This is a genomic window from Streptococcus sp. HMSC067H01 (assembly GCF_001814775.1).
GTDB lineage: Bacteria > Bacillota > Bacilli > Lactobacillales > Streptococcaceae > Streptococcus.
The window spans coordinates 217,676-266,568 of record NZ_KV817781.1 but is presented as its reverse complement, the minus strand read 5'-3'; the positions used below and the strand labels follow the sequence as shown (position 1 = coordinate 266,568).

General features: G+C 38.4%; 39 protein-coding genes and 1 tRNA gene. 27 read left to right on the top strand and 13 right to left on the bottom strand.

The features are described from left to right. Positions 1-417 precede the first annotated feature (417 nt). Positions 418-960, top strand: coding sequence for a GNAT family N-acetyltransferase (locus tag HMPREF2987_RS02615; protein ID WP_075229214.1), 543 nt, complete (start codon positions 418-420; stop codon positions 958-960). A 45-nt stretch (positions 961-1,005) separates the two neighbouring features. On the opposite strand, the gene HMPREF2987_RS02610 is transcribed toward HMPREF2987_RS02615, so the two are convergent. The 4 genes from HMPREF2987_RS02610 to HMPREF2987_RS02595 all read right to left on the bottom strand — a co-directional run bounded on the left by HMPREF2987_RS02610 (position 1,006) and on the right by HMPREF2987_RS02595 (position 5,730). After that, the gene (locus HMPREF2987_RS02610; RefSeq protein ID WP_075229213.1) at positions 1,006-2,088 is read right to left on the bottom strand and encodes a M24 family metallopeptidase; all 1,083 of its coding nucleotides are present in this window, start codon (positions 2,086-2,088) and stop codon (positions 1,006-1,008) included. A 114-nt stretch (positions 2,089-2,202) separates the two neighbouring features. Further along, positions 2,203-2,985 (bottom strand): lipid II isoglutaminyl synthase subunit GatD, encoded by a 783-nt coding sequence (gatD, locus tag HMPREF2987_RS02605; RefSeq protein ID WP_075229212.1) that lies wholly within the window; start codon positions 2,983-2,985, stop codon positions 2,203-2,205. Next, positions 2,985-4,328 (bottom strand): lipid II isoglutaminyl synthase subunit MurT, encoded by a 1,344-nt coding sequence (murT, locus tag HMPREF2987_RS02600; RefSeq protein ID WP_075229211.1) that lies wholly within the window; start codon positions 4,326-4,328, stop codon positions 2,985-2,987. The genes gatD and murT overlap by 1 nt, the downstream gene beginning before the upstream one ends. Before the next feature lie 85 nt (positions 4,329-4,413). Next, complete coding sequence (locus tag HMPREF2987_RS02595) at positions 4,414-5,730, bottom strand: FAD-containing oxidoreductase (protein ID WP_075229210.1); 1,317 nt, start codon at positions 5,728-5,730, stop codon at positions 4,414-4,416. Positions 5,731-6,071: 341 nt separating this feature from the next. Here HMPREF2987_RS02595 and HMPREF2987_RS02590 point away from each other — a divergent pair, with 341 nt between their 5' ends. From HMPREF2987_RS02590 to HMPREF2987_RS02505, 19 genes are all read left to right on the top strand, one after another. Next, complete coding sequence (locus HMPREF2987_RS02590) at positions 6,072-7,649, top strand: degradosome RNA helicase CshA (protein ID WP_075229209.1); 1,578 nt, start codon at positions 6,072-6,074, stop codon at positions 7,647-7,649. Between the two features lie 270 nt (positions 7,650-7,919). Continuing rightward, on the top strand, positions 7,920-8,708 hold the full coding sequence (gene codY, locus HMPREF2987_RS02585) for a GTP-sensing pleiotropic transcriptional regulator CodY (RefSeq protein WP_075229208.1): 789 nt from the start codon (positions 7,920-7,922) through the stop codon (positions 8,706-8,708). Continuing rightward, entirely contained in the window at positions 8,708-9,283 is a 576-nt protein-coding gene (locus HMPREF2987_RS02580; protein ID WP_070459159.1) for a cysteine hydrolase family protein, read from the top strand. The genes codY and HMPREF2987_RS02580 overlap by 1 nt, the downstream gene beginning before the upstream one ends. A gap of 81 nt (positions 9,284-9,364) precedes the next feature. Then, positions 9,365-9,450, top strand: a tRNA-Leu gene (locus HMPREF2987_RS02575). A 291-nt stretch (positions 9,451-9,741) separates the two neighbouring features. Next, positions 9,742-10,353, top strand: a complete 612-nt coding sequence (locus tag HMPREF2987_RS02570; RefSeq protein ID WP_075229207.1) for a CPBP family intramembrane glutamic endopeptidase — start codon at positions 9,742-9,744, stop codon at positions 10,351-10,353. 125 nt (positions 10,354-10,478) lie between these two features. Next, positions 10,479-11,756, top strand: a complete 1,278-nt coding sequence (locus tag HMPREF2987_RS02565) for an ABC transporter permease (RefSeq protein WP_075229206.1) — start codon at positions 10,479-10,481, stop codon at positions 11,754-11,756. 13 nt (positions 11,757-11,769) lie between these two features. Further along, positions 11,770-12,417: an ABC transporter ATP-binding subunit Vex2 gene (gene vex2, locus HMPREF2987_RS02560; RefSeq protein WP_075229205.1), complete on the top strand. Its 648-nt coding sequence runs from the start codon at positions 11,770-11,772 to the stop codon at positions 12,415-12,417. A gap of 47 nt (positions 12,418-12,464) precedes the next feature. Continuing rightward, entirely contained in the window at positions 12,465-13,844 is a 1,380-nt protein-coding gene (gene vex3 / locus HMPREF2987_RS02555) for an ABC transporter permease subunit Vex3 (protein ID WP_075229204.1), read from the top strand. Positions 13,845-13,914: 70 nt separating this feature from the next. Next, positions 13,915-14,571, top strand: coding sequence for a response regulator transcription factor VncR (vncR, locus tag HMPREF2987_RS02550; protein WP_075229203.1), 657 nt, complete (start codon positions 13,915-13,917; stop codon positions 14,569-14,571). After that, positions 14,568-15,878, top strand: coding sequence for a sensor histidine kinase VncS (vncS, locus tag HMPREF2987_RS02545; protein ID WP_075229202.1), 1,311 nt, complete (start codon positions 14,568-14,570; stop codon positions 15,876-15,878). Before vncR ends, vncS begins: the two co-directional genes overlap by 4 nt. Positions 15,879-16,034: 156 nt before the next feature. Continuing rightward, entirely contained in the window at positions 16,035-16,916 is an 882-nt protein-coding gene (locus HMPREF2987_RS02540) for a class II fructose-bisphosphate aldolase (protein ID WP_033688381.1), read from the top strand. 178 nt (positions 16,917-17,094) lie between these two features. Next, the gene (locus HMPREF2987_RS11205; protein ID WP_257375033.1) at positions 17,095-17,250 is read left to right on the top strand and encodes a hypothetical protein; all 156 of its coding nucleotides are present in this window, start codon (positions 17,095-17,097) and stop codon (positions 17,248-17,250) included. 464 nt (positions 17,251-17,714) lie between these two features. Then, complete coding sequence (locus HMPREF2987_RS02535) at positions 17,715-19,412, top strand: AAA family ATPase (protein ID WP_075229201.1); 1,698 nt, start codon at positions 17,715-17,717, stop codon at positions 19,410-19,412. Further along, a complete protein-coding gene (mcrC, locus tag HMPREF2987_RS02530; protein WP_075229200.1) occupies positions 19,409-20,467 on the top strand; it encodes a 5-methylcytosine-specific restriction endonuclease system specificity protein McrC in 1,059 nt (352 codons plus the stop codon). The genes HMPREF2987_RS02535 and mcrC overlap by 4 nt, the downstream gene beginning before the upstream one ends. Positions 20,468-20,854: 387 nt before the next feature. Then, the gene (locus tag HMPREF2987_RS02525; RefSeq protein WP_075229199.1) at positions 20,855-21,847 is read left to right on the top strand and encodes an ABC transporter ATP-binding protein; all 993 of its coding nucleotides are present in this window, start codon (positions 20,855-20,857) and stop codon (positions 21,845-21,847) included. Position 21,848: 1 nt separating this feature from the next. Then, positions 21,849-22,667, top strand: coding sequence for an ABC transporter permease (locus HMPREF2987_RS02520; protein WP_075229198.1), 819 nt, complete (start codon positions 21,849-21,851; stop codon positions 22,665-22,667). 1 nt (position 22,668) lies between these two features. After that, positions 22,669-23,454 (top strand): ABC transporter permease, encoded by a 786-nt coding sequence (locus HMPREF2987_RS02515; protein ID WP_075229197.1) that lies wholly within the window; start codon positions 22,669-22,671, stop codon positions 23,452-23,454. 429 nt (positions 23,455-23,883) lie between these two features. Further along, positions 23,884-30,303 (top strand): S8 family serine peptidase, encoded by a 6,420-nt coding sequence (locus HMPREF2987_RS02510; protein WP_075229196.1) that lies wholly within the window; start codon positions 23,884-23,886, stop codon positions 30,301-30,303. A 429-nt stretch (positions 30,304-30,732) separates the two neighbouring features. Beyond that, positions 30,733-31,047 carry a LiaF transmembrane domain-containing protein gene (locus HMPREF2987_RS02505; RefSeq protein WP_075229195.1) on the top strand — a complete coding sequence of 105 codons (315 nt, stop codon included), beginning with the start codon at positions 30,733-30,735 and terminating at the stop codon, positions 31,045-31,047. A gap of 188 nt (positions 31,048-31,235) precedes the next feature. On the opposite strand, the gene HMPREF2987_RS02500 is transcribed toward HMPREF2987_RS02505, so the two are convergent. From HMPREF2987_RS02500 to HMPREF2987_RS02470, 7 genes are all read right to left on the bottom strand, one after another. Next, positions 31,236-33,062: an N-acetylmuramoyl-L-alanine amidase gene (locus HMPREF2987_RS02500; RefSeq protein ID WP_075229194.1), complete on the bottom strand. Its 1,827-nt coding sequence runs from the start codon at positions 33,060-33,062 to the stop codon at positions 31,236-31,238. A gap of 128 nt (positions 33,063-33,190) precedes the next feature. Continuing rightward, positions 33,191-33,544, bottom strand: a complete 354-nt coding sequence (locus HMPREF2987_RS02495; protein WP_075229193.1) for a DUF3397 domain-containing protein — start codon at positions 33,542-33,544, stop codon at positions 33,191-33,193. 331 nt (positions 33,545-33,875) lie between these two features. Beyond that, on the bottom strand, positions 33,876-34,736 hold the full coding sequence (locus tag HMPREF2987_RS02490) for a YihY/virulence factor BrkB family protein (RefSeq protein ID WP_075229192.1): 861 nt from the start codon (positions 34,734-34,736) through the stop codon (positions 33,876-33,878). Positions 34,737-34,776: 40 nt separating this feature from the next. Continuing rightward, positions 34,777-36,831 (bottom strand): cation:proton antiporter, encoded by a 2,055-nt coding sequence (locus HMPREF2987_RS02485; protein WP_075229191.1) that lies wholly within the window; start codon positions 36,829-36,831, stop codon positions 34,777-34,779. Positions 36,832-36,842: 11 nt separating this feature from the next. Next, positions 36,843-37,097: a hypothetical protein gene (locus HMPREF2987_RS02480; protein ID WP_049548182.1), complete on the bottom strand. Its 255-nt coding sequence runs from the start codon at positions 37,095-37,097 to the stop codon at positions 36,843-36,845. Then, positions 37,090-37,647 (bottom strand): tRNA 5-(aminomethyl)-2-thiouridylate-methyltransferase MnmM, encoded by a 558-nt coding sequence (locus HMPREF2987_RS02475; RefSeq protein WP_075229190.1) that lies wholly within the window; start codon positions 37,645-37,647, stop codon positions 37,090-37,092. Before HMPREF2987_RS02475 ends, HMPREF2987_RS02480 begins: the two co-directional genes overlap by 8 nt. Then, on the bottom strand, positions 37,631-38,587 hold the full coding sequence (locus tag HMPREF2987_RS02470; RefSeq protein ID WP_142995345.1) for a tRNA modification radical SAM protein MnmL/YtqA: 957 nt from the start codon (positions 38,585-38,587) through the stop codon (positions 37,631-37,633). Before HMPREF2987_RS02470 ends, HMPREF2987_RS02475 begins: the two co-directional genes overlap by 17 nt. A 192-nt stretch (positions 38,588-38,779) precedes the next feature. Here HMPREF2987_RS02470 and HMPREF2987_RS02465 point away from each other — a divergent pair, with 192 nt between their 5' ends. From HMPREF2987_RS02465 to HMPREF2987_RS02445, 5 genes are all read left to right on the top strand, one after another. Next, positions 38,780-40,972 carry a PTS transporter subunit IIBC gene (locus tag HMPREF2987_RS02465; protein ID WP_142995337.1) on the top strand — a complete coding sequence of 731 codons (2,193 nt, stop codon included), beginning with the start codon at positions 38,780-38,782 and terminating at the stop codon, positions 40,970-40,972. A gap of 52 nt (positions 40,973-41,024) precedes the next feature. Continuing rightward, the gene (locus HMPREF2987_RS02460; RefSeq protein ID WP_075229188.1) at positions 41,025-41,843 is read left to right on the top strand and encodes an endonuclease/exonuclease/phosphatase family protein; all 819 of its coding nucleotides are present in this window, start codon (positions 41,025-41,027) and stop codon (positions 41,841-41,843) included. Between the two features lie 148 nt (positions 41,844-41,991). Further along, on the top strand, positions 41,992-42,717 hold the full coding sequence (locus HMPREF2987_RS02455) for a CppA N-terminal domain-containing protein (RefSeq protein WP_075229187.1): 726 nt from the start codon (positions 41,992-41,994) through the stop codon (positions 42,715-42,717). Continuing rightward, entirely contained in the window at positions 42,714-43,646 is a 933-nt protein-coding gene (locus HMPREF2987_RS02450; RefSeq protein WP_075229186.1) for a serine hydrolase domain-containing protein, read from the top strand. Before HMPREF2987_RS02455 ends, HMPREF2987_RS02450 begins: the two co-directional genes overlap by 4 nt. A gap of 9 nt (positions 43,647-43,655) precedes the next feature. Next, complete coding sequence (locus HMPREF2987_RS02445; RefSeq protein WP_075229185.1) at positions 43,656-44,567, top strand: DMT family transporter; 912 nt, start codon at positions 43,656-43,658, stop codon at positions 44,565-44,567. Between the two features lie 422 nt (positions 44,568-44,989). Here the strand turns inward: HMPREF2987_RS02445 and HMPREF2987_RS02440 are convergent, their stop codons facing one another. Next, on the bottom strand, positions 44,990-46,273 hold the full coding sequence (locus tag HMPREF2987_RS02440; protein WP_075229184.1) for a uracil-xanthine permease family protein: 1,284 nt from the start codon (positions 46,271-46,273) through the stop codon (positions 44,990-44,992). Positions 46,274-46,585: 312 nt separating this feature from the next. Next, complete coding sequence (gene rsmG, locus HMPREF2987_RS02435) at positions 46,586-47,299, bottom strand: 16S rRNA (guanine(527)-N(7))-methyltransferase RsmG (protein WP_075229183.1); 714 nt, start codon at positions 47,297-47,299, stop codon at positions 46,586-46,588. 94 nt (positions 47,300-47,393) lie between these two features. Between rsmG and HMPREF2987_RS02430 the strand changes: the two genes are divergently transcribed. After that, a complete protein-coding gene (locus tag HMPREF2987_RS02430) occupies positions 47,394-47,954 on the top strand; it encodes a LemA family protein (protein ID WP_075229182.1) in 561 nt (186 codons plus the stop codon). A gap of 1 nt (position 47,955) precedes the next feature. Then, complete coding sequence (htpX, locus tag HMPREF2987_RS02425; RefSeq protein WP_075229181.1) at positions 47,956-48,855, top strand: zinc metalloprotease HtpX; 900 nt, start codon at positions 47,956-47,958, stop codon at positions 48,853-48,855. The last annotated feature ends 38 nt before the right edge of the window (positions 48,856-48,893 follow it).

Below are 48,893 nucleotides of genomic sequence, written 5' to 3'. Positions count from 1 at the left end.
CCTTGAGCTTAGAAACGAGAAAGCGAGGCAGGTCTGTAACTTGAAGAGTTCGATTTCGTTGACTCACCCCCGCAAGGCTGACTAGGTTTGAAAAAGTTTGGGAAAACGTATTTCAAGCCAGACAGCTACTGCGTCATGAATTAGAGGGAACTGTTATTATCTCAATGTTTGTGAGTATAGTTTTTACCTTGAGCTTAGAAACGAGAAAGCGAGGCAGGTCGGTAACTCGAAGAGTTCGATTTCGTAGTCACACCCCCGCAAGCCAGACAGCTACTGCGTCATAAAATTAGAGGAAACTGTTGTTTTCTCAATGTTTATGAGTAAAGTGTTTTTACCCTGATCCTAGAAATAAGAAAACTAAGAAGGTCCAGTGGACCTTTTTAGCTTGAACATTCAAATAGAAAGCGAGTTACGATTATGAAAGCACTAGGTACACAAATTATAGAAACTGAACGATTGATTTTGAGGAGATTTGTGGAAGGTGATGCTCGAGCCATGTTTGATAATTGGGCTTCACGCTCAGAAAATCTAACTTATGTGACTTGGAATCCACACCTGAATGTCGAACAGACTCGAAATTCTATTGGCAATTGGGTAAAATCCTATGACAATCCAAATTACTACAAATGGGCCATTAGTCTCAAAGAAAATCCAGACTATGTCATTGGAGATATTAGTCTGGTCAGTGTGGATGAAGAAAACTCTAGCTGTGAGATCGGATATATCTTAGGAATGGACTACTGGGGACGAGGACGCATGACAGAAGCCTTGAAAGCAGTTTTATCATACTGTCTGGATGAGATTGAATTTAAAGAGGTTAATGCCTGCTATGCAAGTTTAAACCCAGCATCTGGTCGTGTGATGGAAAAGGCTGGTATGACTTTTTGGAAGACGATTCCAAATGCAGTTGAACGAAAAGGTTATATCGCTGATAAAATTTATTATCAAATCAAAAAATAAGATGGAAAGTTAAGCTTTTCCATCTTATTTTTTGTAATATACTTTTTAATCAAAATAAAGCAAATCTTTGCTGGTACTTGTAAAGAGGTCGAAGCCATCCTTCGTAACAACACCGCAGTCTTCGATACGGACACCGACTTTACTAGGAATATAGATACCAGGTTCAACAGAGAAGCACATGCCTTCTTCGATAACCATGTCGTTTCCTTCCATGATAGATGGGAATTCGTGGACATCCATACCGATGCCATGACCGAGACGGTGATTGAAGTACTCACCGTAGCCAGCTTTTTCGATCACTTCACGAGCCGCACGGTCAACCTCATGGGCAGTTACACCAGGTTTGATAAAGTCAAGGGCAGCTTGTTGAGCTTCTAGAGTCAAGTTGTAAATATCTTTCTTGAATTGGTCAGGTTTACCAACAGCGACTGTACGAGTCATATCTGATGCATAACCATTCACCATCACACCGAGGTCAAAGAGGAGAAGGGCATTGTTTTCAACCTTGTTAGCTCCAGGAATACCATGTGGATTCGCAGCATTATCACCAGTCAAGACCATGGTATCAAAGCTCATTTCATAGCCTTCACGTTTCATAGCGAAATCGATTTGCGCAATGATATCAGTTTCCGTATTATCAAGAGAGATATTGTCAAAACCAACTTTAACAGACTTGTCGGCGTAAACACCTGCAACCATCATCTTTTGCACTTCGTCTGCTGATTTGATCAAGCGCATGCGTTGGATCAATGGAGTCAAGTTCTCAAATTCAGCAGTTTCAAAGACAGTTTTCAAACCGTGATATTTAGTCAAGATGAGATTGTCAAACTCAACTGCTACACGTTTGAAATCAAGCTGTGGCAAGGCGTTTTGGATTTTCTTCCAAGGGTTTTCAGAGTCCACGTAGCCAACTACTGGGAAAGAGACAGTGCTAGTCGCACGTTCAACCTCAAGTGCTGGAACGAAGAGAAGCGGTTCCTGATCTGCAAGGACAAAGAGGAACATCTGGCGTTCGTGTGGATCACTGTAAAAGCCAGTGAGGTAATTAATTGTGACGGGGTCAGACACGACAGCGACGTCTAGCTTTTCTGATTCAAGATAAGTTAAGATTTGTTGTAATTTAGACATATGCTACCTTCTTTCTACCCCTCTATTTTTGCAAAAATTAGTAGAAAATGCAAGGGAGAAGGGGAAATGAAGGTAAAAAAATTCCAACAGCCGAAGCAAGTTGGAATCTAAATATTAGTTAAAATCTGCTTTGCTTTTAACATCGCCATATTCTTCAGCAATTTCTTGGCTGAGAATGTCTTCGTAAGCTGGAAGGACAAGATCCTGACCGTATTTCTTTTTGAGGGCAAGAGTTACTAGGCGATAAGCGAGATTGGCATTTCGGGAGAGGATAGGTCCGTGGAAGTAGGAACCAAAGACATTTTTATAGTGAACACCTTCACCGACCTTTTCTTCATTGTTTCCATTTCCGTAAACAACCTGACCGAGCGGTTTTTGGTCATCTGAGAGGAAGGTACGGCCTTGATGATTTTCAAAACCGTAGTAGGTTTCATCGAATTCTTCATTATGAATTTTAATGTCACCGATAAAGCGGTTGTTGGTTTGGTTAAGGGTGTAATGTCCCATGACACCTAGACCTTCGATGCGTCTTCCAGAAGCTTCAATATAGTATTGGCCTAATAGCTGGAAGCCACCACAGATAGCAAGAACAATCCCATCATTTTGGATAAAGTTGTCAATGCTCTCTTTTTTATCTGGCAAATCACCAGCAATGATGCTCTGTTCAAAGTCCTGGCCACCACCGAAAAAGGCGATGTCGTAGTGATTTTCATCGAAAACATCATGAAGTGAAACGATGTCAACTGTCACATGGGCCCCAAGCTTTTCAGCTACGTACTTGAGCATGAGGATATTCCCATTATCTCCGTAGGTGTTCATGAGGTTGCCGTAGAGGTGGGCGATATTTAGTTGATAAGGATAAATGCCGTCTTTTGAGGAAAGTGAAGTATAAACCATTAGTTCATCTCCTTTCTAACAAGCTGACGATTGGCCAGTAGTTCTCTGAATTCTAGCATAGCCGTATAAGTCGCAAGGATATAGGCATGCTTGCAGTCTTGAGCTTCGATCGTTTTAAGAACTTGTTCCAGGCTACTTGTTTCAGTGATCTTGTCAGCTGGATAGCCAGTAACACGTAGACGACGAGCAATTTCAGAATGACGAACTCCACCCGCATTGATTTCAGGAATGTCCATATCAGTAATTTGCTCAAAGTCAGCATCCCAAATCCAGCTGGTATCAATCCCGTCTGCATAGTTAGCATTGAGGAGAACAGATAGACTAAATGGGTAAGGAGCTAGTTTGATCATTTCGATGGCCTGGGTAGCACCAACAGGATTTTTAATAAGAACCAGTGTGCATTCCTTGTCACCAATCTGGAAGGTTTCTTGGCGTCCAAAAACTGCACGACTCTTGTCAAATCCTTGCTTGATTAGTTGTGGCTCAGCTCCGAGGAAGCGGGCAATAGCGACAGCAGCCAGAGCATTGTAGATGTTGTAGAGACCACCGATTTGAATACCGTATTCTTGGCCGTCGATAACAAAACGAGAGCGATTGTTGGTTAACTCAACAAATTCTGTCAGACGGTAATCCAAGTCAGGGCGTTTACATCCACAATTTTCACAGATATAGGCCCCCAAGTTGGCATAGGTATTAAGCTCATACTTAAGAATGCTATGACATTCAGGGCAGAGGATACCTTCGGTATTGTAGTGAGCCAGTTGTGCTGGTCCTTTTTCCAAATCAAAGCCAAAATACTGAACAGGATTTGGGAAAGAGCGCTTGTAGAAAAGTGGACTATCACCATTGAGTAGGACAGTAGCAGTTGGTACTTTCCGAATGGCATCCAAAATCATGTTATAGGTTGTATAAATTTCACCGAAACGATCCATCTGGTCGCGGAAGATATTGGTGATGACGAAGAGACTTGGCTGGATGTAGTCACAGATACGAGAGAGACTAGCTTCATCGATTTCAAGGACAGCTATGTTCTTGCCTGTTTTAGAGGATTTTGCTGTCAAGAAGGTGGTGGTAATCCCTGTAATCATGTTGGCACCACTTGGATTGGTCAAAACTTGGCCATAGACTTCGTTTAAAATACCGACAGTGAGGGCGGTTGTCAAGGTTTTTCCATTGGTACCAGTAACTACGACAATCTCGTAGTTCTTTGCTAAATGTTGTAAAATATCTTTATCAAATTGAAGGGCAAGTTTCCCAGGGAGCGTACTTCCACGTCCGAGACGACTCAAAATAAAGTGAGAAGAACGTCCAGCAAGGAGCCCAAAAGTAGTTTCTAGTTTCATGTTTCTATTATATCATAAAAGCTGAAAAAGACAGATTTGAGATTTTAGAAAAAGAAAAACAGCCCAAGGAGGGCTGCTTGATTAACTAAATCGCAAACAAGTCATTCAAATTCTCAGCCAAGGTTGGGTGAGTGAAGATTTGTTTTGTGAAGTAAGTGTATGGGATTTTGTTGTCCATAGCAACAGTAATAATGTTGATGATTTCTTGTGATCCTTCTGAAAAGATGCTTGCTCCGAGAATCTCTTTAGTTTCAGTGTTGACAACAGCTTTGAAGGCTCCACGAAGGTCACCATTTACATGACCACGAGGCATAGCAGCAACAGGGATTTCCTTAACAGCGTATGGAAGTTTCAAATCAGCTGCTTGGCTTTCAGTCAAACCAACTTGTGAAAGTGCTGGTGTGATAAACATGGTGTTTGGAACATTAAGACGGTCTTCAAGTGTGTAACTGCCATCACCAGCAAGGTAGCTGTAAACAACACGAAAGTCATCTAGTGAAATGTAGGTAAATTGAAGTCCACCGTTGACATCTCCGACTGCAAAGACACCAGGAACGTTTGTTTGACAATGTTTGTCCACCTTGATAGCACCACGTTCAGTTAGTTGGATATCTGTATTTTCAAGTTGAAGTGGTTCTACATTTGGTTTACGTCCAGTTGCGTAGAGAAGGGCGTCAAAACGGTAGGTTTCATTTTCAGTCACAACAAGAACTTGGTCACCATCGTTTTTGATTTCAGTAGTATGGATGTTTTGAAGCAGTTCAATGCCGTCTTCTTCCATGTATTGTTTAGCAAGAGCAGCAATAGAAGGTTCTGCGCGAGGCAAGAAAGTGTCCATTGCATCTAAGACTGTTACCTTGCTTCCGAGTTTGTTGTAAAGACCAGCAAACTCAAGACCAATGTTTCCACCACCAAGAATTCCGAGTTTTTCTGGTAATTGTTCCAAGTTTTGGATACCTGTTGAGTCAAAGACATTCTTGCTGGTCGCAAGACCTGGAATTGATAAAACGTTTGAAACAGCACCAGTGTTGATAACAATTGTTTCAGCTGTTAGTTCTTGTTTTTCGTCACCTGCTTGAATTTCGATGACCTTGTTTGAAACAAAGTGGGCTTCGGCATCAATGATATCAACTCCAGTACCAGCGATCGTAGCATAGTTTTTACCATTGAGACGACTGGTAATCGTATTTTTTGTTGCCATAACCTCGTCAAATGACAAGTCCTTTTCTGCAGCAACTAACAAGGTTTTAGTTGGAATACAACCAATGTTGATACAAGTTCCACCGTACATAGCCTTGTTGCGCTCGATAAGGGCAACTTTTTTACCAGCTGAAGCTAGTTTCCCAGCAAGAGTTTTACCTGCCTTACCAAATCCAATAACAATTAAATCGTATGTTAACATTTTTAAATCCTCCTGTTTGATTTCATTCTAGCACAAGAAAAAAATAATTTCACAAATCTGCTACGGAAAAAAATATTGGACTAAATTAGTCTTACGAAAGCTTTTGAGAATCAAGTTCAAAAAATAGAAAAATCGTTTACATGATTTAATCAGAGGGTCTGACTATCTTTTAACCATTTCTTGTGTTATACTAGATAAGTTGCAAAGAAAGCAGTACTTTTCTTTTGTGGAAAAGAAGCAACACGATCTTTCATAGAAGATATGAAAATACGTCATGAAAAGAAAAGTATAAACTAAGTGCTATAGGGTGGCTTCGCACCACCTTTAGAAAGAAGAAAAACGTGAAATTTAATGAATTTAACTTGTCTGCTGACCTTTTAGCAGAAGTTGATAAAGCAGGATTTGTGGAAGCAAGTCCTATCCAAGAGCAAACTATTCCTTTGGCTCTTGAGGGAAAAGATGTTATCGGTCAAGCACAGACTGGTACAGGGAAAACAGCGGCCTTTGGCTTGCCAACCCTTGAAAAAATTCGTACAGAAGAAGCAACTATCCAAGCCTTGGTCATTGCACCAACTCGTGAACTTGCAGTTCAAAGCCAAGAGGAGCTTTTCCGCTTTGGTCGAAGCAAGGGAGTCAAAGTTCGTTCAGTCTATGGTGGTTCAAGTATTGAAAAACAAATCAAGGCTCTTAAATCAGGGGCTCATATCGTAGTAGGAACGCCTGGTCGTCTCCTAGACTTGATTAAACGAAAGGCCTTGAAATTGCAGGACATTGAAACTCTCATCCTTGACGAAGCAGATGAGATGCTCAACATGGGATTCCTTGAAGACATCGAAGCAATCATCTCTCGTGTACCGGAAAATCGTCAAACCTTGCTCTTTTCAGCGACTATGCCAGATGCTATCAAACGTATTGGTGTTCAGTTCATGAATGAACCTGAGCATGTGAAGATTGCTGCTAAAGAATTAACAACAGAATTAGTAGACCAGTACTATATCCGTGTAAAAGAACAAGAAAAATTCGACACCATGACTCGTCTTATGGATGTTGATCAACCTGAGTTATCAATCGTTTTTGGTCGTACCAAACGTCGTGTAGACGAGCTAACTCGTGGGCTTAAAATCCGTGGTTTCCGTGCAGAAGGTATCCATGGAGATTTGGACCAAAACAAACGTCTTCGTGTCCTTCGTGATTTTAAAAATGGTAACCTTGATGTCTTAGTTGCAACAGACGTTGCAGCACGTGGATTGGATATCTCAGGTGTAACTCATGTTTACAACTACGATATCCCACAAGACCCTGAGAGTTATGTTCACCGTATTGGTCGTACAGGTCGTGCAGGTAAGTCAGGTCAATCTATTACCTTCGTTTCACCTAATGAAATGGGTTACCTCCAAATCATTGAGAACTTGACTAAGAAACGTATGAAAGGTCTCAAACCTGCAAGTGCAGAAGAAGCCTTTCAAGCTAAGAAGCAAGTAGCTCTTAAGAAAATTGAACGTGATTTTGCTGATGAAGCTATTCGTGGAAACTTCGAGAAATTTAGCAAAGATGCCCGTAAATTAGCAGCTGAATTCAGTCCTGAAGAATTGGCTATGTACATTCTTAGCTTAACAGTTCAGGATCCAGATAGTCTTCCAGAAGTTGAGATTGCACGTGAAAAACCACTGCCGTTTAAACCTTCAGGTAATGGATTCGGTGGGAAAGGTAAGGGAGGTCGTCGTGGAGATGACCGTCGCGATCGTGAACGCCGTCGTGACAATCGTCGTGGTGAACGTCGGGATGATTTCAAAAAAGGCAGTCGCAAAAACGACCGCTTTGATAAGGAAAAACGTTACCGTAAGGACAATAAAAAACCTCGCACAACATCTAGCGAAAAGAAAACAGGCTTCGTTATTCGTAACAAGGGCGATAAATAATAAAAAAAGCGGTTCACTGAGGTGGATCGCTTTTATATATAAGGAGACCGAGAGTTACGAAAAATCAATACTAGAAGTCATATCTATATATTTGTTATCTTGTAATATTATATTATCAAAAACCGAGAGACCTGTCAACAAGAAAATTGAAAAAAAATATAAAAAATTGCAAATGTAAGAGAATTGCAATGCAATAAGCAATTTTCAGATAATTATTGAAATAAAGACAGTTTTGTGATATAATGGAAGCGATTAAATACGAGGTGAAAAATGGCACATTTATTAGAAAAAACGAGAAAAATCACATCTATCTTAAAGCGTTCGGAGGAGCAACTACAGGATGAACTTCCCTATAATGCCATTACACGTCAATTAGCCGATATCATCGACTGCAATGCTTGTATCGTCAATAGCAAGGGGCGTTTGTTGGGCTACTTTATGCGCTATAAAACAAACACCGATCGTGTAGAGCAGTTCTTCCAAACAAAGATTTTCCCTGAGGACTATATCCAAGGGGCAAATATGATCTACGATACGGAGGCCAACCTCCCTGTGGAACATGATTTGACTATTTTCCCAACTGAAAGTCGTTCAGACTTCCCAGATGGTTTAACAACCATCGCTCCAATCCACGTTTCTGGGATTCGATTGGGTTCTTTGATTATTTGGCGAAATGACAAGAAATTCGAAGATGAGGATTTGATCCTTGTTGAGATTGCCAGCACGGTGGTTGGTATTCAGCTTTTGAACTTCCAACGTGAAGAAGATGAGAAAAATATCCGCCGTCGCACAGCAGTGACTATGGCGGTCAATACACTATCATATTCTGAATTGCGTGCAGTCTCTGCGATTTTAGCAGAACTAAATGGCAAAGAAGGACAATTGACAGCTTCAGTTATCGCAGATCGCATTGGTATTACTCGTTCAGTGATTGTCAATGCTCTTCGGAAGCTCGAATCAGCAGGGATTATTGAAAGTCGTTCATTAGGTATGAAGGGAACTTATCTAAAAGTTTTAATCCCAGATATTTTTGAAGAAGTGAAAAAGAGGGACTATTAATGGCTAAGGCTTTAATTTCGATTGACTATACAGAAGATTTTGTAGCGGATCATGGAAAATTGACAGCAGGAGCTCCTGCTCAAGCAATATCAGAAGCAATCAATCAGGTAACTAGATTAGCATTTGACCGTGGAGATTATATTTTCTTTACCATTGATGCTCATGAGGAAAATGATGTCTTTCATCCAGAAAGTAAACTATTTCCCCCTCATAATCTGATTGGGACTAGCGGGCGTAATCTATATGGTAAGTTAGCTGAATTTTATCAGGAACAGGCCCAGGATAGTCGTGTTTTCTGGATGGACAAACGTCACTATTCGGCTTTTTCTGGCACAGATTTGGATATCCGCCTGAGAGAGCGTCGCGTGGATACAGTCATCTTAACAGGTGTTCTTACAGATATTTGTGTCTTGCATACGGCTATCGATGCCTATAATCTTGGGTATCAGATAGAAGTTGTCAAACCAGCAGTCGCATCCATTTGGCCTGAAAACCACCAGTTTGCACTTGGACATTTTAAGAATACATTAGGAGCGAAACTCCTTGATGAAAACCTAGTTGAAATCAAAGAATAATGTATTCAAAAAAACTGAAAAAAATCTGAAAAAAGTGTTGACAAAGTTTGTGAAAGTTGATATACTAGTAAAGTAATCGACGCGGGGATGGCGGAATTGGCAGACGCGCAGGACTAAGGATCCTGTGACCGCTTTAGGTCGTGAGGGTTCAAGTCCCTCTCTCCGCATAGGATAAGAGCTGGCAATTGCTAGCTCTTTTTTTGTTGGAATGCATAGCAGTAAACCTACAGGAGAAGAATACCTTTTTCTTGTAGTTTTTTTCTTTCAATTCAAAAAGTGCTATAATAGAGATAGAAAAGATGGCAAAAGTTCAGTTTTGAAAAAATTAGAGAGGTAGTAGTGTAGAAAAGTTTAATCTATCCTAGTTTATAAGGGTTCTTATCGGAAAGCTTTCATAGTTAAAGACTTGTATTTCCTGATTTAAAATAAGTATTTCAAAAATGTAAAGGGGGATTACGATGGTTAATGAACTTCAACGAATAATGAGCGCCTTTATTCAAATTCTCTTTATTATTTTACTACCTTCTATCTGGTGGTTTCTGACTGTGAGGGTTCAAGTCCCATTTATGGAATGGATTGGTTTAAAATCTATTAAAAGGGATAAAGATTATTATCTAATTACATGGATAATTGGTGGTTTTCTCTTGTTTACCATTTTTTATATGCTTGTCTTTCCTCTAACACGTAGTATAGAAACGGCTACTTCGACTTTTTCTGGTATGGGCTATAAGGCTTTACCAAGTATTCTAATTTATAGTATTTTGCAAACATCTTTGCCAGAGGAACTGCTATTTAGAGGATTTCTACTGAAACGAATGGCAAATTACATGCCGTTTGTCTTTGCAAATACGATACAGGCTATCGCTTTTGCATTGCTTCATGGAGTATTATTTGCTTCAGTAGTAAGTTTAGAAGTCACTTTTTTCATTATATTTTTTACTGGAGCAATAGCAGCTTATCTTGGTTTTGTTAATGAAAAGAAAGCTGGAGGCTCCATTTTAACAAGTTGGATCATACATGCACTAGCTAACATCCTGTCTGGTTTAGTTGCTGCATTTTCTCTGTTTTAATCTGGAGGATTTATAAATATAAAGTCAGTAGAAATACTGGCTTATTTTATTTCAAAAATTTTTCTTATTTCATAAACATTTCATATTTGGATATTATAATAGTCTTACAAATATGGAGGTGCTATATGAATCCCACTCAAAGAGCTTGGGCTTACGTCAGCAGAAAACGACTGAGAAGTCTCATATTATTCTTGATTCTATTTGTCTTATTGGCTGGAATATCGGCTTGTTTGACGCTTATGAAGTCCAACAAAACAGTAGAAAATAATCTCTATCGCTCACTGAATACATCTTTTTCAATTAAAAGAATAGAAGCAGATCAGACTTTTCAACTGTCTCAACTAGATGACCTTAAAAAAATACAGGGACTTGAGGAGATTTCTCCAGAGCTTGAAACAATAGCTAAGTTGACTGACAAAGAAGTGGTTACTGGAGAACAAAGTATCCAAAGGGATGATTTGACAGAAGCTGAAAAGAATCTCATCAGTTTAATTGCTTTGAAAGATTCTTCCAAGGATGTTTCTTTTACAAGTTCTGCCTTTACCCTCAAAGAAGGAAGGCATTTAGAAAAAGGAGATAGCAAAAAAATCTTAATCCATGAAGATTTAGCAAATAAAAACAATCTAAAGATAGGAGATAAGATTAGCTTAAATCCTGGTCAAGTAGAAGGAAATAGTGGACAAAGGCTAGACTATGAAATCGTAGGTATTTTCTCAGGTAAGAAGCAAGAAAAATTCACTGGTCTTAGCTCAGATTTTAGTGAAAACACGGTCTATACAGACTTCGAAAGTAGCCAAACTCTTCTTGGAAATAAGGAAGATCAAGTCACTGCAGCCCGTTTCTATCTAGAAAATCCCAAAGATATGGATGGCATCATTCAAGAGGTTGAAAAGTTATCTCTGGAAAAACAAGGCTTTCAAGTTGAAAAGGAAAACAAGGCCTTTGAACAAATCAAGGATTCCGTTTCGACCTTCCAAACCTTCCTCCAAATTTTCCTTTATGGCATTATGATTGCTGGGGTAGGAGCGCTGGTATTGGTCTTGTCCCTTTGGTTACGAGAGCGAGTCTACGAGGTTGGTATTTTATTGGCACTAGGTAAGGGAAAAAGAGAAATCTTTAGCCAATTCTGCCTGGAAGTTATCCTGGTTTCATTGGTAGCTATCCTACCTGCATTTGTGGCTGGAAATGCCATTACTTCCTATCTTTTAAAAACTGTACTAGCAAGTGGCGATCAAGCCGCACTACAAGATACGCTAGCAAAAGCGACTAATCTTTCAACCAGTATTCTATCATTTGGAGAATCTTATATTTTCCTACTTATAATTAGCTGCTTGTCAGTTGCACTTTGTTTCCTATTTTTATTTAGAAAATCACCTAAGGAAATTTTATCATCTATTAGTTAATGAAGGAGAAATCATGACTTTACTACAATTACAAGATCTTACTTATCGTTATAAAAACATTGCAGAAGCAGTCTTATATAAAATCAATTACGATTTTGAACCAGGCAAGTTTTATAGTATTATCGGAGAATCAGGAGCTGGGAAGTCAACACTCTTGTCTCTCTTAGCAGGACTTGATAGTCCAGTCGAAGGTGCTATCCTATTCGAAGGCAAGGATATTCGTGAACAAGGTTATTCTTATCATCGCATGCACCATATTTCGCTAGTTTTCCAAAACTATAACCTGATTGATTATCTTTCTCCATTGGAAAATATCCGCTTGGTTAATAAAAAAGCTAGCAAAGATACCCTTCTTGAACTTGGTTTAGATGAAAGTCAGATCAAGCGGAATGTTCTCCAATTATCAGGTGGACAGCAACAACGGGTTGCCATTGCTCGTAGTCTTGTATCTGAGGCGCCAGTGATTTTAGCAGATGAACCAACAGGAAACCTAGATCCTAAGACTGCTGGGGATATTATTGACCTGCTCAAATCTCTTGCTGAGAAAACAGGCAAGTGTGTGATCGTTGTGACCCACAGCAAGGAAGTAGCACAGGCGTCAGATATTACACTTGAATTGAAGGATAAGAAACTGACTGAAACAAGAAAAAATAGTAACTAAAACTTTTAAACATATTAAAAACTGAAGTAAATCTAGAAAGGAATCTTATGTTACACAACGCATTTGCCTATGTCACAAGAAAATTTTTCAAGTCGCTTGTGATCTTTCTTATCATTCTCTTGATGGCTAGTTTGAGTTTGGTCGGCTTGTCTATCAAGGGGGCGACAGCTAAGGCTTCTCAGGAAACCTTTAAAAATATCACCAATAGTTTTTCTATGCAAATCAATCGTAGAGTCAACCAAGGAACTCCACGTGGTGCAGGGAATATCAAGGGTGAAGATATCAAAAAAATTACCGAGAATAAGGCTATTGAATCCTACATCAAACGGATTAATGCTATCGGTGATTTGACAGGCTACGAATTGATTGAGACACCTGAAACCAAGAAAAATCTAACGCCAGATCGAGCTCAACGTTTTGGAAGTAGCTTGATGATAACAGGAGTCAATGACTCTTCTAAAGAAGACAAGTTTGTGTCAGGCTCTTACAAACTGGTCGAAGGTGAGCATTTAACAAACGATGACAAATACCAGATTCTCATGCACAAAGACTTGGCTGCTAAACATGGCTGGAAAGTTGGCGACAAGGTCAAACTGAACTCCAATATCTACGATGCAGATAATGAAAAAGGAGCCAAGGAAACAGTAGAAGTAACGATCAAAGGACTTTTTGATGGACATAACAAATCTGCTGTAACCTACTCACAAGAACTTTATGAGAATACAGCTATCACAGATATTCACACAGCAGCCCAACTCTATGGTTATACAGAAGATACAGCTATTTATGGAGATGCTACCTTCTTTGTAGCTGGAGATAAGAATCTAGATAGTGTCATGCAAGAATTAGGGTCTATCAACGGCATCAACTGGAAGATGTATAGCTTGATTAAGAGTTCATCTAACTATCCTGCACTTGAACAATCTATCTCAGGCATGTACAAGATGGCTAATCTTCTCTTCTGGGGTAGCTTGAGCTTCTCTGTTCTCCTGCTTGCTCTCTTACTCACGCTATGGATTAACGCTCGTCGTAAAGAGGTTGGAATTCTCCTTTCAATTGGTCTAAAACAAGCAAGGATTCTAGGACAATTTATCACAGAAGCAGTTATGATTGCAATCCCAGCACTAGTTTCAGCTTACTTCTTAGCTAACTATACTGCTCGTGCCATTGGAAATACAGTGCTTGCAAATGTCACATCAGATGTGGCTAAGCAAGCTAGTAAGGCAGCCCAAGCCTCTAATCTTGGTGGTGGTGCAGAAGTGGACGGCTTTAGCAAGACTCTTTCAAGTTTAGATATATCCATTCAACCTTCTGACTTTGCCATTATCTTTGTACTTGGCTTGGTTCTAGTGGTACTAGTTATGGCACTTGCTTCAAGCAATCTCCTCTTTAAACAACCAAAAGAACTCTTGTTGGATAGTGAATAAAAAACCTGCTACCTATTCTCAGTCAAATGAGATATAATATAGGTAGCATTTTTGATAGAAAAGGATTTATATGAAAATTCTAATTGTAGAAGATGAAGACATGATTCGCGAGGGAATTAGTGACTATTTGACGGATTGTGGCTATGAAACCATTCAGGCAGCTGATGGCCTTGGGGCCTTAGAACAATTTTCCAATCACCAAGTTGCCTTGGTTCTCTTAGATATTCAAATGCCGAAACTCAATGGTTTAGAGGTTTTGTCAGAAATCCGTAAAAACAGCCAGGTTCCGGTCTTGATGTTGACAGCCTTTCAGGACGAAGAATATAAGATGAGTGCCTTTGCTGCATTAGCTGATGGTTATTTGGAAAAGCCTTTTTCCCTATCTTTGTTAAAGGTACGAGTGGATGCTATTTTCAAGCGTTATTATGATACAGGTCGTATTTTTACCTATAAAGATACCGAGGTAGACTTTGACAGTTATAGCGCCAAAGTAGCAGGTCAAGAAGTTGCAGTGAATGCAAAAGAGCTGGAAATTTTAGACTATCTGGTCAAAAATGAAGGTAAAGCATTAACTCGGTCGCAGATTATCGATGCTGTATGGAAGATGACAGATGAGGTTCCTTTTGACAGAGTGATTGATGTCTATATCAAGGAACTACGGAAAAAATTGGATTTAGACTGTATTCTTACCGTGCGCAATGTTGGTTATAAATTGGAGAGAAAATGAGACATTCAGGTTTATTTAAAAAGATTTTTATCTATACCTTCTCGGTATTTTCTACCTTAGTCATTTGTTTGCATTTGGCTATCTATTTCCTCTTTCCTCCGACCTATCTCACTCACCGTCAGGAAAGCATCGGGCAAAAGGCTACAGAAATTGCCCAGTCCCTCCAAGGAAAAGATAGTCAAGCTATTCAGGAAGTCCTTGAACTTTATTCTAAAAGCAGTGATATTAAGGGAGCTGTTAAGGGAGAGATGACTCAGGATAAGTTGGAAGTCAATGATAATCTTCCCATTGATAAACAACGACAAACGGCCTCCTTGGTTATTGAGGAAAGAGAAATTCAAACTAAGGATGGTCAGACGATGACCTTGCAATTCTTGGCATCTATGGATTTGCAGAAAGAAGCAGAAGACATCAGTCTTCAATTTCTGCCTTATACTTTATTAGCGTCTTTCATCATTTCGCTCCTCATCGCCTTTATCTATGCTAGAACCATTGTTGCTCCTATTTTGGAAATCAAACGAGTGACTCGACGGATGATGGATTTGGATGCAGAAGTGAGGTTGCGCGTGGATTCTAAGGATGAAATTGGCGATCTCAAAGAACAAATCAATAGCCTTTATCAGCATCTCTTGACGGTCATTGCAGACTTGCATGAAAAGAACGAGGCCATCCTCCAGCTGGAAAAGATGAAGGTTGAGTTTTTGCGAGGTGCTTCCCACGAACTGAAAACACCTCTAGCTAGTCTAAAGATTCTTCTGGAGAATATGCAAGCCAATATTGGTCGCTATAAAGATCGTGACCATTATCTGGGAATTTCTTTGGGTATTGTGGATGATTTGACTCACCATGTCCAGCAAATCCTATCGCTTTCTTCAGTGCAAGAATTGCGAGATAAGAAGGAAGAAATCAACCTTTTTGATATGACCAATCTCCTATTGAAGGACTATGACTTGTTAGCCAAAGAGAGAAAAATCACTGTAGAAAATCAACTCACTGACCAACAAACTTATCTAAATCCTTCGGTACTAAAGCTGATTCTTTCCAATCTTATCAGTAATGCTGTGAAACACTCTGTTCAAAGTGGTTATTTAAAAATTGGAGCAAAAGATGGTTGGGTCTTTATTGAGAACGCCTGTACACCTGAGGAGCAAGATAAATTTGAACAATCCTTCACGTCCTCTAGTCGACAAAGCAAGGGAGCTGGTTTGGGACTCTTCGTCGTCAAAAGTTTATTGGAAAACGAAGAAATTGACTATCGATTTGAAAGACATGATGATCACTTGGTATTTTACATGAACCTGCCTTAGAACAAGGATTAGGCCAAGTAGGAAAAGGTTTACATATCTGAAAATAGAAGAAATTCAATCGAAACCACGGGAAAAACTAGCTTTTTTTGCTAAAAAGTGATAAAATGAACAATGTAAATGGGATGTCCCATAAAAATATACAGGAGGCCTGATAAAATGGCAATCGTTTCAGCAGAAAAATTTGTCCAAGCAGCTCGTGACAACGGTTATGCAGTTGGTGGATTTAACACAAACAACCTTGAGTGGACTCAAGCTATCTTGCGTGCAGCAGAAGCTAAAAAAGCTCCAGTTTTGATCCAAACTTCAATGGGTGCTGCTAAATACATGGGTGGTTACAAAGTTGCTCGCAACTTGATCGCTAACCTTGTTGAATCAATGGGTATCACTGTACCAGTAGCTATCCACCTTGACCACGGTCACTACGAAGATGCACTTGAGTGTATCGAAGTTGGTTACACTTCAATTATGTTTGACGGTTCACACCTTCCAGTTGAAGAAAACCTTAAATTGGCTAAAGACGTTGTTGAAAAAGCACACGCTAAAGGTATCTCAGTAGAAGCTGAAGTTGGTACTATCGGTGGTGAAGAAGACGGAATCATCGGTAAAGGTGAATTGGCTCCAATCGAAGACGCTAAAGCAATGGTTGCAACTGGTATTGACTTCTTGGCAGCTGGTATCGGTAACATCCACGGTCCTTACCCTGCAAACTGGGAAGGTCTTGACCTTGACCACTTGCAAAAATTGACAGAAGCTCTTCCAGGTTTCCCAATCGTATTGCACGGTGGATCAGGTATTCCTGATGAGCAAATCCAAGCAGCTATCAAACTTGGTGTTGCTAAAGTTAACGTTAACACTGAATGCCAAATCGCATTCGCTAACGCAACTCGTAAATTTGCTCGTGACTACGAAGCAAACGAAGCAGAATACGACAAGAAGAAACTCTTCGACCCACGTAAATTCTTGGCTGACGGTGTCAAAGCTATCCAAGCATCAGTTGAAGAACGTATCGACGTATTCGGTTCAGAAGGTAAAGCTTAATCTAGCTGAACAATACAAAATGAAACCCGCCTGTGAAGGTGGGTTTTTTGCTATCCTCAATCTAGCGTAAAAAATGATATAATAAAGTAAATGTTGTGATTTTAAAGTCTCAACTGTGCTATTGATGGGAAAGAGTGATTCTCATGTTAGAAATCATGCTTTGAAAGGGAAGAAGGTTATGAGTTCAGCAGATTTTATCTTTTTAGATGGTTATGAAAATACAGAATTTGATATACAGGCATTCTGTGCTTCGCTAAGAGATAGGTATCCAGGTGTGACTATAAGAGAAGCTAGTAATCATGAAAAAGCCTATCGTCTATCGTGGGAAGACTAAAGTCCCGAGGTCACAGTCGAAAGTGCTTTGAAAAAAATGATGTCTTTGTTATAACCTACTTTGATTCAAAAAATCGGTTGCAGGCTTATGTCGCCTACATCTTTTGGTTTCGGAAATGGTTTTTACCTGAAGAGAAGGTTCCTTTTGTGATGAAGGCTACACGAAGATATTTCCTCTTTCTCACGATATCTCTACAAAGGAGATTGAAATGAGAACTCATAATGAAGAAAAAAGTGAATCAAATAGTTTCATTACTAAATCTCAACTGCTAAGAAAGCATCAATTGAGGCGATAAAGGTCGCCTTTCTGTGTGCTGTAAAAGTTTATTCAAGATAGTGAAATCTTTATTCATACATTTGTAGCAAGGTTGCATCGCATTGGAAAGGTTTTCGTGCTATAATATTAGTTAATAATATAAGTTAGTGCATCAAACATAACAAGGGATGTAGAATGTGAGGTTTAAAATGGAACAAGCAGGACAATTTGATTGGGTAGATTTTTATAAGGAATTTGCGTTTAAACTTGTGAGCTATAAAAAGAAAAGGGCAGAGCTCATCCAAAAGGTTAAGGCAATTTATCAAATGACGGGTATTTCAATGCCAACCTTGGACAAGGACAATAATATCATGGATATTGACCCTTTTACAATTTTTGGTCTATTCAATAAAGGGTTGAAAAATGAAAATCGGATTAAAATTTTGACTGCTATTGCAGAATTATTCGAATTATCCCATGACATTCCAACTTCATTCGACGGTATTCCCGTTCTCATTAACCAGAATGCGACCTATTATCTTTTTTATACAGATAGAGGAGATAGCGATATTGATGATTTGTGGGAGCTTTTTGTAACTGCATTAGCTTATTCCGAAGATCCATCATCTGAAAATAAGGAGATTTTTTCAGGCTATTTTAATAAAGTCATCAATAGAAAAAACAATGGCAATGCTAAAATTACGATGGGTTTATATTGGATTGCCTCCAATTCATTTTTGAATATAGATGGACCAAACAAGAAGTATATTTACAAATCCGGGAAATTACCTCTAGAATTAGTCCATAAACTCCCAAGGATCCATTCAAAGATTTCTGCATCAAACTATTTTTCTATTGTAGAATCACTTAAAAACTATTTAGATAGTCCACAATCTGAATTGAAAAACTTCAATGAATTGTCTTTTGCAGCTTGGAAGTATTCTAAGCCAGTGGAAAAAGAAGAACAAGTGAAAAATGAAATTAGTGAGAGTTCAGCACCTGGATATAAACTATCATCTGAAGACACTAAAGAATCAGAAAAAGTGGATACTAGCTATACAAGGGAAGATTTTCTAAAAGAAGTTTTTGTATCAGCAGAGGATTATCATCGATTGGCAACGATTCTCCGCCTTAAGAAGAACATCATATTGGAGGGGGCTCCGGGTGTCGGAAAAACCTTTATTGCTGATCGATTAGCCTACTCTCTGATGGGTGAAAAAGCGGTCGATAGGGTAAAGATGGTTCAGTTTCACCAAAGTTACTCTTACGAAGACTTTATTATGGGATTTAGACCTTCTGCCAGTGGTTTTGAACTAAGAAAAGGTCCCTTCTATCAATTTTGTAAACAAGCTGAGGGCGATGAAAGCAATGATTATTTCTTTATCATTGACGAAATTAATCGAGGAAATTTGAGCAAAATATTTGGTGAATTGTTCATGCTTATCGAAATGGATAAACGAGGAAGAGATCTACAGCTTCTCTATTCGGATGAACAGTTTTCAATTCCGGAGAACTTATACATTATTGGTATGATGAATACTGCCGATCGTAGCTTAGCCATGCTAGATTTTGCCTTGAGACGAAGATTTGCTTTTTTTGAGCTGAAACCAGGATTTGATTCGGATGGTTTTAAAGACTACCAATCAAACTTGCAGAATGATCAATTTGATACATTACTAAATACTGTGAAGCATCTAAATGAAATCATCGCTTCTGATGAAAGTTTAGGAGAGGGTTTTTGCATAGGCCATAGTTATTTTTGTAATTTAACACCGAATAGTATCGACCAACAAGTTCTTTCGAGTATTGTAGATTATGAACTGATACCTCTTTTAAAGGAGTATTGGTTTGATGAGCCCAGCTTAGTTAGGGAATGGACTAGCAATCTAAGGAGTGCGATTAAGTGATACCGATAAAGAATGTTTATTTCATGCTGACTTATGCATTTAAGGTTCTTAGGGGGCAGGGGTATCAGAAACTTGCCACAGAGGAATTCTGTCATACGGCTGATTTGATGAGTGCCATCTTGGCTAAAGGAATTAGCATACAACTTAAGAGGGGCTTGGGAAAGGAATACCTTTCCAAAATGGAAGAACTCTCTACACTAAGGGAAAAAATTGAGCTTACAGAATCAATCAAAAGTCAAAGTACTCTTGGGAAGAAAATATTTTGTACTTTTGAAGAGTTTTCAGTAAATAATAGGATGAACCGTACTATAAAATCAACGGTCAATCTTCTATTGAAAGCAGATATTTCCAAGGATAGGAAGAAAGAATTGCGGAAATTGATGGTTTTTTTCCGTGATGTTGAACCGATTGATTTGGAAACTGTTAACTGGAATCTGCAATACAATAAAAACAATCAATCTTATAGAATGATGATTGCCATTTGCTATTTAGTGGTGAAAGGTTTATTGCAAACGACATCAGATGGTAACATGAAGATGATGAGTTTCTTAGATGAACAACGAATGAACCGATTGTACGAAAAATTTATCCTTGAGTATTATAAAAAACATTACCCAGAATTGAATGCGAACGCAGCACAGATACCGTGGGCGCTAGACGACGATAGCGGTGAGATGCTTCCGGTCATGCAAAGTGATATTCAGCTTCAAAAAGAGAATGCCATCTTAATTATTGATGCGAAATATTATAAAAGTACAACACAGATGAATTTTAGAAAGTACTCTCTTCACTCAAATAATCTGTATCAGATTTTTACCTATGTCAAAAATAGAGAATATCAAAGTCAAGAAAATGGTAACAAAGTATCGGGCATGTTGCTGTACGCAAAGACTGATGAAGTGCTTCAACCGGACAATGTTTATCAAATGCACGGCAACCAAGTCAGTGTTCGGACTTTGGACTTAAATCTTCCCTTTAAAGAAATAGGAGATCAATTGGATACCATTGTTTTTTCACATTTTGGAGATGTCAAAAAAATCGATAAAACAGTGTGAGTATGAACAAACTTGCTTTTAAGAGATTCGACAAATTAGATAATCTATGCTTCCTCCCCACTCCGCAGAAAACACTTGTTTTCCTTAGATATTTGCACTACAATAGGGTGTTATTAGGGCTTTCTTTCCTTATGTTGAAAAAGAAGGCAGATTTTTGTGTGGTTTAAGGAAACGATTAAACTAGAATTTTTGAATAAAAATCCCACTTTAAGAGAGAAATCTCTAATTTCACAAATTTTAGGCAAACGCTTGCATTCCTTTTTTTATTGGACTATAATAGGTTGGTATAAATCCTTCTGTAATAATATTGAGAAGGTGTAGAAAGTAAGGATTTAGAATATTTGTAGTCAAAAATACAATGTTGTTTCTTACTAAAGGGAGATAGATATGGCAATGATAGAAGTGGAACATCTTCAGAAGAATTTTGTGAAGACAGTTAAGGAGCCGGGCTTGAAGGGAGCTTTGCGCTCCTTTGTTCATCCTGAAAAGCAGACCTTTGAAGCAGTCAAGGATTTAACTTTTGAAGTTCCAAAAGGGCAGATTTTAGGATTTATCGGGGCAAATGGTGCTGGGAAGTCGACAACCATCAAAATGCTGACAGGAATTTTAAAGCCGACATCTGGTTTTTGTCGGATTAACGGCAAGATTCCCCAAGACAATCGGCAAGATTATGTCAAAGATATTGGCGTAGTCTTTGGACAACGCACCCAGCTATGGTGGGATTTGGCTCTGCAAGAGACCTACACGGTCTTAAAAGAGATTTATGATGTGCCAGACTCGCTCTTCCATAAACGCATGGACTTTTTGAATGAAGTTTTGGATTTGAAGGATTTTATCAAGGATCCTGTGCGGACTCTTTCACTGGGTCAACGGATGCGGGCGGATATTGCGGCTTCCTTGCTTCACAATCCCAAGGTTCTCTTTTTAGATGAGCCGACCATTGGCTTGGACGTTTCGGTCAAGGATAACATTCGTCGAGCCATCACCCAGATCAATCAAGAGGAAGAAACAACCATTCTCTTGACCACTCACGATCTGAGCGACATTGAGCAACTTTGTGATCGGATTTTTATGATTGATAAGGGGCAGGAGATTTTTGATGGAACGGTGAGCCAGCTCAAGGAGACCTTTGGAAAGATGAAGACTCTTTCCTTTGAACTGCTACCAGGTCAAAGTCATCTCCTTTCTAACTATGAAGGCCTGCCAGATATGTCCATTGATAGACAAGGAAATACTCTCAACATTGAATTTGATAGTTCCCGCTACCAGTCAGCTGACATTATCAAGCAAACCCTGTCTGATTTTGAGATCCGCGATTTGAAGATGGTGGATACGGATATTGAGGATATTATCCGTCGCTTCTACCGAAAGGAGCTCTAAGATGGTCAAATTGTGGAGACGTTATAAACCCTTTATCAATGCAGGAGTTCAGGAGTTGATTACCTACCGAGTCAACTTTATTCTCTATCGGATAGGCGATGTCATGGGGGCTTTTGTGGCCTTTTATCTCTGGAAGGCAGTCTTTGACTCCTCGCAAGAGTCTTTGATTCAGGGCTTCAGTATGGCAGATATCACCCTCTACATCATCATGAGTTTTGTGACCAATCTGTTGACCAAGTCAGATAGCTCTTTTATGATTGGGGAGGAGGTCAAGGATGGTTCCATTATCATGCGCTTGTTGCGACCAGTGCATTTTACGGCTTCTTACCTCTTTACGGAGCTTGGTTCCAAGTGGTTGATTTTTATCTCTGTTGGATTGCCATTTTTAAGTGTCATTGTGTTGATGAAAATCTTATCTGGGCAAGGTATTGTAGAAGTGCTAGGATTAACTGTCCTTTATCTCTTTAGCTTAACTCTGGCTTATCTGATTAATTTTTTCTTTAATATCTGTTTTGGGTTTTCAGCCTTTGTATTTAAAAATTTATGGGGTTCCAATCTACTCAAGACTTCAATAGTAGCCTTTATGTCTGGCAGTTTGATTCCCTTAACTTTTTTTCCAAAGGTGGTTTCAGATTTTCTCTCCTTATTGCCATTTTCATCCTTAATTTACACTCCGGTCATGATTATTGTTGGGAAATACGATGCCAGTCAGATTCTTCAAGCACTTTTGCTACAGTTCTTCTGGCTCTTGGTGATGGTGGGCTTGTCTCAGTTGATTTGGAAACGAGTCCAGTCTTTTATTACCATTCAAGGAGGTTAGTATGAAAAAATATCAACGCATGCATCTGATTTTTATCAGACAATACATCAAGCAAATCATGGAATACAAGGTTGATTTTGTGGTTGGTGTGTTGGGAGTCTTTCTGACTCAAGGCATAAACCTCTTGTTTCTCAATGTACTCTTTCAACACATCCCCTCGCTAGAAGGTTGGACCTTTCAAGAGATTGCCTTTATTTATGGATTTTCCTTGATTCCTAAGGGCTTTGACCATCTCTTTTTTGACAATCTTTGGGCTCTGGGACAGCGCTTAGTCCGAAAAGGGGAGTTTGACAAGTACCTGACGCGTCCCATCAATCCCCTCTTTCACATTCTAGTCGAAACTTTTCAGATTGATGCCTTGGGCGAACTCTTGGTCGGTGGAATTTTACTAGCGACAACGGTGGCTAGCATTGCCTGGACTCTTCCTAAATTCCTGCTTTTCCTAGTCTGCATTCCTTTTGCGACCTTGATTTATACTTCTTTGAAAATCGCGACAGCCAGCATCGCTTTTTGGACCAAGCAGTCAGGTGCCATGATTTACATTTTCTATATGTTTAATGACTTTGCCAAGTACCCGATTTCTATTTACAATTCGCTCCTTCGTTGGTTAATTAGCTTCATCGTGCCTTTTGCCTTTACGGCCTACTATCCTGCCAGCTATTTCTTGCAGGACAAGGATGTCTTCTTTAATATTGGTGGTTTGATTCTGATTTCCCTTGTTTTCTTTGTTATTTCCCTCAAACTTTGGGACAGGGGATTGGATGCCTACGAAAGTGCAGGTTCGTAGGAGATAAGACAGGATGAGATTTAAAAATTAAGTATGTTACAAACAACCGTTGAAAATTATTGCGGTTGTTTTTGCATGTTTATTAAGACATAAATTCTATCCATACACCTTTTTGCGATTTTGGTAGTTATTCCAGTTGATTGATAATATTTTTGATGGTAGAAATGAGTCTATATTGTACCCAGTTAACTATAATATTTATTGATTAGAGCATTTGTTAACATGTGTTAAAAATAAAATTAATAGACGTTAATTTTTCTTGACTTAAATTTTTTAAATGATATACTATTTTTATGGAGAGCTAACAATTATATATAAATGTACTACTCTATTTCCTAGATAATACTTAGTAAAACTTTTTATAACAAAGGCTAGCAAAGTTAAAGTTTTCTATCTATTGGAAGTTAAATAAATATGTAAGGAATTAAAATGAAAAAAAGTACAGTATTGTCATTAACCACAGCTGCAGTTATTTTAGCAGCATATGTCCCTAATGAGGTAATCCTAGCAGATACACCTAGTTCTGAAGATGCTTTAAATATCTCTGATAAAGAAAAAGTAGTAGGTAAACAAAAAGAAAACAAAGAAAAACATGAAGACATTCATAATGCTATAGAAACTTCAAAGGATACTGAAGAGAAGAAAACAACAGTTATTGAGGAAAAAGAAGTTGTTAGTAAAAATCCTGAGATAGATAATAAAACTAGCAATGAAGAAGCAACAATCAAAGAAGATTCCAATCAGTCCCAAGAAGATAAAGCGGACTCTACTGCGAGTAAAGACCCAGAAAGTCCCAAAAAAGAGGATAAACTTGTCTATATTGCTGAATTTAAAGATAAAGAATCTGGAGAAAAAGCAATCAAGAAATTATCCAATCTTAAGGATACAAAAGTTTTATATACTTATGATACGGTTTTTAATGGTGTTTCAATAGAAACAACTCCAGATAATCTGGACAAAATTAAACTAATAGAAGGTATTTCATCGCTTGAAAGGTCACAAAAAGTCCAACCTATGATGAATCATGCTAGAAAAGAAATTGGAGTTGAGGAAGCTATTGATTACCTAAAATCTATCAATGCACCATTTGGGAAAAACTTTGATGGTAGAGGTATGGTCATTTCAAATATCGATACCGGGATAGATTATAGGCATAAGGCCATGAGGATTGATGATGATGCTAAAGACTCAATGAGATTCAAAAAAGAAGACTTAAAAGGTACTGATAAAAATTTCTGGTTGAGTGATAAAATCCCTCATGCGTTCAATTATTATAATGGTGGTAAAATAACTGTAGAAAAAGCTGATGATGGGAGCGATTATTTTGATCCACATGGGATGCATATTGCAGGGATTCTTGCGGGAAATGATACTGAAAAAGACATCAAGAACTTTAATGGAATAGATGGAATTGCTCCTAATGCACAGATCTTCTCTTATAAAATGTACTCTGACGCAGGATCTGGCTTCGCAGGAGATGAAACAATGTTTCATGCTATTGAAGATTCGATCAAACACAATGTCGATGTTGTTTCGGTATCATCTGGCTTTACAGGAACAGGTCTTGTAGGTGAGAAATATTGGGAAGCTATTAGAGCGTTAAGAAAAGCAGGCATTCCAATGGTTGTAGCTACGGGTAACTATGCGACTTCTGCTTCAAGTTCTTCATGGGATTTAGTGGCAAATAATAATCTGAAAATGACAGATACTGGAAATGTAACGCGAACTGCAGCACATGAAGATGCGATAGCAGTCGCTTCTGCTAAAAATCAGACAGTTGAGTTTGATAAAGTCAACATAGGTGGAGAAAATTTTAAATACAGAAATATAGGGGCCTTTTTCGATAAGAATAAAATCACAACAAATGAAGACGGTTCAAAAGCTCCTAGTAAATTAAACTTTGTATATATAGGCAAAGGTCAAGACCAAGATTTGATAGGATTGGATCTTAAGGGCAAAATTGCAGTAATGGATCGAATTTATACCAAGGATTTAAAAGATGCTTTTAAAAGAGCAACGGATAAGGGCGCACGCGCCATTATGGTTGTAAATACTGTCAATTACTACAATAGAGATAATTGGACAGAGCTTCCAGCTATGGGATATGAAGCGGATGAAGGGACTAAAAGTCAAGTATTTTCAATTTCAGGAGATGATGGTGTAAAGCTATGGAACATGATTAATCCTGATAAAAAAACTGAGGTTAAAAGAAATAGTAAGGAAGATTTCAAAGATAAATTGGAGCAATACTATCCAATTGATATGGAAAGCTATAATTCTAATAAACCGAATGTAGGTGACGAAAAAGAGATTGACTTTAAGTTTGCACCTGACACAGACAAAGAATTGTATAAAGAAGATGTCATAGTTCCAGCAGGATCTACATCTTGGGGGCCAAGAACAGATTTACTTTTAAAACCTGATGTCTCAGCACCAGGTAAAAATATTAAATCCACTCTCAATGTCATTAATGGGAAATCAACTTATGGTTATATGTCAGGGACTAGTATGGCAACTCCAATCGTGGCAGCTTCTACTGTTTTGATTAGACCAAAGTTAAAGGAAATGCTTGAAAGACCTGCCTTGAAAAATCTTAAGGGAGATGACAAAATAGACCTTACAAGTATTACAAAAATTGCCCTACAAAATACTGCACGGCCTATGATGGATGCGACTTCTTGGAAAGAAAAAAGTCAATACTTTGCATCACCTAGACAACAGGGAGCAGGGCTAATTAATGTTGCCAATGCTTTGAGAAATGAAGTTGTAGCGACTTTCAAAAACACAGATTCTAAAGGTTTGGTAAACTCTTATGGTTCTATTTCTCTTAAAGAAATAAAAGGAGATAAAAAATACTTTACAATTAAGCTTCACAATACATCAAACAGACCTTTAACCTTTAAAGTTTCAGCATCAGCGGTAACTACAGATGCTCTAACTGATAGACTCAAACTGGATGAAACATACAAAGATGAAAAATCTCCAGATGGTAAGCAAATTGTTCCAGAAATTCACCCAGAGAAAGTAAAAGATGCAAATATTACATTTGAGCATGACACTTTCACTATAGGCCCAAATTCTAGCTTTGATTTAAATGCGGTTATAAACGTTGGAGAGGCTAAAAATAAAAATAAATTTGTAGAATCATTTATTCATTTTGAGTCAGTGGAAGAAATGGAAGCTCTGAACTCCAACGGGAAGAAAACAAATTTCCAACCTTCTTTATCGATGCCTCTAATGGGATTTGCTGGGAATTGGAACCACGAACCAATCCTTGATAAATGGGCCTGGGAAGAAGGTTCAAAATCAAAAACAATGGAAGGTTATGATGATGATGGTAAACCAAAAATTCCAGGAACCTTAAATAAGGGAATTGGTGGAGAACATGGTATAGATAAATTTAATCCAGCAGGAGTTATACAAAATAGAAAAGATAAAAATACAACATCTCTAGATCAAAATCCAGAATTATTTGCTTTCAATAACGAAGGGATCAACGCACCATCATCAAGTGGTTCTAATATTGCTAAAATTTATCCTTTAGATTCAAATGGAAATCCTCAAGATGCTCAACTTGAAAGAGGGTTAACACCTTCTCCACTTGTATTAAGAAGTGCAGAAGAAGGAATGATTTCAATAGTAAATACAAATAAAGAGGGAGAAAATCAAATCGACTTAAAAGTCATTTCGAGAGAACACTTTATTAAAGGAATTTTAAACTCTAAGAGAAATGATGCAAAGGGAATCAAATCTTCAAAACTAAAAGTTTGGGGCGATTTGAAATGGGATGGACTCATCTATAACCCTAGAGGTAGAGAAGAAAATGCACCAGAAAGCAAGGATACCAAAGATCCTGCTACTAAGATAAGAGGTCAATTTGAACCAATTGCAGAAGGTCAATATTTCTATAAATTTAAATATAGATTAACTAAAGATTATCCATGGCAGGTTTCCTATATTCCTGTAAAAATTGATAACACAGCCCCTAAGATTGTTTCGATTGATTTTTCAAATCCTGAAAAAATTAAGCTGATCACAAAGGATACTTATCACAAGGTAAAAGATCAATACAAGAATGAAACTTTATTTGCGAGAGATCAGAAAGAACATCCTGAAAAATTTGACGAGATTGCCAACGAAGTTTGGTATGCTGGCGCCGCTCTTGTTAATGAAGATGGAGAGGTTGAGAAAAATCTTGAAGTAACTTATGCAGGTGAGGGTCAAGGAAGAAATAGAAAACTTGACAAAGACGGAAATACCATTTATGAAATTAATGGTGCAGGAGATTTAAGAGGAAAAATCATTGAAGTCATTGCATTAGATGGCTCTAGCAATTTCACAAAGATTCATAGAATTAAATTTGCTGATCATGCTGATGAAAAGGGGATGATTTCCTATTATCTAGTAGATCCTGATCAAGATTCATCTAAATACCAAAAGCTTGGCGAGATTTCCGAATCTAAATTTAAAAATTTAGAAAATAGAAAAGAGGATAGTCTTAAAAAAGATACAACTGAAGTAGAACATCATCAAGAAAATGAAGAGTCTATCGAAGAAAAATCTAGCTTGACTATTCATAAAACTATTTCAACAATTAGAGCTTTTGAAAGCAAAGACTTAAAGAAACTTATTAAAAAGAAATTTAGAGAAGTTGATGACTTTACAAGTGAAACTGGTAAGAGAACAGAGGAATACGATTATAAATACGATGATAAGGGAAATATCATTGCTTATGACGATGGTAGTGCCTTACAATATGAAACTGAAAAACTTGACGAAATCAAATCAAAAATTTATGGTGTTCTAAGCCCGTCTAAAGATGGACACTTTGAAATTCTTGGAAAGATAAGTAATGTTTCTAAAAATGCCAAGGTATACTATGGAAATAACTATAAATCTATAGAAATCAAAACGACCAAGTATGATTCCAACTCAAAAACGATGACATTTGATTTATACGCTAATATTAATGATATTGTGGATGGATTAGCTTTTGCAGGAGATATGAGATTCTTTGTTAAAGATGATGATCAGATAAAAGCTGAAACTAAAATTAGAATGCCTGAAAAAAATAAGGAAACTAAAACAGAATATCCGTATGCATCAAGTTATGGGAATGTAATAGAATTAGGAGAAGGAGATCTTTCAAAGAATAAACCAAACAATTTAACTGAAATGGAATCTGGTAAAATCTATTCTGATTCAGAAAAACAACAATATCTATTAAAGGATAACATCATTCTGAGAAAAGGCTATGCACTAAAAGTGACTACCTATAATCCTGGAAAAACGGATATGTTAGAAGGAAATGGAGTCTATAGCAAGGAAGATATAGCTAAAATAAAAAAGGCAAATCCTAATCTAAGAGTCCTTTCAGAAAAAATAATTTATGCTGATAGTAGAAATGTTGAAGATGGAAGAAGTACTCAATCAGTATTAATGTCGGCTTTGGACGGCTTTAACATTGTAAAATATCAAGTGTTTACCTTTAAAATGAACGATAAAGGGGAGGCAATCGATAAAGATGGAAATCTTGTAACAGATCCTTCTAAACTGGTATTATTTGGTAAGGATGGTAAAGAGTACACTGGAGAGGATAAGTCCAATGTAGAAGCTATAAAAGAAGATGGCTCTACGTTATTTATTGATGCAAAACCAGTAAATCTTTCAATGGACAAGAACTACTTTAATCCATCTAAATCTAATAAAATTTATGTACGAAATCCAGAATTTTATTTAAGAGGTAAGATTTCTGATAAGGGTGGTTTTAACTGGGAGTTGAGAGTTAATGAATCTGTTGTAGATAATTATTTAATCTACGGAGATTTACACATTGATAACACTAGAGATTTTAACATTAAGCTTAATGTTAAAGACGGTGACATCATGGACTGGGGAATGAAAGACTATAAAGCAAACGGATTCCCAGATAAGGTAACAGATATGGATGGAAATGTTTATCTTCAAACTGGCTATAGCGATTTGAATGCGAAAGCGGTTGGAGTACACTATCAATTTTTATATGATAATGTTAAACCAGAAGTAAACATTGATCCTAAGGGAAATACTAGTATTGAATATGCTGACGGAAAATCTGTTGTCTTTAACATCAATGATAAAAGAAATAATGGATTCGATGGTGAGATTCAAGACAAACATATTTATGTAAATGGAAAAGAATACAAATCATTTGATGATATTAAACAACTAACAGATAAGACACTAAACATTAAGATTGTTGTAAAAGATTTTGCAAGAAATACAACCGTAAAAGAATTCATTTTAAACAAAGATACGGGAGAGGTGAGCGAACTAAAACCTCAGATGGTAACTGTGACCATTCAAAATGGAAAAGAAATGAGTTCTAAGATAGTGTCGGAAGAAGATTTCATTTTACCTGTCTATAAGGGTGAATTAGAAGAAGGCTATCAATTTGATGGTTGGGAAATTTCTGGTGTCGAAGGGAAAAAAGACGCTGGCTATGTTATTAATCTATCAAAAGATACCCTTATAAAACCTGTATTCAAGAAAATAGAGGAGAAAAAGGAGGAAGAAAATAAACCTACTTTTGATGTATCGAAAAAGAAAGAAAAAACACAATCTGATTCAACTAATGATGTAAGCAGTATTGTTCCTGATAAAAACTTTGAAAATAAGAAGGAAGTTTATCTTAATGAACAAGAGAGCATAGCTAATAAACCTACCGATATCGATAGTAAATCAACTACTAACAATTCTGATAGGTTGCCAAAAACTGGAACAGTTAGAGAAGTCTTCACGTTATTAGTTGCCGGAATAATATTTACCGTAGGTGCATTTCTTGGATTGAAGAAAAAAGATCAAGATTAAGACAAAAGCTATAGATAAAAAAATGGTTTATGTACTGAGATTAGCTAGTGTGATGATGAAACAGTTTTGTGAAAATAGCCATTTTTAACTCAATTAGTTAGTTTGCTTTGATATTGATACCCTTTTTGGATTTATGAATGGACTTAGTTTAGGTAAGTAATGAATTGATTGAAAGGGTTAGTATTGACAATATTGATTAGAAAATAGAGTCTATCAAAATTTAAAGGTTAATAGAGGTGATGAGATAATTTCAAGGAATTAAGTAGCGTTTGGTTGCTTAATTCCTTTTTCTTTTATAAAATTCCCGACCACTTAGTCAAGGAAGGTGACCACATAGGCAAAAACTATTGTTGACTATTTTTATTTTTGCTATAGTAGTTGGTGTAAAGGGAAAGAAATCCCAAGTAAAACGGAAAATGAGGTCGCATCATGAAAAAAGTATTAGGTATCAGTTTTTTAGTAGTTGCAGTAGCAGTCTTGTATTCTGGTTTTGTAGGATGGCCAAGTTTGGATGTCAATATCTGGCCCCTCTTTCCAGTAGGTTTATTTTTATTTTTCACTCTTGAAAATCTAGTGAAAAAAGATTATAAGTCTAGTCTGATGTGTTTGATTATTGCCTTTATCATTGCAAATTCAATTTTTGATCTACTTCCTATTTCGAATGGCTTGGTTATTGGTTCAGGAGTACTTGCCTGTATTGGCTTAAGCTTTCTATTTCCAGATCAAAAACATGATCTAGGGTAAGATAAAGAGAGTGGGACAGAAATCGGTAATTCGTTAGAATTCGATTTCGTCGTCCCACCTCCGCACAGTTGAGTAGGGCTGTAAAAGCTGATGAAATCAGCGTAGAAGAGCCCACTCAACCACTGCGTCTTGCTCTACAATCCAACATCAAAAAGAGGCTAGGACTTTTGTCCTAGCCTCTTTTTGGCTTATTGACCAGCGTAATATTTTTGGATACCTTTAACAATACCTGCTACCAATTTATCTTGATAGGCTTCATTACGGATTTGTTGGTTTTCGTCAAAATTATCCATATAACCTAATTCGAGTAAGACTGCTGGTTTATCAGTTTCACGTAGGACTGCAAAGCTTCTCTGTAGAAGCCCAGCATTTTTAGCACCTGTCTCAGCTAGGAGAGAGGAATGGATATTTGCTGCAAGGCGATTGCTTTCACTGATACGGTCAGGGTGGTTATGCCAGTATGGATTGATCTTAGCACGATAGCCACTGTCTTCTTCGTAAGAGTAAGTTTGAATACCAGATCTCCCTGAAGCAGGATTCCCGCTTGCATTGAAGTGAATACTGATGAACATGTCGGAGTCCGTTTTGTTAACCATTTTTGAACGTTCAGTGACAAAGTCGACATAGACATCACTATCTCTCGAAGAAAGAACGGTATAACCAAGACCCTGGAGTTCCTTACGTAGTTTTTGATAAATTTGCATGGTTAGGTCTTTTTCCTGAGTGTTATAATAAACAGCACCAGGATCTTTTCCACCATGTCCTGGATCTAAGAAAACAGTTTTCGTATATTTTCCTTTTTCAAATCCACGACTTATAGGTACTTCACCAAGCCATTTTCCATCACTTTGAAATTGCTGGTTTTTTCCATCGATTTTATAGGTACCTGTAACATAGACTCCATTTTCATCTACATAGTAGCGAGCTTTGTAGTAGCTGTCGTCAATCCATTCGCTCTTAGCCATATAACCACCAGACTTGAGGTAGTAGGAACCAATCCATTCACGCGCCGCATAAGTCCCGTCAGATTTTAAGTAAAACCAACTATTATAATTTTTATCGAAAATCCATTCTTTCGAAGCCATAGCCCCACTATCTTTAAGATAGTAACTACCTTGCCATTGATTGCTTGCCATAGTGGCATCTTTGTTAAAATAGTACCAAGAACTTCCAACTTTTTCCCATTTATCTCGTGAAGGACGACCAGATGCTTGAGCAAAGTACCATTTTTCATCTAACTTAACCCATGATCTTTCAACCATAGCTCCACTGCTTGAAAAGAGATAACCATTGAAGAGTCGGTTGCTCAACATAGTCCCGTCTTTGTCGAAGTAGTACCAAGAACCGCCAACCTTTTCCCATTTGTCTTGAGAAATCTTTCCAGAGGCATTGGCATAGAACCATTTATCTTCTAATTTGGACCAACCTTGGCTAACCATAGCTCCGCTCTTAGAAAAGAGATAGCCATCCCAAACGGTGTTACTAAGCATAATCCCGTCTTTGTCAAAGTAGTACCATACACCACCGATTTTTTCCCATTTCTGTTGGGAAATCTTACCAGATGAATTTGTATAGTACCAATTGTCCTCTAGTTTGCTCCAACCACCACTAGCCATGACTCCATCTTTATCAAAGACATAGCCATCAAAGGTCGTATTACTCAGACGATTGCCGTTTTGGTCAAAGAAATACCATTTGCCTTGGATTTGTTTCCAATTGACCACAGGCTTATTATTTTCATAGAAGCGCCATTGGTTTTCTTCTTCTGACCATCCGTCATTTTTGATTTTTGGGGCAGGTGATTCCTCTTTTGGAGCTGAACTTGGACTAACTTCAGTAGCAGTAATCTCCTCTTTTTTAGGAAGCCTACTATCTTCGACCTTGTCTTTATTTCCTTGGTTAGCAGTGGTTTCTGCAGTGGCAGGCTTGACTTTGTTTTCTTCAGCGTAGCTTGGACTTGTTGTAAATCCTAAAATTGAAAGTGTGATGGCACTAGCCATGAGTGTCTTTTTCACTTGATTATTCTCCTATTTATTTATAATAATCCCTATTTTTAAAATTTCATTAAAAAAGCACCTCAAAGGTTCATGGTTCCTTGCCAAACTCAAGAGGTGCTGGCTAATTTTGTTTCTTCTATTAAAGTTTATTTCATCAAAAAGATTTGAACAATCATAATGATATAGAGAAGCAAGGTTAGTAGAAATCCTGCTCTCCAAAAGAATTTGATAAACTTTGGATAGTAAAAACTACGTTTCTTTGTAAGAAAGAAAAATACTAAAATGATGGCAAGTAGTGATAATGCCGTTCCCAATACGGGGAGGTAGTTATGAGTAAATACCTTGGCCGTAATCAAATAATATTCAAATATTAAACAAGGGAAAGCTAAATCAGCAAAGTTGATGCCCTTCTTCTTTAGTTTAAAAAGTTTGCTGATGATAACCGCCAAAGCTAAGGTTAATACCAAAAGCAAAATCGAAGCTAATTTTATTAAAATCATGTCATTATTGTATCATAAAGTATCGATAAATGGAAGGTAAATTCCCTGGTTTAACTATGTTTTATAAAATAATAGTCATCTATAGACAGATTTGATTCCGTTATTTGTGGTGAATTTCTGAAGATCTAAGAAAGGAGGTGGGACAGTAATCAATGGACAAAGTCTCGATTTCTTAGTCCAGACCCACGAGGCTTCAACAAGTCATTTGATTCTTGATGGTTATGGATAGTAAAAATGAAATTTTTCACCAAAAAATCCAATCATCTACGGCTTCATAGTTTGATTGCTAATAAACAGTGAGTCCGGAATCACTTGTCCCTTCTCGTAATCTTTATTCTATTCCAAAATTTGGGTCTTTGAGACTTTGCACACTAGCATTAATCACTGCACCGATAATCAATATCTTGGCAATCAGAATGAACCAGAACATCATGACGACTACGATAATAGAACTGAAAAAACGGACGTCTACTAAGTAGTTGACATAATTATTGAAATAGACTGAAAAGATATTTAATAAACTGACGATAGTTAAGACTACAAAAGCACTTCCTGGTAGAATGTAACGAATACGAGTTACTTTAACATTGGGAAGGAAGTAATAGAGCATGATCAAGATTGCAAAAAGGAGAGCATAGATGAGTGGACCCGTAAAGTCCTGAAGATAACTCAATATTGAGCCTTCAACTTGCCAGTGGCTTTTAAGAAAGTCCAATAACATATGGCCAAACATACTTAGGAATAAGGCAAGTGCAAAGAGAATTTGAAGGCCAAAGCTAACCAAGAGGCTCATCAATTGATGAGAGATGATTCCTCTGTTTTTTGCTACGCCATAAGCCTTATTAAAGGCTTTTTGAAGAAAATCCATGGATTTTGAAAAGGTCCAGAGGGCTGATAAGATAGCAAAACTCAGTAAACCAGTTGATGGCTGAGTCAGAACTTCTCTGGCAATCTTCGCGACTACTTCATAGATAGTATCAGGGAGAAAATCCTTGATAGTCAGTAGAAAGTTGGAGATAGGAATTTGAAAGTAGGGCAAGATATTGACCACTATCATGAGTAAGGGGAAGATAGAAATCAGCCAATAGTAGGCAACAGCAACGCTGGTTAACTCACTATCGGAGGCTTGATAGTAGTGCAAAAAAGCTTTTAATAAAGGGCTATCAGTTAGCTGTTTCCACAACTTTTTCATTTCACAATCCTCCATAGTCAAGTTTTGGTTTAACTATACCTTATTTTCTACGTACCAGCTCCATCATATCGTAAGGTAGGGTATTGGCCGCTTCTTTCAAGGAATAAGTTTCTAAATTATTAACATTTTGCCGAAGTTTTTTTGCATATTGAGCTGAGATGAGTTTTTGAGCTTCGTATTCAAAGATAGATTTACGCTCAAGGTAGTATCCTCTAAGCATTTCATCGATGTTGTTGGGCTTGATACGATTGATAACCCGTTCAACAAAGGCTCCACTAGTGATATTTCCAGTTTCACGGAGACGAGATTCCTGCATAAAGCTAATCAGAGAGCTCTTATAAATCCCTTTGAGGTTTTCCAAACTTTCGATGATAATTTCGGTATTTGCTAGGTAGAGCTCTGCAATCTGGTCATAGTCAATAGCCTGAAGTCTTTGTTTTTCCTTGTCTTTCCATGAACGGAAGGTTTTCCCAAAGGTAACGATCTCATGTAGTAGAAAACGCAATGTCCGTAAGGAAACGAGGAAGTAGTAAGTTAGGCGGGAAGCAAAGTTACGGTTGATGCCTTGCTCCATATTTTTCAAGTAGCGTTGGTAGACACGGTAGCCTCTTTCTCCAATCTTACCTTCTTCGTAAGCCTGCTCTAAACTATCACTCTCAATACTAAGAATCAGCAATTTAAGAGCTTCCCAGTCCTCCTGAATTTCTTTGTTTTCTTGACTCAGAATAAGATTTTCAATCCGACCATGGTAGTTGTCAATAGCGGCATAGAGTGGCACCTTATTTTTGGTCTTGTCCAAGTCCTTCTCTAACTCCATGGCGACATCGTTTAGGATGGCAATGTGCATGAGTTGATCCTTAGATGGTTCTTGCTCCTCAGAGAGATGAGGTAAGACTAGCAAACCCGTAAGGAAACTTACAAGAGTTACACCAGCTACGAGGAAGAGAAGAAGAGGGTATTCTTGTTCCAGATTAGACGGTATCAAAAGGATAGTGGCAATGGATACAGTTCCCTTCACTCCTGAAAAAGTCAGAAGGAGCATATCTTTGACATACTTGTGGAGGCTTTTTTGAAGTTTCTTTATTCGAAACGCGTAAAATCCGTAAATCATCATAAAGCGGATGGCAAAGAGTAGGAAGGTTAAAAGAAAGACTGTGACGAGAAGAAGCACATTGTTATAAAAATCACTCTTCAGAATTGGCTCCGCAATTATCTCCAGTTCCATTCCCAAGAGAACGAAGACAGAACCATTGAGCATAAAGGTTACAGTGTGCCAGACGGTTTCAGTCACAGTATCCACCTGGGCTTCGAGAAGATTTATCTTTTTAAAACGACTCGCTTTTAAAATACCAGCAACAACAACGGCGATAATACCTGAGACATGAATCTCTTCAGCTATGAAAAATGTCAAGAGGGGCAAACTGAGTTCCAGCAAGAGCTCACTTGCGATATCTGTTGCGCGGACACTAAGTAAAAAGGTATGGAGGAAGCGATTGATTAGGGCTGTTATAAGGCCGACTGCAAATCCTCCAACGATGGAAATGGCTAATGAAGTTCCGGCTTGGGTAAGGGAGAATGTTCCTGTTGTCCAGGCGATGAGAGCCATTCGAAAGGCTACTAGTCCAGAAGCATCATTCAGAAGACCTTCCCCTTTTAGAATATTAGAGACCCGCTTTGGGAAGGAAAAGCGTTGAGAAAGGGATGCGAAGGCTACTAGGTCAGTAGGGCCTAAGGCAGCACCAACTGCTACGCAGGCAGCTAATGGTAAGCTAGCCCAAAGGACATGAGCGACTCCCCCCATGCTCAGAGCTGAGATAAAGATAACTGGAAAAATCAAGTAGAGGACGATCCGCCAGTGTTTTAGGATAGAAGTAATGTCTGCTTCTTGAGCCTCTCGGAATAGTAGCGGGCCAATGACTAAAGCTAGGAATAACTCAGTATCTAAATGATATTGATTGTTGGGTAAGCAAAGCCCAATTCCAATCCCTAACAAAATTTGAATCAGGGGCATGGGTAAAAAGGGAAGCAGCTTATTGGTCGTACTAGAAACGATGAGAACTAGTAAAAATACCAAGAGATAAAAAAGTAAATTCATTTTCCACCTCCCTATTTTTGGTTACGACAGACTTCAAAAAGTTCCTTTTGTTCTTGGATTTTTTGATCAATCTTTGAGCAGTCCTTATGCTCGATTTTTTTCTGACAACGCTCCATTTCAAGAGTAATCAATTTTTTCTTGATTTTCAACATTTTCTTGCTCATGCGAGCTTCGTCTAGAATCCCGACTGCTCGTTCGTGTTGGGTAGATTCAACAAAGTTGTGACGCATGGCTTCTATTTTATCTTTTAGGTACTGTTTATCCATGTCGATACCTTTCTAATTTTTCAATCATGACCAAAAATGGTGGATTGTTAATTTGGTTGAGGGTGCGATAGATAGTAGCAGTGTATTCTTGTTGCGGTAACTGGCTGACATAATTTAGAACGGCATCGCGTTCTATATCACCACCATCATGTCCGTAATAAATCATGATGGCTATTCGTCCACCTTTAACGAGCATCTGACAGAGTTTTTCAAGTGCCTCAATAGTTGTGTGAGGTTTAGTAATGATAGACTTATCGGCAGAAGGAAGATAACCTAGATTAAAGATGGCTGCTTTCACCTCAGTTACAAACTGATCTACGGTTTCATGACCTTGTAGAAGTAATTCAACATTGGTCAAGGCAGCTTCTTGCAGGCGTTGACTAGTCTTTTCTAGAGCTTGTTTCTGTATGTCAAAAGAATAGACTTGTTTGGCTAACTTAGCTAGAAAAAGGGTATCATGGCCATTTCCCATGGTCGCATCTACGACGATATCTTCTTTGGTGATGACTTGGGCAAGAAAATCATGCGCCATTTCAAGTGGTCTTTTCATTATTAAACTCCTGTTTTACAGCCTTGCATCCTTGAACACTTCCTCGGCGTTTCATTTCAGCTTCTATGCTATTTAGAACTTCCCATTTATTGAGACTCCACATAGGACCAATTAGCATATCTCTAGGCGCATCACCCGTAATCCGATGGATGACCATATGTTTGGGAATAATTTCTAGTTGGTCACAGATAACTTTCACATAGTCGTCTTGACTCATCAGCTGCAAACGCCCTTCATGATAATCACGCTGCATTCGGGTATTGGTCATGAGGTGAAGTAGGTGAAGTTTTATTCCTTGGATATCATTATCCGTCACACAGCGACGAACATTTTCTACCATCATGTCATGAGTTTCACCTGGCAAACCATTAATTAAATGGGCTACAATCTCAATCTTTGGATATTTTCTCAAGCGCTTAACCGTTTCCACGTAGAGTTCATAGGAGTGGGCACGGTTAATCAATTCAGAAGTTTCCTCATAGGTTGTTTGTAAACCTAACTCTACAGTAACATGCATGCGTTCCGACAATTCTGCCAAGTATTCGATAGTCTCATTAGGCAGGCAATCTGGTCGTGTTCCGATATTGATTCCAACCACACCAGGTTCATTAATAGCTTGTTCATAGCGTTCGCGAATGACTTCGAGCTTTTCATGAGTATTAGTAAAGTTTTGGAAATAGACTAGATATTTTTTTACATCTGGCCATTTGCGGTGCATAAAGTCAATTTCTTTATAGAATTGCTCGCGAATAGGAGCATCAGGTGCAACGATTGCATCTCCAGAACCAGAAACTGTGCAAAAAGTACAGCCTCCATGTGCCACAGTCCCATCTCGGTTTGGACAGTCAAATCCAGCATCAATAGGGACTTTAAAGGTTTTTTCTCCGAATAAATTTCGATAATAATCATTCAAGGTATTATAGGATTTCATAGCTAATATTATAACAAAAAATGGCAGTAAACTCAAAAATGGTCAGTAAGAGATAGCATGCCCAGAAAGTGAAACGAAAGAAAAAGTCAAATTTTTTATATAAATCCTTTACAAAAAAATAAAAAGTGGTATAATAGAATCATAAACAAGTGCAAACGTTTTCGTAAAACGTTTGCGTAAATAAAAAATAAGGAGATTTGGATGATGAAAGATACATTCAAAAATGTCTTGTCTTTCGAATTTTGGCAAAAATTCGGTAAGGCTCTAATGGTGGTTATTGCTGTTATGCCAGCGGCTGGATTGATGATTTCAATCGGTAAGTCACTTGCAATGATTGACCCAAACCTTGCTCCCCTAGTTATTACTGGTGGCGTACTAGAGCAAATTGGTTGGGGAGTTATCGGTAACCTTCATATTTTGTTTGCCCTTGCTATTGGAGGAAGCTGGGCTAAGGAACGTGCTGGTGGTGCTTTTGCGGCAGGTCTTGCATTTATCCTTATTAACCGTATCACTGGTACAATCTTCGGTGTATCAGGGGATATGTTGAAAGATCCTAACGCTATGGTTTCAACAATCTTTGGTGGATCTATCAAGGTTGCTGATTACTTCATTAGTGTACTTGAGTCACCAGCCCTTAACATGGGGGTATTTGTAGGGATTATCTCAGGTTTTGTTGGAGCGACTGCATTTAACAAATACTATAATTTCCGTAAACTTCCTGATGCCCTTTCATTCTTTAACGGGAAACGTTTTGTACCATTTGTAGTTATTCTTCGCTCAGCAATCGCTGCAATTCTTCTTTCAGCTTTCTGGCCAGTTGTTCAAACAGGTATCAACAACTTCGGTATCTGGATTGCTAATTCACAAGAAACAGCACCAGTTCTTGCACCATTCTTGTATGGTACTTTGGAACGCTTGCTCTTGCCATTTGGTCTTCACCATATGTTGACTATCCCAATGAACTATACAGCTCTTGGTGGTACTTACGATATTTTAACTGGTGCAGCAAAAGGTACTCAAGTATTTGGACAAGATCCACTTTGGCTTGCATGGGTAACAGACCTTGTAAACCTTAAAGGTACTGATGCTAGTCAATACCAAACATTGCTAGATACAGTTCATCCAGCTCGTTTCAAAGTTGGACAAATGATTGGTTCATTCGGTATTTTGATGGGTGTGGCTGCTGCTATTTACCGTAATGTTGAAGCAGACAAGAAACACCAATACAAAGGTATGATGATTGCGACAGCTCTTGCAACATTCCTTACAGGGGTTACTGAACCAATCGAATATATGTTCATGTTCGTTGCAACACCTCTTTACCTTGTCTACGCTGTTGTTCAAGGTGCTGCCTTTGCTATGGCTGATATTGTTCACCTTCGTGTGCACTCATTCGGTTCAATTGAATTCTTGACTCGTACTCCACTAGCTATCAATGCTGGTCTTGGTATGGATATCATTAACTTTATCTGGGTAACAGCACTATTTGCAGTTATCATGTACTTTATCGCCAACTTCATGATTCAAAAATTCAACTATGCAACTCCAGGACGTAACGGAAACTACGAAACTGCTGAAGGATCAAGCGAGGACGCTGCTAAAGGTGAAGGTGAAGGAAAAGTAGCTGCCTCATCTCAAGCAGTTAATATTATTAACCTTCTTGGTGGCCGTGCTAATATCGTTGATGTTGACGCATGTATGACTCGTCTTCGTGTAACTGTTAAAGATGCAGATAAAGTAGGAAATGCAGAGCAATGGAAAGCAGAAGGAGCTATGGGTCTTGTCATGAAAGGACAAGGGGTTCAAGCTATCTATGGTCCAAAAGCCGACGTATTGAAATCTGATATCCAAGATATCCTTGATTCAGGTGAAATTATTCCTGAAACTCTTCCAAGTCAAATGACAGAAGCTCAACAAAACACTGTTCAATTCAAAGGTCTTACTGAGGAAGTTTACTCAGTAGCTGACGGTCAAGTTGTTGCTTTGGAACAAGTAAAAGATCCAGTATTTGCTCAAAAAATGATGGGTGATGGATTTGCAGTTGAACCTGTAAATGGAAACATTGTATCTCCAGTATCAGGTACTGTATCAAGTATCTTCCCAACTAAACACGCTCTTGGTCTTGTGACTGAAGCAGGCCTTGAAGTACTTGTTCACATTGGTTTGGACACAGTAAGCCTTGAAGGAAAACCATTTACAGTTCATGTTTCTGAAGGACAAAAAGTTGCGGCAGGTGATCTTCTTGTCACAGCTGACCTTGATGCTATCCGTGCAGCAGGTCGTGAAACTTCAACTGTAGTTGTCTTTACAAATGGTGACGCAATTAAATCAGTAACATTAGAACAAACAGGAACTCTTGCAGCTAAAACAGCGGTTGCAAAAGTAGAATTATAATATATCAGAGGTTGGAAGCTGTTTTCCAACCTCTTGTTTATAGGAGAAAAGCATGAAGTTTTTAACACTCAATACCCATAGTTGGATGGAAAAAGATCCCCAGCAAAAGTTTCAACTTTTGCTTCAGGATATACTTGAAAAGGACTATGATTTGATTTGTTTCCAAGAAATCAATCAGGAAATTACTTCTCCAGAGGCAACCGTCAATCATTTTTATCAAGCTTTACCATCTGCTGAGCCGATTCATCAAGACCACTATGTGCGACTTTTGGTGGAGAAGTTGGCTGAGCAAGGTCAAAACTATTATTGGACTTGGGCTTACAATCATATTGGCTATGATCGATACCATGAGGGTGTAGCCATCTTATCAAAAACACCAATTGTGGCGCGGGAGATTTTGGTATCAGATGTAGATGATCCAACAGATTATCATACTCGTCGCGTTGCTCTGGCTGAAACTGTAGTAGATGGTAAGGAGCTTGCAGTTGCAAGTGTCCATCTCTCATGGTGGGATAAAGGTTTCCAAGAAGAATGGGCACGATTTGAAGCAGTTTTAAGAGAATTAAACAAGCCTCTTTTACTAGCGGGAGATTTTAACAATCCTGCAGGTCAAGAAGGTTACCAGGCTATTTTAGCTAGTCCATTAGCTTTACAGGATGCATTTGAGGTTGCTCAAGAAAGAAGTGGTAGCTACACTGTTCCACCTGAAATTGATGGTTGGAAGGGAAATACAGAACCTCTTCGAATCGATTATATCTTTACCACAAAGGATGCACAGGTAGAGAACTTAGATGTAGTTTTTGATGGCAACAATAGTCCACAAGTTAGTGATCACTATGGTCTTCAAGCGGTTCTTTCTTGGAAGAATTGATATAACTAGTTTGCTAAATACAATAGGCTCCCTTCTAATTTAGAAGGGAGTTTCATGTGCTAAAAAGGTTAATATAGTCAAAGTTTTTAGTTGAATAACTTGTAAAATGCGATAAAATCCTATAAAATAAAAAGTGTTGGAGGAATTTATGAATGTAAATCAAATTGTGCGTATGATCCCGACGCTAAAGGTAAATAATAGAAGATTAAATGAATTGTTTTATATCCAGACCTTAGGTATGAAACCCTTATTAGAAGAGTCAGCTTTCCTATCACTCGGCGATCAATCGGGTGTTGAGAAATTAGTTTTAGAAGAATCACCAAGTATGAGAACTCGGAAAGTTGAAGGGATAAAAAAATTAGCTAGATTGATCGTAAAAGTAGCAAATCCATCTGAGATTGAGGCGCTATTAGCTAGAATGGAGACTCTTCCTCAGTTATACAGAGGAAAGAATGGTTATGCTTTTGAAGTCCTTTCTCCAGAAGGAGATCTCGTCCTTATCCATGCAGAAAATGACATAAAGGACTTAAGACAGGTTGATGAAGAAATCACTTTTTCAAAAGATGAGAAACTGCAATATTTGACAGCATTTGAAGTCTCCGTGGAAATTAACTTACCAGATGAGACATCAAGCCTACTTGATAAAGAAGAAATCGAAAACCGACTAGCTTTTAATCAGGCTCAAGGGAGCGATTTACTGGTAGAAAATAATGTTACCTGGGACTTGGCCATGCTAAAATTTCAAGTAGAGAACTTGGAACTTGCTGTATTGCGTCAGCGTTTCGAAGAAGCTGGTTACTTTATTCCAAAATCTGAGAAGTTTTTCCTCACTAAGGATACCAACAACATCGAATTGTGGTTTGAAGAAGTATGAAACAAGAAATCATTCAAAAAATAGAGCAACAAATTGAGGCAGGGATTTATCCTGGTGCCTCTTTTGCATATTATCAGGATGGTGCTTGGTCTGATCGGTATTTAGGCGAAGCAAATCCAGAAATTGGTGAGAAGACTCGCGAGGGCTTGGTCTATGATTTGGCTAGTGTCAGTAAAGTCGTTGGAGTAGGGACTGTCCTTAGCTTTTTGTGGAGTGAAGGGAAGTTAGAGTTGGATCAATCGATAAAGGTCTATCTTCCGGAAACGGATTATCCAGACATCACTATTCGACAACTCCTAACGCATGCGACGGATTTGGATCCTTTTATCCCAAATAGGGATCAGCTTTCAGCTGACCAACTAAGAAAAGCTATGTTTCATCTGAATCGACGTGTGAAGAGAGCCTTTCTTTACTCGGATGTGCACTTTCTCTTGCTGGGTTTTCTCTTGGAAAGTTACTTCAAGAAAGATTTAGACCAGATTTTACAGGAGCAAGTTTTGGATCCGTGGAACATGAAGGAAACTCAGTTTGGTCCAGTTAGCCGTGCTGTTCCAACGGTCCGTGGACAGAAAGCAGGAGTGGTACATGATCCTAAGGCTCGTGTGCTTGGAAAGCATGCAGGTAGTGCAGGTTTGTTTTCGACAGTTCATGATTTAAAAATCTTTCTGGAGCATTATTTGCAGGATGATTTTGCTGCAGATTTGAGCCAGAATTTCTCAGATTTAGATGATAAAGAGCGATCGCTAGCTTGGAACCTAGAAGGTGAGTGGCTGGACCATACAGGTTATACTGGGACCTTTATCATGTGGAATCGTAAAAAACAAGAGGCTGCTATTTTTCTATCCAATCGAACTTATGAGAAAGACGAGCGTGCCCAGTGGATATTGGATCGTAATCAGGTTATGGACTTGATTAGAGAGATAGACTAGGGAGGAAATATGTCAAAAGCTTTTAAAGGAACTCTTTTTACAGTCATTGCAGGTATTGCCTGGGGCTTGTCTGGCACCAGTGGTCAGTACTTGATGGCTCACGGGATTTCAGCCCTCGTTCTGACCAATATCCGTTTGATAATTGCTGGTTTGCTATTGGTTCTTCTGGCCTATACGAAATCAAAGGATAAATTTCTAGCCTTTTTAAAGGATCGTTCAAGTCTGCTTTCCCTCTTGCTATTTTCTTTATTTGGTCTCTTTATAAATCAGTTGGCTTATCTATCAGCCATTCAAGAGACAAATGCTGGTACAGCAACGGTTCTTCAGTATGTCTGTCCGGTTGGAATTCTTGCTTATACTTGTATCAAGGATAAGGTTGCTCCTACGGTTGCTGAAATCATTTCCATGATTTTGGCTATAGGTGGAACCTTCTTGATTGCCACTCATGGACAATTTGATCAACTCTCGATGACTCCAGCTGGTCTATTCTGGGGCTTGTTCTCAGCCCTAACCTATGCTCTTTATATCATTTTACCCATAAAATTGATTCAAAAATGGGGGAGCATATTGGTTATTGGTGTTGGAATGACCATCTCTGGTTTTTTAGCAGTGCCTTTTACAGGAATTATCGGTGCAAGTGTCCCCTTAGCTTTTGATACCATTCTAGCTTTTGCAGGCATCATTCTGATTGGAACGGTCTTTGCCTATACAGCCTTCCTCAAGGGAGCCAGTATGATAGGACCAGTCAAGTCTAGCCTCTTGGCCTCTATTGAACCTATCTCTGCGGTATTTTTTGCCTTCATGATTATGGGAGATATTTTCTATCCGATTGACTTTGTTGGAATGGCTATGATTTTATTGGCTGTGACCATTACTTCACTGAAAGATTTAATGCTAGAAAAGAAACATCACTCAGTTTAATTTGCTAGAACAGTTTTTCGGAAGGCTGTTTTTTTAATTTTCCAACAAATTGGTTCATATAATTTTTTTATAATCAATCCATATTATTAAAGATAAGGAGGGAATATGAAGTTTCTACAAAGTATTCAACCTGCTAAATCTTGATAATACTTAAAATGGTTTGATATTTTAATCGTTACTGTTCTAATGTTTGGAGAGTTTGTCATTAGTTCTACTCAACAATTTATGGAGAGTCTATCACCTTCAACTGTTACTAGCGTTGCGGAAACTAAAACAAATGTAGCAAGTGATGGGGTAGCCTATTCTAGTAATTTTACTTTTTAATTTATTATGTTAGGGATTACCTTACTTTATCTCTTGATTGCTAGGGGAACTTAAGCAAAAAATCCACTCACTCGAGTGGATTTTTTTATGAATGTAATTTAGTCTTTATTTTCGTATGGCAAGATCAAGTTCAAGAGGATACCTGTCATAGCTGATAGGGCAGTACCTGAAAGGGTAACTGGACCAAGTTTAAGGATTGCTCCACCAAGTCCAAGTACCAACATTGCACTTGCGATGATAAGGTTACGCATTTGTCCGAAGTCAACACGTTCTTTGATCAAGACTTTCAAACCGTTGCTGGCGATAACCCCGTAAAGAAGGATTGACATACCACCAAGTACGGCATTTGGAATTGTTGAAATCAAGGCAGTGAATTTTCCAAGGAAGCTTAGTGAAATTGCGATAAGTGCCGCGTTACGGATAACTGAAACAGAAGCGATACGAGTCATACCGATAACCCCTGTGTTTTCACCGTAGGTAGTATTAGCTGGTCCACCTAGGAAGGCAGATACAGATGTTGCAATACCGTCACCAAGAAGGGTACGGTGAAGACCTGGTTCTTTCAAGAATTGACGACCACAGATTTGGCTCAAAACCGTATGGTCTCCAATGTGTTCTGAAATTGTTACGATAGCGATTGGTAGGATTGCAATTGTTTCAGGACCGAAGTAAAGGTTGTATTGCTTGAAGGCACCGCCTGTGTTAAATGGTAGGTAGAAGCCAGGAACTTCGAACCAGTTAGCTTCAAGAACAGGAGTGAAATCTACAAGACCAAGAACAACTGCGAAGATGTATCCACCGATGATGGCAAAGAGGAAAGGAATGATACGAAGGAATCCTTTTCCTTTTGTATTGATAAAGGCAGCAATGAGGAAGGTAACAACAGCTACAAGAGCGTTTTTCCAGTCACCATCAGCTACAAGACCAGCGTTTGTTACAGCTGAACCTGCAAGTCCAAGACCGATTACGATAATCATAGGTCCGATAACGATTGGTGGTAAAAGTTTATCAATCCATTTTGTACCAGCAAAGCGGATGCTAGTTGAAACAAGAACGTAGATTAAACCAGTTAAGATAACCCCTGTTTGAGCGGCAGAAACATCGCCACCCATTTCCTTCATAGCAAGAGACATTGCAGTGATGAAGGCAAAAGAAGAACCGAGATAGACTGGAACTTTAAATCCAGTACATACCATGTAAATCAGTGTTCCGACACCTGATGCAAAAAGGGCAACCGATACAGGCATTCCCAAGATCAAAGGTACCAAGATGGTTGCACCAAACATGGCGAATACGTGCTGGAAGCTAAGGAGAATTCCTTTGCCAGCTGAAGGACGTTGGTCAACGTCAAGTAACAAATCAACAGTTGATTCCTGTTTCATATTAACCTCACTTTTGGGCATCAAAAAAGAGCCCATTATTTTATAGCAATAGGCTCTCAGAGTAAGACTTCTTCAAAAAGAGGATTATCTCATTCTTAAAGAATTTCATATATTTCTGCGTCTTCGTCACCTCACGGGATGACATTAAAAACCTTTGCTTAGGATAGTATAGCAGAAAAAAATAATTTTGTAAATCATTTTTTCCCGAGCTTGAAAATAAAAAAGCGAGGTTTGATTTTGTAAATCATTTTTTCCCGAGCTTGGAAATAAAAAAGTGAGGTTTCTTTTGTAAACAACTTTTTTAAAAATGTTTTAAAGTGGACGTTTGTTGGGCATGCCTGCCTTTCTTGGGTATTTATTTGGAGTTTCTTTTTTCTTCTCAACAATAGTAATGTAGCGAGGGTCTCCGTTAGGAAGAGTGTAACTGAGGTTTTCTTCAACCTTACTAAAGAGAAGATTGAGGGCATTTTTAGCTTCAGTTAATTCCTCAGGTGCATTGCTAGCCTTAAGAGCTAGCAATGTTCCACCGACTTTCAGGTAGGGGATAGTCAACTCGGACAAGACCTGCATACGGGCAACTGCACGAGCTGTAACGATATCAAACTGAGCACGGAAGTTCTTATCTTGGGCGAAGTCTTCGGCACGTCCATGATAGAAGTGAACATTTTCTAAACCTAGTTCTTGGGCTAATAGATTCAAAAAGTTGATACGTTTATTGAGAGAATCAATAATGGTTACCTCTAGCTGAGGATAGAGAATTTTCATCGGAAGGCTAGGAAAACCTGCTCCAGCACCGATGTCTAAGAGTTTAATGGGCTGGTTTTCAATCAATCCCTGTAAAATAGGAGCGATGGAATCATAGAAGTGTTTAAGATAGACTTCTTCTTTTTCTGTAATAGCAGTCAGGTTGATTTTTTCATTCCATTCAATCAAGAGTTCAAAATAACGCTCAAATTGAACTTTTTGCTGGTCAGAAAGAAGAATCTTGTGTTCAGCTAGCAAGTTATAAAATGTTTCTGGTTTCATAGTAGTTTCCTTCTTTAGTATCATCTTATTTTACCACAAAAAGATAGAAATTTGATATACTGGTACTAATCTAAAAATAGAAAGGAGATATCAGATGAATTTGATTATTCTTGGAGTTCTTGCTCTTATTGGTATCTTTGTGATTCTTACCTATAATGGATTGGTTAAAAATCGCATGCAAACTAAAGAGGCATGGAGTCAGATTGATGTTCAGTTGAAACGTCGTAACGATCTCTTGCCAAACTTGATTGAGACTGTAAAGGGATATGCAAAGTATGAAGGTTCAACACTTGAAAGAGTTGCAGAGCTTCGCAATCAAGTAGCCGCTGCAACATCACCGGCAGAAGCTATGAGAGCTAGTGATGCCCTTTCACGCCAAGTATCAGGAATTTTTGCTGTTGCAGAAAATTATCCAGACCTAAAAGCGAGTGCCAACTTTGCACAATTGCAAGAAGAGCTGACCAATACTGAAAATAAAATCTCATACTCTCGCCAACTTTATAATAGTGTTGTTAGCAATTATAATGTCAAATTGGAAACTTTCCCAAGTAACCTAGTTGCTGGACTCTTTGGTTTTAAAGTGGCTGATTTCCTTCAAACTCCTGAAGAAGAAAAGGCAGTACCTAAAGTCGATTTTAGTGGTTTAGGTGACTAGGATGTTGTATGATCAAATCGCGAGTAATAAGCGAAGAACTTGGATTTTACTACTAGTATTCTTTTTACTTTTGGCTTTGGTTGGATATGCGGTTGGTTACCTCTTTATGAGGTCTGGTCTTGGTGGCTTAGTTATCGCTTTGATTATCGGCTTTATCTATGCCTTATCCATGATTTTTCAATCAACAGAGATAGTCATGAGCATGAATGGTGCGCGTGAGGTGAATGAGCAGACCGCACCAACTCTTTATCATGTTGTTGAAGATATGGCTATGGTGGCGCAAATCCCCATGCCACGTGTCTTCATCATCGATGATGCCAGCTTAAATGCCTTTGCAACAGGCTCAAATCCTCAAAATGCAGCGGTAGCAGCAACGTCAGGACTCCTATCGATTATGAATCGTGAAGAGTTAGAGGCGGTTATAGGCCATGAAGTCAGTCACATTCGTAACTATGATATTCGTATTTCTACGATCGCGGTTGCCCTTGCCAGTGCTATTACACTTTTATCAAGTATGGCTGGACGCATGATGTGGTGGGGAGGTGCAGGCCGTGGTCGTAGAAGTGATGACCGTGATAGTGGTGGACTTGAAATTATTATGCTAGTCGTTTCTCTCCTTGCAATTGTTTTGGCCCCCCTAGCAGCAACCTTGGTACAACTAGCTATCTCTCGTCAACGAGAATTTTTAGCAGATGCTTCAAGTGTAGAGTTGACTCGTAATCCTCAAGGGATGATCAATGCCCTTCGTAAGCTGGACAATAGTCAGCCAATGAGCCGTCATGTGGATGATGCTAGCAGTGCTCTCTATATCAATGATCCACAAAAACGAGGTGGTTTGCAAAAACTCTTCTATACCCATCCGCCAATCTCAGAACGAATTGAGCGTTTGAAACATATGTAAAAACGAGTCTGGGACAAAAGTCCTAGCCTCTTTTTGAT

Bases quoted from the DNA above. Each gene is read 5' to 3' on its own strand.
- HMPREF2987_RS02615 (WP_075229214.1), top strand. From the start codon at position 418: ATGAAAGCACTAGGTACACAAATTATAGAAACTGAACGATTGATTTTG.
- HMPREF2987_RS02610 (WP_075229213.1), bottom strand. From the start codon at position 2,088: ATGTCTAAATTACAACAAATCTTAACTTATCTTGAATCAGAAAAGCTA.
- gatD (WP_075229212.1), bottom strand. From the start codon at position 2,985: ATGGTTTATACTTCACTTTCCTCAAAAGACGGCATTTATCCTTATCAA.
- murT (WP_075229211.1), bottom strand. From the start codon at position 4,328: ATGAAACTAGAAACTACTTTTGGGCTCCTTGCTGGACGTTCTTCTCAC.
- HMPREF2987_RS02595 (WP_075229210.1), bottom strand. From the start codon at position 5,730: ATGTTAACATACGATTTAATTGTTATTGGATTTGGTAAGGCAGGTAAA.
- codY (WP_075229208.1), top strand. From the start codon at position 7,920: ATGGCACATTTATTAGAAAAAACGAGAAAAATCACATCTATCTTAAAG.
- HMPREF2987_RS02580 (WP_070459159.1), top strand. From the start codon at position 8,708: ATGGCTAAGGCTTTAATTTCGATTGACTATACAGAAGATTTTGTAGCG.
- HMPREF2987_RS02570 (WP_075229207.1), top strand. From the start codon at position 9,742: ATGGTTAATGAACTTCAACGAATAATGAGCGCCTTTATTCAAATTCTC.
- HMPREF2987_RS02565 (WP_075229206.1), top strand. From the start codon at position 10,479: ATGAATCCCACTCAAAGAGCTTGGGCTTACGTCAGCAGAAAACGACTG.
- vex2 (WP_075229205.1), top strand. From the start codon at position 11,770: ATGACTTTACTACAATTACAAGATCTTACTTATCGTTATAAAAACATT.
- vex3 (WP_075229204.1), top strand. From the start codon at position 12,465: ATGTTACACAACGCATTTGCCTATGTCACAAGAAAATTTTTCAAGTCG.
- vncR (WP_075229203.1), top strand. From the start codon at position 13,915: ATGAAAATTCTAATTGTAGAAGATGAAGACATGATTCGCGAGGGAATT.
- vncS (WP_075229202.1), top strand. From the start codon at position 14,568: ATGAGACATTCAGGTTTATTTAAAAAGATTTTTATCTATACCTTCTCG.
- HMPREF2987_RS02540 (WP_033688381.1), top strand. From the start codon at position 16,035: ATGGCAATCGTTTCAGCAGAAAAATTTGTCCAAGCAGCTCGTGACAAC.
- HMPREF2987_RS11205 (WP_257375033.1), top strand. From the start codon at position 17,095: ATGAGTTCAGCAGATTTTATCTTTTTAGATGGTTATGAAAATACAGAA.
- HMPREF2987_RS02535 (WP_075229201.1), top strand. From the start codon at position 17,715: ATGGAACAAGCAGGACAATTTGATTGGGTAGATTTTTATAAGGAATTT.
- HMPREF2987_RS02525 (WP_075229199.1), top strand. From the start codon at position 20,855: ATGGCAATGATAGAAGTGGAACATCTTCAGAAGAATTTTGTGAAGACA.
- HMPREF2987_RS02520 (WP_075229198.1), top strand. From the start codon at position 21,849: ATGGTCAAATTGTGGAGACGTTATAAACCCTTTATCAATGCAGGAGTT.
- HMPREF2987_RS02515 (WP_075229197.1), top strand. From the start codon at position 22,669: ATGAAAAAATATCAACGCATGCATCTGATTTTTATCAGACAATACATC.
- HMPREF2987_RS02510 (WP_075229196.1), top strand. From the start codon at position 23,884: ATGAAAAAAAGTACAGTATTGTCATTAACCACAGCTGCAGTTATTTTA.
- HMPREF2987_RS02505 (WP_075229195.1), top strand. From the start codon at position 30,733: ATGAAAAAAGTATTAGGTATCAGTTTTTTAGTAGTTGCAGTAGCAGTC.
- HMPREF2987_RS02495 (WP_075229193.1), bottom strand. From the start codon at position 33,544: ATGATTTTAATAAAATTAGCTTCGATTTTGCTTTTGGTATTAACCTTA.
- HMPREF2987_RS02490 (WP_075229192.1), bottom strand. From the start codon at position 34,736: ATGAAAAAGTTGTGGAAACAGCTAACTGATAGCCCTTTATTAAAAGCT.
- HMPREF2987_RS02485 (WP_075229191.1), bottom strand. From the start codon at position 36,831: ATGAATTTACTTTTTTATCTCTTGGTATTTTTACTAGTTCTCATCGTT.
- HMPREF2987_RS02480 (WP_049548182.1), bottom strand. From the start codon at position 37,097: ATGGATAAACAGTACCTAAAAGATAAAATAGAAGCCATGCGTCACAAC.
- HMPREF2987_RS02475 (WP_075229190.1), bottom strand. From the start codon at position 37,647: ATGAAAAGACCACTTGAAATGGCGCATGATTTTCTTGCCCAAGTCATC.
- HMPREF2987_RS02465 (WP_142995337.1), top strand. From the start codon at position 38,780: ATGATGAAAGATACATTCAAAAATGTCTTGTCTTTCGAATTTTGGCAA.
- HMPREF2987_RS02460 (WP_075229188.1), top strand. From the start codon at position 41,025: ATGAAGTTTTTAACACTCAATACCCATAGTTGGATGGAAAAAGATCCC.
- HMPREF2987_RS02455 (WP_075229187.1), top strand. From the start codon at position 41,992: ATGAATGTAAATCAAATTGTGCGTATGATCCCGACGCTAAAGGTAAAT.
- HMPREF2987_RS02450 (WP_075229186.1), top strand. From the start codon at position 42,714: ATGAAACAAGAAATCATTCAAAAAATAGAGCAACAAATTGAGGCAGGG.
- HMPREF2987_RS02445 (WP_075229185.1), top strand. From the start codon at position 43,656: ATGTCAAAAGCTTTTAAAGGAACTCTTTTTACAGTCATTGCAGGTATT.
- HMPREF2987_RS02440 (WP_075229184.1), bottom strand. From the start codon at position 46,273: ATGAAACAGGAATCAACTGTTGATTTGTTACTTGACGTTGACCAACGT.
- rsmG (WP_075229183.1), bottom strand. From the start codon at position 47,299: ATGAAACCAGAAACATTTTATAACTTGCTAGCTGAACACAAGATTCTT.
- HMPREF2987_RS02430 (WP_075229182.1), top strand. From the start codon at position 47,394: ATGAATTTGATTATTCTTGGAGTTCTTGCTCTTATTGGTATCTTTGTG.
- htpX (WP_075229181.1), top strand. From the start codon at position 47,956: ATGTTGTATGATCAAATCGCGAGTAATAAGCGAAGAACTTGGATTTTA.